Consider the following 51,558-nt stretch of genomic DNA (forward strand, 5'->3'; position numbering starts at 1 on the left):
TAAGGGCGAAACCATAGGTGGCGGTTACCGCTGCAATGGATATGTACACCCTCAAAAATCCACGCCACCTGCCTTGCCGCCATCGCGAGCAAGCTCGCTCCCACAGGTGGCAGATCAAAATCCGCAACCATCAGCGAATAAAGTGAATCTTCCCGGTATCGTCATTGCCCATGTAGATGCCATAGACCCCAGCCTGGCGCTCCTCGATATAACGCTCAAGGATCTGCCGGATCGCCGGGTAGTAGATGCTGTCCCAAGGGATATCCTCGGGCGCGAAGAATTTGTAGTCGAGGGTTTCCGGGCCGTACTGGCCGGTGATCTCCAGCGCGATGGCGCGGAAGATGATGTACACCTCGCTGATCTGCGGCACGCTGAAAATCGAGTAGGGCGAAACGATTTCCGCGCGCACGCCGCTTTCTTCCCAGACTTCGCGCAAGGCCGCCTGCTCGGTGGTTTCGCCGCTTTCCATGAAACCCGCCGGCAGGGTCCAGGTACCGGGGCGCGGCGGGATGGCGCGCTGGCACAAGAGGTACTTGCCGTCCTGCTCGATGATGCAGCCGGCAATGATTTTCGGATTGACGTAATGGATGTAGCCGCAGCCGCGGCACATCAGGCGCTCGTGCGTATCGCCCGGCGGCAACTGCTGACCGAGATCAGCGCTGCCGCACCTGGGGCAAAAGCTCGGGCTGAACATCTCAGCGACCTATGCGCGGTTCTTTCAAAGCGATGGGCAGGGTGATCTGCGGCGTGGCGCCGGTTTCTTCCTGCTTGCGCTTGAGGTAGTCCAGGGCCACGGCAGCCGCCGCACGCACATGGTCGACGCAAGCCTGGTGGGCGGCCAGCGCGTCACCGCTCTTGATCGCTTCGACCATGCGCTCCATTTCCTGGTTGCTGGCGCCGCGACGGTTTTCCTGGGACACCGAGGTCGCGCGCAGGTAACTGATGCGTGCCTGCAATTGCCGCAACTGAGTGGCCGCGACATGGTTGCCCGAACCTTCGAGCAACACGTCGTAGAAGCCCTGCACCGAGTCGATGACCTGTTGCAGTTCGCCGTCCTTGAGCGCCTTGCGGTTTTCTTCCAGGGCTTTTTCCAGGGCCTTGATGTCCTTGGCCTTGGCGCGCAGGGTGAACAACTGCACGATCAGCCCTTCGAGTACGCAGCGCAGCTCGTAGATGTCCACGGCATCGGCCAGGGTAATGATCGCGACACGCGGGCCCTTGGCATCGGCGAATTCCACCAGGCCTTCGGATTCCAGGTGGCGTAAGGCTTCGCGCACGGAAGTACGGCTGACGCCCAGGCGATCGCACAGATCGCGTTCGACCAGACGGTCTCCCGGCAGGAGCTGGAAGTTCATGATGGCGCTTCGCAATTTATCCAGCACGATTTCGCGCAGGGTGACGGGGTTGCGATTGACCTTGAAGCTGTCGTCGAGTGGCAGGCGTTTCATGGGGTCCGCTCTGATTGTGGCTGTCCATGCAAATAGGAGCACTGCGATTACGGGAATCCGTGTGCTCGGTCAGATCAAACAGCCAAGGGTTAACTGGAGGCCTCGGCATCGGCTTCGGCGAAGGCTTCACGGGCGAGCCGGAAACTGTCTACGGCAGCGGGGACACCGCAATAAATGCCGACCTGAAGCAATATTTCGCGTATTTGCTCACGACTCAGGCCGTTACGCAAGGCGCCGCGTACATGCAGCTTGAGTTCGTGCGGCCGGTTCAGGGCCGAGATCATCGCCAGGTTGATCATGCTGCGCTCCTTGAGCGACAAACCCTCTCGGCCCCAGACATGACCCCAACAGTATTCGGTGACCATTTCCTGCAGGGGGCGGGTGAAGTCGTCGGCGTTCTCGATGGAGCGGTTGACGTAGGCCTCACCCAGCACCTGGGTGCGGATCTTCAGGCCTTTTTCGTATTTTTCGTTGTTCATTTTGATGCTCTCCAGTGGGGGATCTGGATCTCGACGTCGATCTGTCGGAGCCGGCTTGCTGGCGATGGCGTACTTGAAGACGCCTTCGCCAGCAAGCCGGCTCCTACAGGGTGAACCTTCGGTTCAGAGGCCGCCCATCAAGGTGTATTTGAGTTCCAGGTAATCCTCGATGCCGTACTTCGACCCTTCACGGCCCAGCCCCGAGGACTTGATGCCGCCAAACGGCGCGACTTCGGTGGAAATCAGCCCTTCGTTGATCCCTACCATGCCGTATTCCAGCGCCTCGCTCATGCGCCAGGCACGGCCCAGGTCGCGGGTGTAGCAATAGGCGGCGAGGCCGAATTCGGTGTCGTTGGCCATTGCGACGGCCTGGGCCTCGGTGTCGAAGCGGAACACGGCGGCCAGAGGACCAAAGGTTTCATCGCGGGCGACTTTCATCTGCGTGGTGACGTCGATCAGCACGGTCGGCTGGAAGAAGCCGTTGCCCAGCACATGGCGTTCGCCGCCGCACAGCAGTCGTGCACCCTGGGCCAGCGCGTCTTGCACGTGGTCTTCGACCTTGGCCACGGCACGCTCGTTGATCAGCGGCCCCTGGGTGACACCGGCGTCGAAGCCGCTGCCGACCTTGAGCTGCGAAACCCGCTCGGCCAGGCGCGTCACAAAAGCGTCGTGGATGCCGGCCTGCACCAGGAAGCGGTTGACGCAGACGCAGGTCTGCCCGGCATTGCGGAATTTGGCGATCAGCGCGCCATCGACGGCACGTTCCAGATCGGCGTCGTCGAAGACAATGAACGGCGCGTTGCCGCCCAGTTCCAGCGAGACTTTTTTCAGGGTCGGTGCGCACTGGGCCATCAGCAGTTTGCCGATGGCGGTGGAACCGGTGAACGACAGTTTGCGCACCAGGCTGCTGCCGGTCAGCTCGCCGCCGATGGCGATGGCATCGCCGGTGATCACGTTGAAAATGCCCGCTGGAATGCCGGCCTGTTCCGCCAGCGCGGCCATGGCCAGTGCCGAGAACGGTGTTTCCGGAGCCGGCTTGACGATGCACGGGCAACCGGCCGCCAGTGCCGGGCCGGCCTTGCGGGTGATCATCGCCGCCGGGAAATTCCACGGCGTGATGGCGGCGACAACGCCAATCGGCTCCTTGCTGACCACGATGCGCGCATCGCCCTTGTGGCTGGGAATGGTGTCGCCGTAGATGCGCTTGGCCTCTTCGGCGAACCACTCGATGAAGCTCGCGGCGTAGAGGATTTCGCCCTTGGCTTCGGCCAGTGGCTTGCCTTGTTCGAGGGTGAGGATTTCGGCCAGGGCGTCGGCGTTGTCCAACATCAGCGCGTGCCAGCGCTTGAGCATGTTGCTGCGCTCTTTGGCGGTCAGCGTGCGCCAGGCCGGCCAGGCGTTGTTGGCGGCATCGATGGCCAGGCGGGCGTGCTCGGCGCCGAGGTTCGGTACCTGGCCGATCCGTTCACCGGTGGCCGGGTTGAAAATGTCCTGACAGGCGCCATCCGGCGCGTCCAGCCACTGGCCATTGATGTAGGCCTGCTGACGGAACAGTTGCGAGGCTGCTGGGCTCATGCTGGCTCCTGAGAAATAAAAGCATCAAACGAAATGGGCAACACGGACCGCTTTTCGTAGGAGCCGGCTTGCCGGCGATAGCGATCTCAAGGACGCTATCGCCGGCAAGCCGGCTCCTACAGGAGGCCTGGCGTCAGGCCAGCGCGGGCAGTGGCCCCAGCTTGCCTTTGTGGTAGATCATCGGCGTCACCGGTTGCTCGGGCAGGATCAGGTTCTTCACCGCGCCGACGATGATCGCGTGATCGCCGCCGTCGTATTCGCGCCACAGTTCGCACTCGATGATCGCCGTGGCCTTGGCCAGGATCGGGTTGCCCCGTTCGCTCAAGTGCCACTCGATGCCTTTGGCTTTGTCCTTGCCTTTGCCGGCAAAGGCATAGGCTTCGGCGGTCTGGTCGGCGGACAGCAGGTGAATCGCGAACTGCTTGCTGTCGCGCAGCACCGGGTAGGTATCGGAGCCGTAGTTGGGGCAGAACAGCACCAGTGCCGGGTCGATCGACAGCGCACTGAAGGCGCTGGCGGTGATGCCGACGATGCCGCCGGCCGGGTCCAGGGTGGTGACCACCGTGACCCCGGACGGGAACGAACTCATCACGTCTTTGTAAATGCCGGGTTCGATCATTTTCCAGGTCTCCTAGCGCATCACGAAGGGATCAGGCATCGGTGCCTGGGACAGGTTGATCCACACCGTTTTCAGCTCGGTGTAGGCCAGCACCGAATCGATGCCGCTTTCGCGTCCATAGCCGCTGTTCTTGAAGCCGCCGATCGGCGCCATGGCCGAGACCGCGCGGTAGGTGTTGACCCAGATGATCCCCGAACGCACGTCCCGGGCCAGTCGGTGGGCGCGGCCGAGGTCGCGGGTCCAGATGCCGGCGGCAAGGCCGAACTGCGAGTCGTTGGCAATCGCCAGCGCTTCGGCTTCGTCCTTGAAGCGGATGACCGAAGCCACCGGGCCAAAGACTTCTTCCTGCATGATCTTCATCGAATTGCGGTCGCACTCGAACAGCGTCGGTTCGTAGAACCAGCCGTCGCCCAGATTGGCCGGACGCTTGCCGCCCAGGCGCAGGCGCGCACCTTCGGCAATGGCATCGGCCACCAGGCCTTCGACCACGGCCAGTTGCTGCGCGGTGGCCATCGGGCCCATTTCGCTGCTGTCGTCCTGCGGATTGCCAATGCGGATGCGCTGGGCGCGTTCAACCAGGCGACCGACAAACTCGTCGTAGATTTCGTCCTGCACCAGCAAGCGCGAACCGGAGACGCAGCTCTGCCCGGAAGCGGCATAGATCCCGGCGATGGCGCCGTTGATCGCGCTGTCGAGGTCGGCGTCGGCGAAGATGATGTTCGGCGATTTGCCGCCCAGTTCCAGCGACAGCTTGGCGAAGTTCTCGGCGCTGCTGCGCACCACATGCCGTGCGGTGGCCGCACCGCCGGTGAAGGCGATCTTGCGCACCAGCGGATGGCGGGTGAGGGCGGCACCGGTGCTCGGGCCATAACCGGTGACAACGTTGACTACCCCCGGCGGGATCCCGGCTTCCAGCGCCAGGCGCGCCAGTTCAAGAATGGTCGCCGAGGCGTGTTCCGACGGCTTGATCACGATGGTGTTGCCCGCGGCAAGCGCCGGGGCAAGTTTGATCGCGGTCAGGTACAGCGGGCTGTTCCACGGAATGATCGCGGCCACCACGCCCATGGCTTCGTGCACGGTGTAGGCAAACAGGTCCGGCTTGTCCAACGGCAGGGTGCCGCCTTCGAGCTTGTCGGCCAGGCCTGCGGTGTAGTGGAAGAACTCCGGCAGATAGCCGACCTGGCCACGGGTTTCGCGGATCAGCTTGCCGTTGTCGCGGCTTTCCAGCTGCGCCAGTTGTTCTTTGTTCTCGGCGATCAGGTCGCCCAGGCGGCGCAGCAATTTGCCGCGAGCGGTGGCCGTCAAGCCGCGCCAGGCCGGGCTGTCGAAAGCCGTCTGCGCAGCCTGCACGGCGCGCTCGACATCGGCTTCACCGGCATCGGGCAATTCTGCCCAGGGCTCGGCCAGCGCCGGGTTGAGGCTTTCAAAAGTCTTGCCGGACAGGGCATCGACCCATTCACCGCCGATGCACATCTGGAAGCGTGCGAGAGTCATGCAACGATCCCCTTGATCTGGTTTTGTCTGGAGTGCGCGGCCTGAAGAAACTCCAGCAACAGCTGGTTGACCAGGCGCGGCGATTCTACGGGCATCATATGCCGTTGCTCGGGCAGCACGGCAACCCTTGCACCGGGGATGCGCCGGGCGAGTTGCTCGGCCATTTCCGGGGTCGAACCCGGATCGAGTTCACCGGTGGCGATCAGCGTCGGCGCTTGAATGCTGCCCAGGTCGTCGGCGCGATACATGTCTTGAGTGGCGAACAGTTCGTAGGTGGTCAGGTAACCCTGCGGATCATTGCCGGCCAGGGTCTGGCGAATCGCGGCGATCTGCGCCGGGTTGGCTGCCTGGTATTCGCGGCTGAACCAGCGTGACAACGCCGCTTCCGCATTGGCGTCCGGACCGTGTTCGGCGGCCTGCGCCGTGCGGGCGATGACGCCGGCGCGCTGTTCTTCGCTGCGATTGAACACACTGTTCAACACCACCAGGCTTTGCAGGCGCTCCGGGTAATGCAGGGCAAATGCCCGCGCGACCAGACCGCCCATGGAGAAACCGATCACCGCTGCCTGTGGCAGATTGAGGTGGTCGAGCAACTCCAGCAACTGGTCGGCGTAGCCGAGCAACGGCGTACCGTTCTTCGGTCGCGGGCTGGCGCCATGGCCGAGCATGTCGTAGGCGATGACGCGGTACTTCGTGGCCAGGCCAACGATCTGGCCGCCCCACATTTCTTTGTTCAGGCCCACGCCGTGGATCAAGACCACGGGCTGGCCTTGGCCGGTCGCCAGGTAACTGGTGCCAGCCGGAGTGAGTTCAGCGGTGAGCCGAATCATGGAGCGCTCCTGCAATGCCTTCTTGTTGTCGTTGTGCTGGCCGGTTACTGGGCGTTTTCAGCTGCCAGTTCTTCCAGGTCGATGTAGCGGTTGCCGATGCGCGGGTGCAGGCGGCCACCGTCGGCGCAACCCAGGACCACGACGATTTCGTCGGCACGTGGTGCGTCTTCGATCTGCATTTCCAGGGTGATGTAGTGCGAGCGCAGGCCTTCGTCGTCCTTGTGCATCATCGGGATCTGGATCGAGGTGCCCGGGCCGCCGCGCTTGTTGGTGAAGCTCAGGTAGCTCTTGGCCTTGACCGCTTCGCGGTAATGGTTGCCGAAGCGCAGGGTGTGGATCACCGCCGAAGCGTGTTCGATTTCGCCATCGGCGCCGACCACGGCCGCCTTGCCGTAAGCCTCGATCTTCTCGGCGCCGCCGATGATGCCCACCAGGCGCTCAACCATCAGCGCGCCGAGGTCGGAGCAGTTGGCGCGGATCTGTGGTTTCAGGTCTTCGACAAAACCGTTGCCCAGCCAGGGGTTTTTCATCACCACGGCCAGACCGACCATGGTCACGGGCTTATCGGTGGCTTTGCCGCCTTCAATAAAGGTTTCTTCGACATAGCTGACGATCTTGCGGATTTCGAAACTCATGAGCTGCTCCGTAGAGGTTTGGGTGTCTGTGCGTCTGATGGTATACCATAATACCGGAAGCACAAGTCCCTGAACGGAGTTTCTGGCTGGATGGCATGTAAAAGTTTGCGCCGCGGGCAGCAGCGGACAAACGGCTGGCACAGGTCAACGCCGGGCACAGGCCCGGCATGGGAGAGAAAGGAGGTGTAAAGAAGCGGGGGGATCAGCAGTGAGGCGACGTCAAGTGGTGCGTCGGGTTTACTATCGGCTGGCCATCAGGACTTCGCTTCCTTGGTCCCCAGCACGTCGCGGATGTTATCCACCACATTGCTGTCCTTGATCACATCGTTGAGCCAACCTTCGAGCGGCATGTTGCCCCATTTGATCGCGCGTTCGATCAGGTAGGGGACAGGGCTCTGAGGTTCGGTCTGTTTGAAGAACTGCGCGATGCCCGCCAGCAGGGTGAACGCCTCGTCACGGGTCTGGGGCGTGGTGCGCAACGGCGTGACTGGAATGTCTTGCGGGGTCTGGGTCATTGCAGCACCTGTGGGTTGTGCGCCAGCGCTTTCGCAGACGGTCGGGGAGGGAGCGACAGGGGCCGGGTGCAGTTCGATACCGCGATCCTTGAGCAGTTTCTCGGCCAGTTGTCCTGCGCGGGACAGCACGTCGTTGAGCCCGGCAAAGCTCGGCGCGTCAGGGCCGAACAGCCTGTCGGCGGTGCTCTGCAGTTGTTGGCACGCGTTGAGGCTGGCGGTGATTTCGCTGGCCTTGCGGCGCAGGTGATCGGAGTCGGTCAGCACCACCGAACGCTGGAACACCTCGGCGTTGATCTTGCCTTCGTCGAGGGCGGCACGCATGGCCTGGGGGTTCTGCAAGCCAAGGTTTTCGACGTGCCTGGATTCGTCGTATCGAAGCAGACCGTACTGTTGGCCCTGGGTGATGGGCAGTCCGCCGACGACATCCGCCAGCGACGTTTTCATCCACGCCAGGCGGGCAGCGCGTTCATCGACCCCATCCTCGAGGGAAGGGAAGAGGTCTGCCCAGAAATTGTCCAGTAGGCGTTCGGCCAGGGTCAGGCCAAAGGTGATACCGGTGAAATGGTACTTGTGCGCCAGGGCTTCGCTGAGCCAGGCGACGAGCATCAGGTCCTTGCTCTGTCGAGCCAGGCCTTGGGCAGCCAGGGTGAGGGTCAGATCCCAGTCGGATGACTTCAGATCGGTTTGCCAGTCACCCTGGGTCAGGTAATCGGGGTCTGCTCGCCGTGCTTCTTTCACCTGATCGAACAAGGTGGAAAAGCTCAGGTCTTCGCCGCTCCCCTCGTTGATGGGCGCGGTCAGTTCGGCCAGCGAAAGGTCGTTGAGAAATTCAGACATGGGAAACTCTGATCAGAATAAAAGAACACCGCACCCGCCTGGCAGGTACGGTGCTGAAAACGAGCCGCGTGCGCGGCCCGTCATTACCACGGTTTTATGCGAAAACCTTGTTCGCGGTACGATCCCAGCCACCGGTAACGTTACCGCCGCCCTGGCCATCTGCACGGCTTTGTTGGGTGTAGGTGGTCTTGATGCGCGCGAAGTTGAAGCTGATTTCTTCGATCGGCAGATCGCCAACGGCTTTGTCTTCACCGTTCTGGCTGCCACCAGCGACCGCTTTCACGGAAGACACCACGACTTCTTCCAGGTTGATGGTCAGGTAGGTCACCTTGTCGCCACCGGCGCGGTTCACGTTCAGCTGGATCTTGGCGATGTGAGTGCCTTTGCAGCAGGCTTCGAACAGCTTGGCAGAAGCCTTGTCCACGGCTTTGCGGATGCTGAAGTCGCTCAACGCAACACGCTCCGACGAAGCACCGCCCGAAGAGCTGGCCGTCGCGGAAGTCGCCTGGGTTGCGCCGTACTCGTAGCCCAGCACTTCGATCCAATCCTTGTGTTTGTCGTCCAGAACTTCACCTGGAATGCCGGCGATCTGGATGTATGCGTCAAATGCCATTTCTATTTTCTCCTTACCTTCATTTAAAAGGATGTCACCTGCGAACAGGTCACAGCCCTTCGTTTTAACCTCTTTGAAACGATCAAGAGAGGTGTCTCATGCCAGCCCGGGCCTCTCGTCGAGATGACCCGGATTCCGGTATTTCTTCACAAGGTGCGCATACTCAGTTGAGTGCCCGCACTTCGATTTCTACCCGCCGGTTAGGCTCCAGGCATTGAATCAGCCGGGCCCTGGGTTGCTGCATATCGCACTTGACCAAGGGCTTGGTGCTGCCTTCGCCGATGGCTTCGACCAGCTCGCCGGGCACGCCTTTGCCCACCAGATAGGTCTTGATGGTTTGCGCCCGTTGTTTGGAAACCTGCAGGTTGCCCTGTGGATCGCCCAATTGATCAGCGTGGCCGGCAATGATTATTTTTCCGATGTTGGGGGTGCTGAGCAGCTTGCCGGCGATCGCGCTGAGCTGGCTTTGGCCTTCGGTCTTCAGGCTCTGGAAGTCGGCACGGGCGAAGGCGAACAGGGTGTCCGACTCCAGCGTGATGGTTTCGATCGAGCGCAACGACTGGGTCAGCAGGCTGTTGATGTAGTTGCGCGAGCTGGAGATCAGGAACGCGTTGTCGAGGATCCGCGGCACGTCCGGCTCGTGAATCTGGTCGCTGTAGAAGTTGATCTGGCGGCTGGCGAACTCATAGTCCTGATCGCTGGTGGCGACGGCGGCATTGCCGACCTGGCGGGCAATCGCCGGGTACCAGTAATCCGGGATTTTCGCTTTCAGGAACGCGGGGTCGGCCTTTTCACGCTGGGCGCGCGACAGCATCACGTAGGTGTCCAGCGTCGCCTTGCCGAAACCGGCGATGGACTGCGCCCGGTTGTCATTGGGCAGCGCCTTGGGTTCGACGCTGTCCACGCCGGTCACGGGCATCAACTCTTTGGCATTGCGCTGATAGACCTTGAGGGTGGTCAGCAAGTACAACGAGCGAGTCAGGTTGTCGGCCGTGGGCTTGAGCATCACGCTTTCCAGGCGGTCGAAATAGCGGCTGCGCACCAGTGGCTCTACCTTGTGGCCTTGATAGAGCCCCAGACGCATGCGTAGCGGTACGCCTTGGTCGTGATGCCGCGCGTAGTAATCCGCGGTCCAGAACCGCAGGCGGTCGAGGGTTTGCCAGGCGGTGTACTGCCCGGTAGCGGAACGGTCATCGCTGGCCGCCAGGGTCAGTTCTGCCGAGAGACTCTGCAGGGCAGTCTTGTTGTTCACATACGACCAGCCCAGCAGGCTGCACAGCAGCACCGCGACCAGACCGGCACCGCCGATCCAGGCTGCCCGGCGCCGACGCTCGCGGTGGTTGGTGGTGTACAGCGCCACCAGGTGCTGGTCAGGAATGATGACCTTGCGGAACAAGCTGTTGATGAACAGCGGGCGCGGCTGCGCGTTACCGTTGGCGATCTCCTGGTCACCCTCCAGCGAGAAGCGCTCTGTCACCTGGCGTGCGTGACCACCCAGTTCCGGCTGGTCGGCATCGAGGGCACTGGTGAAATAGAAACCGCGCAGCAGTTCCGCACTTTGATAAGGGTTGGCGCGCAACAGGGCATCGACGAACAGTTGAAGCCGGGGCTTGAGGGCTGCGAGCTCCAGCGGGAACCGATACACCGCCGAATCCTGCCGGGTGATCTGGATGTCCTGCGTGACCAACTGCTGGCTCGCCACCTGTTGCCAATAGCTGACCAGCTCGTCCATCGCGACGCCAAAGCGCTGCCCCCAGTCGGCCTGCTCATAGCCTTTGTGGGAAAAGGTCTTGCCCATGACTTCGCCGCGTGCGGCTTCATCGAGTTGGCGATAGAAGGGCGCGAAACCGGGCACCAGGTCGCACTTGGTGAACACCAGGTACACCGGCAGGCGCACTTCCAGCAGGGCATGGGTTTCCTGGATGCGTTCGCGCAGGCGTTTGGCGATGCGCTCCTGATCTTCCAGCGAGGCTTGCAGGATGTCGTGGATGCTGACGGTGACGATCAGGCCATTGAGGGGCCGGCGCTGGCGATGCTGGCGCAGCAGCTGGAGGAATGCCCGCCATTTTCCGGCCTCTTCCTGGTTGTTCATGTAGCGCCCGGCGGTGTCCAGCAGCACGGCCTCGGAGCTGAAGAACCAGTCGCAATTGCGGGTTCCACCCAGACCTGCGACCCGCACGCCTTCGCGCTCGGCATAGGGAAAATTGAGGCCCGACTGGTAGAGCATGGTGCTTTTGCCTGCCGCGGGCTGGCCGACCACCAGGTACCAGGGCAGGGCATACAGCGCATCCTTGGGGTTGCTGCCCCGCGGCTTGTTGTTGTGCAAGCGCTCGATGCTCTGCAACAGCCGCTCGCGCAACAGGCTGACTTCCTCGCGATCCGCCGGGCTCGCGTTCAACACGGCCTGGTCGGCATCTTCGCGCAGCAGCCCTTCGAGGTTGTGATGCCGGGACACGCCCCGATAAAGCAGCAACACATAACCGGCGGACAGACCGAGGAATACACCGATGCCGGTCAGCAGGCTGTTGAGCGAACTGAAGTCAAACGCACGCCCGATGCCCCACACCACGAAGATCGTGAGGAAAAAGCACACCCCCAGGATGTAGGGCTGATAGCGCAAGAAGTAATACTTGATCTTGTTCATACGGACTTCGAATCCAGGGCATCGACAAAACGGTCGATAACGTCACCCAGAGGGCGGTCTATTTCGGGAAAAACGTGTTTCGGGTGGTGCTCGTCAAAGGCATCGAAAGACGCCAGCACGTCATAGCTCTGCGAGCGTTCATGGATGCCCGTCAGCAGGCGATAGGCATCGCTGGTATGACGTGAGGCAAAGCAGATCAGCCGGGGACGCATGAAGTCGTCCACCAGCAGGCTGATTTGCGGCACGGCACGCTCAGGTGTCATTTGCGTCAACCAGGTGACCCACAGATCGGCAGTCGGATTTTTCAAACCCCTCTCCGCCGGCAAGGGCAGGGAGATGCCGATCGGCGTTGCCTGATCGAGGTGTCTTCTCAGGGCCTTCAGCCGGGTCAGCACGGCGTTGGTGACGAACTCCGGGTAGGCCCCTTCGAGCGCAGTACCGATATCGCGCAAATTGAAATTCACCAGGAACCTGTCGTGCACGCGCCGGAATAACTCGAAGTCCTGTCCCTGCAACGGGCGCAGGGCCTTGATGCGCTCGAACAGCACCGACGTGCTTTCGCCCTGGACCGCCATGTGCAGCATCGGCCTGATCTGCCCGCTGAACAGTTCACCCAGGGTGAACGGATTGACCAGAGGCTCGGCTTCGCTGGCCTTGAGGGTCTGGAAAATGAAGAACGGATAGCGTCGTCCACTCGAATCCCTCGAGCTGATCAACCCGCCCAGCAACCAGTTGCCGCTGCGGGCGCGGTAGCTGAAAAAACACACGGGCAACGCATCGAACAGGTCACGCCAGTCTTCGCGATGCTGCAGGGCGGCCAGCGCTCCTTGCAGCCAGCTGTCGAACTCACAGGCGTCGTCGCCCGCACCTTGCAGGCTGACGAAGTCCGGGCTCGCGGGCACCTTGCCGAAGCAGCCGATCATTGGCCGCAACTCTGCTTCAAGGTTCGGTGGCTCACAGCGCTTGACCTTCTTTGGCGTTGAGTGCGCTCAGTGCCTTGACGTTGGCCAGGTCGGTCAGCTTGACGCCGCCGTAGTTGCGCACAGCGAGGCTGACCGGGCCACTGCTGGTGTTCCAGCTGAAGCGTTGCTGGATGCCGTCCAGATCGCTGACCCGTGCGCTGTCGTTCATGCGCAGCAGTCCCCAGCGGCCCGGGTAGTCGAACACCGTGATGCGCTCGCCGGTCAGGGTGACCACATCCAGGCGTGCGCCCGGCGTGGTGGTCGTGCCCGGCCACGAAAAGCGGCTCCAACTGGTCTTGCCGTTGCGGTAGTGCTGCACCTGGCCGTCGAGGGTGAAGATGATGTCGGTGAGGTTGGCGGAAGGCTCGAGCATGATCTCGAAGCCATTATCGCGGTCCGACAGGCTGGCGATTACCTGGCCCAACGAGCTGGCCTTGTCGATGCTGTTGACCATGTTCGGGTTGACCAGCGGCGTAGCCTTGCTCCCGCTGCCCATCCCCAGGCCTTCGCCACCGGACAGGTTGCCGATTTCGTTGCGCTTGAAGTTCGGCAGCAGCCCGGATTCCGGGTCGACGAAGCGCTGCAGATCCTTGACCGACGCTTCGTTGCGGCTACCCGGGGCGATCGGGTAGCGGTGCGCCATAACCTGCTCCCAAGGCTTGGCGATCTGCTGTGCCCAGGCCTTGGCAATCTGTTGGCCGGCCGGGTCGCGCAGGGTTTCCCAGGCAAACTGGATCGGCAGGCTGAACAGGCCCTGCAACGATTCGGACAGGCTTCCCTGGCTGGTGTCGACGGTGGTCTCGACATAGTTGCGCACGCTGGTGACTTCGCTTGGCAGCCCTTCGAGGGTTTCGCTGATCAACTGCTTGCTGCTCTTGCCAACGTCCTGGGAGCGCTGGATGTTGTTCATCCGCACCTTGAGTTTGCGCAAGGCCGCGAGATAGCGGTCCATGATCGTGCTGTCGGCGCCTTCGGCGTTTTGCACGGCGAACACCCGCGACACAGGTTCGAAGCGCTTCGCCAGGCTGCCGTCGTCGACCGCCGGCAAAGGTGAAATCAACGTGTTTGGCGAAACATTTTTCCCATCAAAGATCCCGCTCCAGAATCCATCATCGGGCTTGGCCCCCGCCTGCAGTGTTTCGCGGGGCGCCGGAACATCCCATTGGGTGTTGTCGTTGAGCGCCGCCAGGAGGATTTTCACCGGCGAGTTCTGCACGTCGCTGAGCAGTGCCAGCTGTTGGGTCGCGTTGGCCATGTCGGTGAAGTGACGAACACCCACGCTATCGATGAAGGTGTACCAGGCGTGGGTGTAGTCGCGCTTGTAGCGCGTCATGAACTCGCGGATGAAATTGGCTTTCTGCACGATGCTGTCGCCACCTTCGCCATCGAGCACCCAGTCCGATTCGTTTTGCAGGTTGCCCGACACCAGTTTGATCAGCTCGGGCTTGACGAACTGTTCCCAACCCTGACGGGTGAAAATCGCCGGAACTGCTTCGGTGCCGTACAGCAGCTGACGGCCGGGCAAAGGCACCAGGTCGCTCAAGCCCACGGCCGGGAACTGACGACTGGATTCCAGTTGCAGACGCAGGTATTCACGGTCCACCAGCGAGCTGGAAATCATGAAGGACTTCAGGCTGTTGCGGGTTTCGCTGATGAGCTGCTCGTTACGCGACAAGGACGGTGCCTGGCCATTCTTGAGCAATTGCACGTAGACCGGCGAGTTGTCCTGAATCACCGCAGTGCTGACAGGATTTTCGGCACTGGCGGTATTGGCCCAGGCCACCGGCAACGCAGCGCCGACAAATTCCGGGTCTGGATGGGTGGCCGGCTGGGTCAGCATCAGGTACAGCTTCAGCGCGTTATAGGACTCGATGATGGACGCGACTTGCCGCTCATCCAGCCGGCCGAGCATTGCTTCGGACAACGACAGCCCGCCGGTGGTCGCCGACAAATCCGCGGCATCGCTCGCCGTGGCCGGGTTGCGCAGTGCCGTCAGCGCTTCGCCCCGTGCCTTGTTGGCCGCACCCTTGGCGGCACCGGTCAGGCGACTGGCCACATCACCGGTACTGCGCGGCAGGTTGTTCAAGCGGATCGGCAGTTTCTGGCCCGACGCGCGAGCTTTGACTGAATCGGCTTTGGACGATGCAGGCGCGAAGCCGTTCTGCGCATCCATGGTTTTGGCGAACTCATTGAAGGCGCGCATCTGCAATTGCAGTTGCAAGGTGACAGGTTCCAGCGCCTGGGTACGCAGTTGCTGCAAATAGGCGGTTTGTGCGACGCGGTAGACGTCATCACCGCGATAGAGGCCTGCGCCGAGTTGCAGCGGCACGCCCTTGGCATGGTGCTTCTCGATGGTCGAGAGTTGCTCACGCAACAGTTCCAGGCCTTGGCCCAAGGCGAGCAGCCCGGCACGGTCCGGGGACTGTTGCAGCTCGGTCAGTTGCTCGCGCAACGTGGCCAGCCACTGACGGTTGTTGTGGAACGACAGGGCTTGCCAGCCAATGAACGCGACACCGGCCAGCACCGCCAGACCCAGCAGGGCAGGGCTGGCGGACGAGTGCTTGCCAAGGCGCGACTGATAAAGGGGCAGGTCGCGATCCGGGAAGATCACCCGACGGAACGTATCGGTAATGAAGTAGCTGCGGTCGCTGATTTTCTTGCCGCTGCTTTGTTCCGGTTGTTCTTGCTCTGGTTGCAAGGCGAACGATTCGGCCAGGTCGTCTTCGTAGACCTGGCTCAGCTGCTGATCAGTCTGCAGGGCGCTGGTGAAATAAAGCCCGCGCAACAGCAGTGGTGCGCCGGTGCGACGGGGCTCGGCGAAGTGCTGGAGAAACTGCTCCAGTACCCCCGAAAGCTCGGCGAAATAGTTCGGGAAGTTCAGCAAGGCGCTGTTGGCATCGGCACCCAGCACAATCATTTGTGCGTCGACCTGACGACGAATATGGCTGTGCAGGTTGGCCAGTTTGGCATCCAGCACCGGGCGCAGGCCCTGGTTGCGGATCTCGGACAACCCGAAAGTCATGCCCAGCGGCTGCTGGCGCTCGTTCAGGTCCAGGCCTTCAAACGCCTCGCTGAAGCCCGGCAGTTGATCGGTCTTGCTCAGCATCAGGTAGATGGGTGGATTGGCATCCAGGCAATCGTTGTATTCCTCGATGCGCGACACCAGTTGGGCGGCGAGTTCGTTGCGCTCGGTCGCGCTGCACGCCAGCAGTTCGGGCAGGCTCACCACCAACACCAGACCGTTGACCGCAGCCTTGCTGCGCTGCTTTTTCAGCATGCGCAGGAAGGCGGCGAATTCGCTGGCCGACGGGTCGTCCCGAAGGTAACGGCCGGCCGTGTCGATCATCACGGCCTCGGGGCTGAAATACCAATCGCAATGCTGGGTGCCGCTTTCGGTGTCGTTGGCGCTGCTGGCAATGCTTGCGGACAGGCCCGAGCGGGTCAGCAACGAGGTCTTGCCAGCTGCGGACATGCCGATCACCAGGTACCACGGCAAATCGTAAAGCGCCGACGAGCCGCCGCCACCGGCCGAGCGGTCGGCGCGCAGCATCGCGATGGCGTGCTTGAGGCGTTCGCGCAACACTTGCTGATCGCGGAACTCGCCGGTGGATTTAAGCGAACGATCAACTTCGATCTGCACCAGGTTTTCAAGGTTGTGCTCGGCGCGGATGCGCTTGTACTGACGCAGCACAATGATCAGCAGGTAGAAGGCACTGACGATCGCCATTGCCTCCAGCGCATAACCGCGCAGCCAACTTACGTGCGGGGCCACGAACCAGCAGACCGCCAGGCTCGCCAGCCACAGGACGGGGACGAGGAACCAAAAACTTTTTAACGAGCGCAATAATGTCTTCATGTCTTCCTGACTCGGTTACCTGACCTGTGCTCAGGCACTGAACAGCTGGCTGATTTGTTCGGACAACGCGGCTACGTCTTTGGCCAGCAGCCAGTCCAGCGTCAGGTAGACACCCGCGCAGACCAGCGCAAACAGCGCCAGGTAGAGCCAGAGAGGCACTTCATGGCGCAGCATCTGCGAGACCTGGTCAGGCAGCGCCCAGTCGGGCGAGAGCGCCTTGGGCGTCTTGCGAAAACGTGCGATGTCCTGGCCCAGGGTATTGGCCAGGTAGCGCAACTGGTCCTTTTGCCCGAGGCTGAACTTGCCTTCGAAACCCAGGGCCAGGCACAGGTGGTAAACCTCGAGCACATCGAGGTTGTGTTTGACGTCGCCACGCAGCGCATCGATTTTTTCGAAGAAGCCTTCGCCGGCCAGGTGCACGCCGAAATAGCGGAACTGCAACGGCTGCAATTCGAAGTGCCGACGTAATTCGTTGTCCCCGGAGCGCAATACGCTTTCATCGAGGAACGCACACAGGGCGTATTGGGTGTCCTTCACCTGTTCAGCGCTGTAGTTGGCGCCGCGGGCATCGCGTTCCAGTGCCTTGAAGAAGGTGTCGACACTGGCCTCGAAGGCGCTGACGGAAGTCACCTGACGCCCCTTGCGCACGATCAGCGCCATGCTGATGAAATCCTGCACCAGGTCTTTGAGCGTCGGTTTTTCACGGGCGGCGGCAACGGCGCCTTGCAATACGGCTTCGGTCATTTGAGTACCGCCATCAGTTCAAGCTTGAGGTTGGTGAACGCGCTGGGCGCATAGAAAGAGATGGCCTGGGCACTCATCATTCGTTCGTAGACCCGACCATGGGGCTCGATGGAGAAGTAGTGATTGTCCAGTCGCACCGGAATCGCATTGGGCAGGCGGGTCGAATGATTGAGGGTGACCCCCGGCATGGCGCTGTTGACCACCACTTCGATGTCTTCCGGCGAGCCGACCTTGAAGGCCCGTGGCACCAGCTCCAGCAGGCTCGCGCCCGGCATGTCGGCGTGCACGGAGATGTAGAAGTCCGCCTCGACCAGCCGTGGGTCGTGCAACTGCCCTTGCCAGTAGGAGGGCTTGGTCTGGGTCAGGTTGATCACCACACACTGGTTCGGCACGACGTTGTCGAGCAGCACGCGAATCATTTCGTCGAGCTTGACCAGGGAGGCTGCCGGGTCGTGGTGGTCGTACTCGGGGATATCGTTGAGCTGCGTGTCCAGCGAGAACGTCAGCAAGCCGCCGGCGAGTTCGGCCAGGAACAGATACAAACGCTCGGGGTGCAAGCGCGGGTGCGCAAGCAGGTGCGCCAGGGTCGGGTGGGCACGGTTCACCGTGTTCAATAGCCAGAACAGGGTCACGTCGCTCGAACCAAACTCGGCGATCTGGTCCGCGCGCTCGCGACGACGGCCAGACAGTGCCTTGCTCTTGGATTGCAAGGCGCCGAGCAAACGCTTGCCCAGTCCGATCAGGGTGTCGTGGGTGCCCAGGTGCAGCGTCGGGTGCACGAAGTGCCCGTCGAGATTGAACCCGCCGATGTTGTTGCGCGACAGCCGGGCAATCGGGCACCAGGTGTAGCCATCGAGGTTGTCGCCATCGATCAGCATCACCACGTTCAGGCGCAGGCTGGTGATTTCGTTTTCAAGGTCGCCTTCGTTGAGGTCCGGCAAGGTATCGAATTGCTTGCGAAAGCGTCGCCCGGTCTTTTGCTCCTGGCCGTCTTCGACGTAGTTCAGGCCGAAGGGCTCAGGTAGTTTCAGCGCGGCGTAGACCTTCAGGTCGTTGCCCTTGAGCAGGTCCTTCAGGTCACGAGCTGCGGGCAGCGGATCGTGCTGCGGCGCGTCGAACAGGCTGCCATCGGGAAACACCAGCTTCAATCGCTTGAGCTGCAGGGAACCGGTGGCGAGGGCTTCCTCGTCCACTTCCAGCAACTGCACGCCCCAGTGAAAGGGTGTGTTGCGCAGGGTCGCCTGCGCCAGCTGATGCTGGTGGAACTCATCCTGATACTGGAAATGTTGTGGCAAAAGGAACATGCCTTCGGACCACATCACCCGGCTTTGCTTACTCATTGAGCGCCTTCCAATAATGAATTCAATTTCGAGTCCACGGCTTTTTGCGCGGAGGCACTTGCCTGGTTCTGGGCCTTCTGCACCACGGCGTCCTGCACACGGTCGGTCAGTGTGGGTTCGGCCGGCTGATCGGGCAGGGCGGCGGCTTTTGCGAGCTGCTCCCGGGTCTTGGGTTTATCCAGGACGTCGACACCACTGACGGCCGACACCGTGTTGTTGTCCACCAGCACCCGCAGGCCGTCGGAGGAGAACCAGATGCCGTCCTTGCGCAGGGAGTTGGCGTCAAACGCAACCTTCCAGCGGCTGTTCTCGTCGTTGCGGAAAAAAGCCGCGACACCGACATAGCCCGCCGCCTTGTTCAGAGGCCACTTGTCGACTTGCCCCATGCCAGGCAACAAGGTGATTTCGCGGTTTTCGATCAAGGTATTGCCGAGGGCCTTTTGCGGGTCGTCCCACAGCGAGTCGGCATCGACCGATGCAAAGCGCTCCAGCGATGTCAGCTGGTAAACGCGTAGCACCACGGAAAGCGGTTTGCCGGACGCGTCGGGATTGAGCTGATTACCGCCGTCGGATGTCAGGATGACCTTCTCGTTATCCCCGAACAGCATGTCGCCGGCCCAGGTATTGTCGACCCGCTTGCCGACCCGGTCGGTGACGCCACAGGCGCTCAGTACCGCCATCATCGCCACCGCCGTCAGGCATTTGGCCAATGCCATCTTTGCGGGACGCTTCCCTGAATATCTCTTGTCCATGACCACTACCTGTCAATGCCCGATCAGTTCAGGCGATAGGCGAAATCGCCGTCGCTGCCCAACTCGATGTTCAAACTCTGAATCGGTTTGTCCTGCGCCATGCGCTCCAGGACCCGTTGCGCCAGTTCCGGCATCAGTGTCCTGGACAGAATGTTGTCGATGTTGCGGGCGCCGCTGTCGACCTCGGTGCAGCGCGAGGCAATGGCCTTGATCAGTGCTTCGTCATAGATCAGCTGCGCTTGATGGTTGCGCTCGAAGCGCTGGCGAATGCGCTCCAGCTTGAGCGCGACGATGCGCTCCAGAATCGCGTCCTTGACCGGGTAGTAAGGGACGATGGTCAGGCGGCCGAGGAACGCTGGCTTGAACACCTGGTTCAACTCGTCACGCAGGCCTTCGACGATGTCGTCCGGTGTCGGTTGTGGCTGTGCATTCAGGCACCACTGCATGATGCGGTCGGTACCGGTGTTGGACGTGAGGATGATCACGGTATTGCGGAAGTTGATTTCGCGACCTTCGCCATCATCCAGCACGCCTTTGTCGAACACCTGGAAAAACAGTTCGAGCACATCCGGGTGGGCTTTTTCCACTTCATCGAGCAGCACCACGCTGTACGGCTTGCGTCGCACCGCCTCGGTCAGCACGCCACCCTCGCCATAGCCGACGTAGCCCGGTGGCGAACCCTTGAGGCTCGAAACCGTATGGGCTTCCTGGTACTCGGACATGTTGATGGTGATGACGTTGCGCTCGCCGCCGTACAGGGTGTCGGCCAGCGCCAGGGCGGTTTCGGTCTTGCCGACGCCGCTCGGGCCGAGCAACAGGAATACACCGATCGGTTTGTTCGGGTCTTCCATGCGGGCGCGGGAAATCTTGATGCGCTTGCCGATTTCATGCAGTGCGTGGTCTTGTCCAAGCACCCGCTCGCCCAGCAGTGCAGGCAGGCGCTGCACGGTTTCGATTTCGTCGCGCAGCATCTTGCCCAGCGGAATGCCGGTCCAGCCGGAAATCACTTCGCCGATGGTGCCGCCATCCACCAGGGCATGCACCAGCGGTTGCTCACCCTGGACGCTGGCCAGTTCGGCGCGTACCGCGGCAATCTCCCGGGCATCGGGTGCCTGATTCTCCGGGTGGCTGAGGGCGCCGAGTTTTTCCACCAGTTGCAGTTCGCGTTGCCATTGTTGTTCGAGGGCATCGCGGGCCTGCTGTAGGCTCAGCAGTTCGGTATTGAGGGCGGTCAGGCGGCGGGCATGGTCGCTGCCTTTGGCGGCTTCCTGCTGCAGTACCGAGATTTCCGCCTGCAGGTTGTCGATCTGGCGCTTGCAGTCTTCCAGCGGCCCCGGCTGGGCCGATTGCCCCAGGGCGACCCGGGCGCACGCGGTGTCCAGCACGCTGACGGCCTTGTCCGGCAGTTGGCGTCCGGTGATGTAGCGATTGGACAGGCGCACGGCCTGCACCAGCGCTTCGTCCATCACCGTGACCTTGTGATGTTCCTGCATCCTGGTCAGCAGGCCGCGAAGCATGTGGATCGCCTTGTCTTCGTCCGGCTCTTCGACCTTCACCACCTGGAAGCGGCGGGCCAGTGCGGCATCTTTCTCGAAGTACTTCTTGTACTCGGCCCAGGTGGTCGCCGCGATGGTGCGCAGTTCGCCCCGGGCCAGGGCTGGCTTGAGCAGATTGGCGGCGTCGTTCTGCCCGGCCTGACCGCCCGAGCCGATCAGCGTGTGCGCTTCGTCGATGAACAGAATGATCGGGTGCAGGCTGCGTTTGGTTTCTTCGATGACTGACTTGAGGCGGTTTTCGAACTCGCCCTTCACACCGGCGCCGGCCTGCAGCAGGCCAAGGTCCAGGGTATGGATGGCAACGCCCTTGAGCACCGACGGCACGTCGCCCTGGATGATGCGCAGGGCCAGGCCTTCAACCACGGCGGTTTTGCCGACGCCGGCCTCACCGGTGAGGATCGGGTTGTTCTGGCGGCGGCGGGTCAGGATGTCGACCATCTGCCGCACCTCGAACTCCCGGCCCAGCACCGGGTCGATCCGGCCTTCGCGAGCGCTTTGCGTGAGGTTGATGGTGTATTGATCGAGGGCCGGGGTCTTGCCGTTGCCTTTGACCGTGCTGGCGCTGGTGCCGCCGGAAGTGTCCAGCGGTTTGGCCTGTTTCGACTCGGCGCTGCCTTCTACCAAGGCGTTGAGGTTCACGCGCAAGTCGTCGGCGTTGATCTTCTCCAGCTCGGCAGCACCCGCGATCACCACCCGGCGCAGTTCGTCGTCATCGAGCAAGGCTTGCAACAGATGGCCGGTGCGGATCTGCGCCTGGCCGAACTCGATGGACGCCAGGACCCACGCCTGTTCGATCAGGCGGGTCAGGTGCGGCGACAGCGCCGGGGTGCGGGTATTGCCCTTCTTGAATGTCCCCAATGCCGTCACCAACTGCGCCTGCAAGCGTTCAGGCACTACGTCGTAATGACGCAGGATCGCCGGCAGGTCGTTGTCGTGGCTGTCGAGCAACTGCAACAACAGGTGCTCGATTTCGACATCGTAGTGGTGTTCCGACAGGCACAGGGCCGCGGCGCTTTCGGTGGCGGTACGGCTGGTGTCGTTCAGCTTGGCGAACAGGGACTTCAGGTTCACAGGGAGACCCCATCAAAAGGAATGTGGAAGAGGGCGCAGCGGGAAGGTTCAACGTCGACGCCGGGTCGCTTGAGCCAGCCGAGCCGACCCAGCGAAACGTCGCCCAGGCGGGCGACCGGTACGGCCTCGGGTTTGAGCTTGGGTGCCAACTGGAAGTCGAGTTCCGCACCGACATAGAAACGCACCAGCTCCAGCAGTTTCCGGTAGTCCTCGGTGCCTGGCTGCAAGCGTTGGTAGTCGGCCAGCTCCAGTGGGCCGATCTCGATGCGAACGCACGACTGGTAGTCCCAGACCCGGTTGCCGGCGACGGCGCTTTGCCCGAGCACGGCGTTCTTGCGCCCCAGTTGCGTGCATTGGCTGGCGTCGAGCTTCAGCCAGCGACCGGCAAACGGCTTGACCTTGAATGGCAGGGAAAAATAGAAAGCCAGCATCACTTCCAGGTTCAAGGCGTTGCGCGGCTTCTGGGCGAACAGGCCGGAGAAATAGCTGAACAATTCGCGGCGCAGGGGCGAGCCTTGCCTGTCGAATTTCTGCTTCTGCGCCTCGGGGCCGAAACCCACCAGGTTGAGCAGGTAGCGATCGAAGTCCGAAGTGCCGTTGCGCTCGTACTCGATGTAGAACTTGTACTTCTGCCAGGCTTCATAGAACAGCGTGGTCATGCGATGCGAAAAGATGTCGAGGAAGGCGTGAGCCGCGTCATCCCGGTACTGGATGTGCCGCTCGATCAACAGCTCGGTGTACGGGCGCGGCAACACACCCGAGGGCCCGACCAGCCCCATGAAGGTGACTTGCATCTCGGACAGCGGCAGGCCGGCCACGGACACCTTGCCTTCACGCTCGAACTGCAGATCGCTGACTTCACTGGCCGGGAAGTTCAGCGACAGCTGCGAGCGAAAGCGCAGGGGGTCTTCGTGCGGTCGGGTTTCCAGGTCCATGCGCCCGGTTCTGCTGTAATGCAGGCGAAGCAAGCGCACCAACTGGAAAAACTCGAATCGGTGCGGCTCAGCCCGTGCCTGGTCGATCAGACCAGGGGTTGATCGCCGGTTCGCGGTGGCCATTGGACGACTCTCTTTTCGCGCTGCAAGGTGCGAAGGGTTAATTGGGTAAAACTGTTCATGGAGCAGTACTGACCAAAGAAGTGATCGAGCACCATGCCGAACAGGAATACACCGCTGCCGGTGTACTGGCTTTCATCGAAATTGAGGGTGATGCCGACGCCGCGCACGAAGTTCGGCCGCGGGTGGCCGATGCGCGCTACCACAGGTTCGCTGCTCACCGAGACGATGCCGTTGATCTGTTTGCGGATCGCCGACACGTTGCGGTAGTTGTAGAGCGACAACAGCTCCAGCAGCACTTCGCGCCCCCGGGACACCAGCGACATATGGTTCAGCGACAGGTGCGAAATCAGTCGCCAGATCACGCCGTTGCCCAGCGGCACGCGCGCGGTGGCGGTGGGTTTGCGCAGGCAGCGGATATCCTTGATCACCGAGTTGCCCGGGATACTGAAATCACCGCGCTCACCACCGAAAGGCAGCATCAGGGGCAGGTCGCGGTTGCTGCAGGTCAGGCGGATGCTCAAGGTATCGTTGTTGGCCTCCATCAACCCCAGTTCGCGATCCACCACCCGGATGAACACGTTCGAGCCATCGCGCTGGCCGGTCTGTACGGCTCGGCGCCGGGCAATCCAGAAGCTCTGGCCCGGACCCTGATCGCCACGGGGCTCGAAAAACGGATGGCAGGTGCCGACCTGATCGATACCGCCGACCTTGCGCACGCGCCGTACGCGATCGATGGACACCACTTCGGCCGAGCTTTGCAGGCGCACATCCGGCGTCACGGCGTATTCGTGCTGGGCGTGGGTCAACTTGATCGGCTCGGCCTGCTGGCGGAACAGGTTGATGATCGGCGTGCAATTGAGCTTGAAGTTATTGCGCCCGATGTTCTGCGTCAGGCGCGCCAGGCGGTCACTCAGGTCGTAGTCGGAAAAGTAGAAATTGACCTCGATTTTCTCGAGGTTCTTGCCGGCCAGAATGCGCGCAAAGCCCGACAGGTCGAAGAACATGAACTTGTCGGGGAAGGTGAAGTACTCGTGCAGCAAGCGGTAGCCGAGGAACGAGCGCTCCGAGTAGTCCACCAGGCCTTCGTCCAGACCGTAACCGACGGCCTTCAACGCGTTGGCCGGCAAGGCGACCTCGCGGGTGCGCCCCTGATCTTCGAAGGTCAGCGTGGCCTTGGCCAGATTGTTGAACAGCAACTCGTACAGCTGCAGCATCAAGGTGCTTTCGCCGTCGAGGAAGAACCGCAGGCTGTCCAGCTCCAGCCTGCCGAACATCACGTCGGAGGTCGCCACCAGGCCGATGCGCAAGCGCGCGACCAGGTCGGCGCTGTGGCCGTTGAACGCCGAGCGTTCCATCTCGATGAACGATGCCTGTTGCACCGACACCGGCCACAGTTCGACCGGGTAGCAGGTGCGGAATTTACACACCACGCCATCGATCGGGTTGGCACTGAGTTCGGAATGCCGGGGCACACGGAAGGCTTCGGTGACTTTTTCCTGCTTGCCCAGGTTGAACTCGACGATAGACATCGACGGAGTAGGGCGCAGGTAATGCGGGTACAGCACTTCGAGAAACGACTCGACGATTTCCGGCAGCTCGTCGTCGAGTTTCTTGTGCACCCGCGCAGACAGGAACGAGAAGGCTTCGATCAAACGCTCGGTATGCGGGTCTTCGCAGTTATCGCCCTCGATGAGCAACCGCGAAGCGATTTTCGGATACTGGCTCGCGAACTCCTGGCCCAAAAAGCGCAGGTGCGACAGTTCCTTTTCGTAATAGGGCAGCAGATCGTCGAGCATCAGTTGAGGTTCTGCACTTTGTATTCCTGGGTGTTGACCTGCAGCACCGCGTCGAAGGACACCTGACGGGTGACGTCTTGCAGGCGCAGGACCGCGTCCACGCGAAAGGTCAGCATGCGTTGGCCGGTCTGTTGGGCGAGCAGTTGGACTTTGACGCTGCGAAAGCGCCGGTCACCGACCGAAATCGCCTTCTCCAGTTGTCGCTGGATCAACAGGCGATCCTTGGGATCAAGCACGCTGCGGCTGGTGAAATCCGGCATGCCGTAGTCGAGGATGCTGCCGTTCAGGTTGACGAAACCTTCCAGCTCGTTGGCGACCAGGGACTGGCGGGTGTTGACCAGGATTTCCAGGTCGCGAACGATGCTGGCCTTGTAATCGGCCAGCGAACACAAGCGCTGCGATGATGCTTCGATGGACTGATGCGGACGATCGTCCAGCAATCGGTCCAGCAGTGATGGCAACAGCTTGTGTTGACTGGTCATGGTGCCTCCCTGGCAACTTGGTCGATCAGCCGCGGGTCGATTGCGGCAATTCGGCGACCAGGCGCAACGAAGCGGTCAGCTCGTCCAATTGGTAGTGCGGGCGCAGGTAGGTCACGGCCTTGTACACCCCCGGTTTACCCGGCACTTCGAACACCTCGGCACGGGCTTCGCGCAACGGGAACTTGGCCTTGGCTTCCTGGCTCGCGGTGTCGTCCAGCAACACGTAGCTCGACAGCCACTTGTTGAGGAACAGCTCGACGTCCTTGCGCGAGGCGAAGCTGCCGATCTTGTCGCGCATGATCGCCTTCATGTAGTGGGCGATGCGCGAAGTGGCGAAGATGTATTGCAACTGCGCGGACAGGCGGGCGTTGGCGTTGGCGATGTCGGTGTTGTACTGCTTCTGCTTCTGCGCCGACTGGGTGCCGAAGAACGCGGCGTAGTCGGTGCCTTTGCAGTGCACCAGCGGAATGAAACCGAGGTCCGACAGCTCTTTCTCACGGCGGTCGGTGATGGCGATCTCGGTCGGGCACTTGAGGGCGATTTCACCGTCATCGGTCTTGAACGTGTGGGTCGGCAAACCTTCCACCAGGCCGCCACCCTCGACACCACGGATCGCCACGCACCAGCCGTAGCGGGAAAACGCATCGGTGACCCGGGTGCCCAGCGCGTAGGCGGCGTTCATCCACAGGTACTTGTTGTGGTCGCGGCCATCGACGCTTTCGACAAAGTTGAATTCCTCGACCGGCGTGGTATCCGGGCCGTAAGGCAGGCGACCGAGCACGTGGGGCAGGGTCAGGCCGACATAACGCGAGTCTTCGCTGGCGCGGAACGACTTCCACTTGGCGTATTCGACGGTGTCGAAAATCTTCGCCAGGTCCCGTGGGCCGGACATGTCGGTGAACGAATCCCAGCCGAACAGCTCGGGCGAGGCCGCCGAGATGAACGGCGCATGGGCGGCCGCGGCGACGTGGGAAATCTCTTCGAGCAGGTACATGTCTTCCGGGCTGCGGTTGAATTCGTAGTCACCCAGCAGCATGCCGAACGGTGCACCGCCGAAGGTGCCGTACTCTTCTTCGTAGATCTTCTTGAACAGCGCGCTCTGGTCGAATTCGGAAGCGGCCTTGAGGTCGCGCACCAGATCTTTCTTCGACGCATTGAGCATGTGGATCTTCAGCGTGGTGCTGGTCTCGGTCTGGTCGACCTGATACTTCAAGCCGCGCCAGGACGCTTCCAGCTGCTGGAACTCACTGGCGTGCATGATCTCGTTCATCTGCTCGGAGAGCATCGCGTCGATCTCGGCGATGCGCGCATCGAGCACGGCGATCAGGTCCTTGCTCGGCGTCATTTCGCCTTCCAGGATCTGGTTGACCAACTCGCCGATCAGGTCGCGGGTGCGGGTGCGCTCGGTCTCGGAGCGGGCCACGCGGCTTTCGGAAATGATGCTGTCGAGCAACGAGGATTGCGCGGTGAAGCTGTCCACTTCGACCAGCGTGCTGTCCTGTTGAGTCACGGTTTGCTTGTCGTTCATCGTCAGGCTCCTACGCTTTGCCGTCGGTGGCTGGAACGGCGGCTTCACGGCCGAATTCCTTGCCCAGGGTTTTCAACTTCTCGGTGTTCTGCAACACGTCCATCAGCAGCTCTTCGAGCTTGTCGTTGCCGCCCATCTTGTTGCGCAGGTCCGCCAGCTTGTTGCGCACTTCCAGCAGTTTGCGCAGCGGCTCGACCTGCTTGACCACGTTCTGCGGTTCGAAGTCTTCGAGGGCGTTGAAGTTGAGCTCGACCCCCAGCTGCGTGCCGTTCTTCGCCAGGGTGTTGTCGACGCGGTAGGTCAGGCGCGGCTTGATGCCCTTGAGCACGCCGTTGAAGTTGTCGCGGTCGATGAAAATGAACTTGCGGTCCTTGAGCTTCGGCAGCGGCTCCAGCGGGTTGCCGGAGAAATCGCCCAGCACACCGACGACAAAGGGCAGCTCTTTCTTTTCCTGAGCGTCACCGATATCCACGTCATAGGTGATATGGACCCGAGGCGCGCGAACGCGGTCGAGTTTGTGCTGGGTACTTTCCTTCTTCGCCATCGTGATCTCCTGTGCGAACAGTTCGCTGCAAGTCGTTTGCGTGTCGGTTCAATGGGTGGCCGAGCGCGTTACATTCCTTCGATCGTCAGCAGCAGGCGCTGACGAATTTCATCGTTCATTTCCATGATGTTGGCGTGGCCCACCAGCTCTTCGAAGCTGGTGTTGCCGGCGATCTGGGTACTGCTGCGGATCACGGCCTCGTCGGGCAATTGCGAGCGAACCGGCGAGCTGATGACGCAAAAGGGCAGGTCGCCGAAGTCCTTCAGGCGTTCGAAACTGACGGGAAAACGCAGGCCTTCGAGCAGGCGGCTCAGGCCCGGAGACTTGCTCAGGCAGTAGAACAGCACCAGGTAATGCACGACGAAGCGATACAGCTCGGCGCTGCTGCGATTGGGGTCTTTGATGACGGTGCGAAAACGGGCCAGGTCGAACGAACTGAACCCGACCACCCAGCGCACGGGGCTGGTGATGCGAATGGATTGACCGCTCTGGGACAGCACCTTGTCGTACTCCAGCGCAAACAGTTGCGGGGTAGTACTGAGCAGGTTGAGAGGCACTTCGAGTTCGTTGACCAACCGGAACGGAGCGGCCGAACCGATGCGGTCGTAGAGCGCCTTGAGTTCCTTGAAATGGTGCTGGGTCTCGCGTCCGCTGCTGCGTTGCGCACCCTGCAGGTATTCACCGAAAAACGCTTGCGGACGAATCAGCAAAGCCAGGGTCGCCAAATAGTCCGAAGCCTGCGCCTTGAGCGCATCGGAAATGGCCCGGGTCTGGCTTCGCAGCTTGATCAATGCTTCAACATCAAAAAACGTCTGAGTCATCGGTACATCATCCTTGAACACTCCACGTCCGCTACCCGGATCAATCCGGGTGTGAAGAGCTACTAATTTCTCGATTGAACACCTGTCCACGAGTTGTGATTGCTGATGTTTGACATCAAAAAATCAAACTGCCAGGAATATTTGGAAGTGCGATGCTGGCATATGGATATTGAGTTGCCAGTAACCTCGTGTAGGGCAATACCGATGTCGAGAAGTTCACATGGGGCCGGATTTTTTCTTGTTTTTGATACAGGTCGCAATACTGTCTTAGTGCCACCACGTGTAGGAGATTACTTACAAAATTTTTTGAAGCCCAGCAGGAGCAAGGGTTTGGCGAGTGTGTTGGATCCAATTTTTAGTTTAAATTAAATTGTAAATAGGTGAACCGGTTCACTGAATGCGAGGGGGTGCCACCGTTGAAAAAAACAAGATCCGTAGGAAGTTTTGAGGTTGCTTGTAGGAAATGGCGATGAGGTGGGGCATCCAATATTCGCAAGGGGTCAGTGAATGAGCACGAGCTGTATTTGTGTGGGATTACATATCAGCGGAATTTCTGTATAACGCGCCCGGTACAACTTCGCTCTGGGAACTTCATGGCGGATTGTGCAATCGCGAAAGGACCTCCGCGCCTTTTTAAATGGACTTTTTGCTCGTCATGGCTATATGGGCGATGCAACGATTGAGGCCATGTCTCATGAAGTATCTAAAACTCATTGCCGTACTTGTTCTGTTGCCTCTTTGCCTTGGTTTGATTGGCATCTGGGAGTTGCAACGCAGCAGTGATGCCGGCTGGCAGTTCGCCAGGGCACGGGCTGAACTGATCGATATTCGTCCGCAGCTCGAAGCGCTTTCCAGGAAACGAGGCTCCAGTGCCATCGCAGTCGATGTCGACGGTGAACGGGTGGACATAGCGTTGGGCTTGTCTCGCCTGAAGGAAGCCTTAGCTGCGTTTGACACTCTGATCCCGGTAAATGCGGTGAGAACCTTTTTGGCCAAGGGTGTCGTCGTCCTTGGCCTGACGGCCTCGCTGATCGGCGTGTCGGGTTTGCTCTGGCTCGGTTGGGCCGGATTACGCGCGAGCCGGTCTCGTGAGCAACTGCTGTACAACTTTACTGAAGTCAGTCGTACCCTGCCTTACCTGTTGGTGGGCCATATCGTCTTCATGGGCTTGGCGGTCGCGGCCATCCTGGCTTTCGAAAGCCTGGTGTTTTGGCATGCAGGACAAATGATCGCCGGTGAAATCAAATTGATAGCCATCGTAATGATGGTGATACTCGGCTTCCTGTACTCGATCTGGCAGATGGGCAAGCAGTTACCAGTCATGCTGCACATGTTCGAGTCGACGCCGATGCCCGTTCTCGGTCAGGAGGTCTCGGCGCAACAGGCTCCGGAGCTATGGGCGTATGTTCGCGGCCTGGCCGATCGACTTGGCGCGCTACCTCCTGAGCACATCGTTCTGGGCATGGCCGAGGGTTTTTACGTCACCTCCAGCGACGTCGATCTGCTCCCGTCGAACACCGCGCTCAAGGGCCGAACCCTGCACGTGCCGATGGTCTACCTGGGACTGCTCGATACGCAAGAAACCAGCGCGGTGATTGGGCACGAACTGGCGCACTTCGCCGGCGCCGATACCGAGTACAGCTTGCGCTTCGTGCCGATCTACGATGGCATTGGCCGCAGCCTTGGGGTGATTGCCGAAACCATGCTCCATAGCGACGTGTTGCAACGCACGATACTGTGGCCGGCATTCATGCTCGGTGAGTATTTTTTCGAGCGCTTCGAACATGCGGTGAACCATTGGAGCCGCGTGCGGGAACTGGCGGCGGACGCAACGGGCGCAGAGTTGGCGGGGAATGTCGCCACGGCCTCGGCGTTGGTGCGCATCTCTGCCATCGACCCGTTGTTGCAGGAGAGTGTATTTACCCAAGTGGCCCACGCGACTAACTCGAGTGCCGGGCACGTACTGCCCCGTGACCTGCCAACCAGCGTGGTGCAGGAACTGGCCGCGCAGTCACTGACCCTGCCCGAGGAGGAAATGGCAACCAGCCTGCCTCATCCGTCGGACACTCATCCATCCAATGGCGAGCGAATTACTTCCTTGCAAGTCACGCTCGAAGAAGCGCTGAGCCGAGGGACTCGCCCGATCATCGCGGCACAAGCCTGCGCCGCGATGGATCGCTATTTCGCCGATCCCCAGGCATTGCGTGCGCGCATTACCGAGGATTTTCTCGATCATTACGTGGAGCAGGACTCCACGGCCGTGGAAGAGTTGCGTGCCCAGGCCGACAGCGTCACGGACGAAGTCCGACTGCATGAAGGCGCACGATGGCGCGGGTGGATTACCCTGGTTTGTTTCTCGCTGTTCATACTGCTGGGCTTGGGCCTACTGATTTTGCCGTTGCTGTCGCCGCCGGCTTTGGGGGAGAGCAAATCGATGCTGCAGGTCGCTGGCGGCGGGCTGGTCGTCTTGATGGCGTGCCTGCTGCCGTTCTCGCTGCGCATGCTCAAGTGGGCGAACAAGACCGCGTTGCTGCTGACCCCCGAGCACTTCTTTTTCGCGAACCTCAAGTCGCTATTACCGATCCGGCACGTCGCCGATTTCAGCCTGCGAACCGGCCAGGGTGTGCACTTGAACCTGCTGCTGGAAGACGATGCCCCCCTGCCTGAATTGACTTCGCGTTCGTTCTTTTCGCCCGATGCGAAACTCGACAAGAAAAAACGCTGGATCCAGTTGCAATTGATTCAAGTCTGCCGCGACAACAAAAAACTCAAGCACAAGGAATTGGCAGAACTGATTGGCACCTATCTGAATGCAGGTACTGCGCGGCACTTGCTGCAACAGCGATTTGAGCAGGCTTGAAGGAGGGCTGTGCTGGCAGTCGTAAAGGCTGTCAGCATTGGTCTGCGTGGGTCGGCGAGTTCAGCGGTTTCCTGCGCAAAGTTCATAAAGGTCTGATAGCAGCGCTTGCAGTTCGTTGTTTTCGTCCAGCAAGGGTTTTGCGTTCTCATACAGAACAACGTCGTTGATTGAGCCCATGCCGCCGTACAGCGACGTCAATTGAGGCAACTGTTCAGTGTTTCCCGCCATCCTCCACAGATGCCTTACTGTACAAGTCAACGTATTCATAAAACATTTGAACCTGTTCCCTGCTCAGGGGGAAGTGATGATAATAATCAACATGTTTTTTATAAAAGAGGAATTGTTCCGACTGTCGCCCACAGCCAAGTAGCGAAACAATGGCTGCACATTGCATGAGCCAATAGATTTCCAAAGAGTAATCAGTCCCTCGACAATAACCAAGATCCGTTCCTTGCTCAAATAAGTATCGGGCCAGTTGGCTGGCTTCATCGCGGTTAATCATTGACTCTGATGCTGCACGGATCGGGTCGTTTTCGGTGACGAACAACCGGTAGCGCTGCAGCAGGTGGGTATCCACAAGCCGCAGATCCGGGCAGGCGGGTGGCATTAGCGATACAAAAACCTCTGGCTCACTATTGATTGGCAGCCAGGCCAGGTTTTCTTCCGCTTGCGAGGGTATCCTGTTCACTTCGATCAAAGGGACTGTATCAACCACCCGCTCGGTGGGGGCGGGTGGAGGGGCAGTTTTTTGTCCGAGAAATATCTTCAAACGATTCAGGAGCTTTGTCATGGGGGGGGCTCACTAAAGGGATTTTACTTTGATGAGTTATCGCCCATCGACTTGTATGCAGACTTCCTGTTTTCCAATCATTTTGCATGGCCAGTTATCATTGATGTAGCGAGTAGGTTTAAAGCATGCTCTTTCATCGTTAACCCAGAATAAATGCCATGCCGAACCTGATCTCAGTAGTTTTGGGCAAGGGGTATAGTCTTTGTAGAGCAACGTAAGCGTGGTCAGGATCATAATGGCGGGCACAATATAAATTATTGTTTTGACGGAAATGTACATCATTAATGTTGAGAAACGGTGTAAAAAGGAGTTGCTGTGTGGATCAAATTTTTTGCCAGTCCACGCCGAAAAGGAGGCTCCTACGATTGTGAGCAATACGGCTGGCGGCGCCATCAATAGACAAAATGCAAGATAGGGAGTCTCTACAACAGGAGCGTTTCGGTAGATGCGTCCATAGATTGGCAACACATCATCCCAAAGCCAATACATTGAAAAAGCGCCGGTCAGGATCATACAAAAAACGAAGGTTACTGCAAGCAATCTGAAGCTTAGCGGAGACATGGGTTGAACTGGGGGCGACGATTTATTCTTCATGTCTGACAAAAGTAGTGTGCCTTGTAGGAGTGGATTATCAACTATTGGACCATCATTCAATTGACTGTCTGTGTTGAATGAGTGTTTTATGATCCTGGTCGCTTTTTTCGCCGCTCGTATCATCCCCTGTCATCTGGATCTTCCTCAAGCCGTTTATCTTCCGTCCACCTGTATGCACACTTCCTGATTGCCGATCATTTTACAAGGCCAATGATCATTGATGTAACGAGTGGGCTTGAAGCAGGCATTTTTGTCGTTTACCCAAAACAACTGCCAGGCTGACCCAGAGATAAGCAGCTTTGGGCAAGGGGTGTAGCCTCTGTTAAGCAACGTAAGTGTGGTCATCATGATGATGATGATGATGATGATGATGATGATGATGATGATGATGGGCACAATATAAATTATTGTCTTGACTGAGAGATACATCATTAGTGCTGAGAATCTGTGTAAGAATGAGTTATTTGGTGGATCAAATTTTTTTCCCGTCCACACAGCAATGGAAGCTCCTATGATCGTGAGCAAAACGGCTGGCGGCGCCATCAGTAAACAGAACGCTAAATAGGGAGTCTCTACAACGGGAGCGTTTCGGTAGATGCGCCCGTAAATCGGTAGCACGTGTTCCCAAAGCCAATACAATGAAAACACACCCATCAGGACCATGATAAAAACAAGTGACAAAGCTCGAAGTCTGAAGGCCAGCGAAGATATTGCTGGAGTCGAATATTGTGAATTATTGTTCATGGTGCCAAAGAATTAGTATATCTAGGGGAAGTGGACTAGCTGATCTGGCGCTTTCATTGTGTTGGCTGGCTGTGTTGAAACAGTTTTGTATTATTCTGCTTGCCTTGTGCGCCGCTAGCGTCATTCCCTTTCATATGAATTTTCCTTATACCGTTTATCTTCCGTCCACCTGAATGCACACTTCCTGATTGCCGATCATTTTACAAGGCCAATGATCATTGATGTAACGAGTGGGCTTGAAACAGGCGTTTTTGTCGTTTACCCAAAACAGCTGCCAAGCTGACCCAGAGATAAGCAGCTTTGGGCAAGGGGTGTAGCCTCTGTTAAGCAACGTAAGCGTGGTCAGGATCATAATGGCTGGCACAATATAAATTATTGTCTTGACCGAGAGGTACATCATTAGTGCTGAGAATCTGTGTAGAAATGAGTTACTTGGTGGGTCAAATTTTTTCCCCGTCCACGCCGCAATTGAAGCGCCTATGATTCCAAGCAATAGGGCAGGCGGCGCCATCAGTAGGCAGAAAACCAAGTAGGGAGTTTCTACAACCGGAGCGTTTCGATAGATGCGCCCGTAAATAGGTAACATGTCTTCCCAAAGCCAGTGCACAGAGAAAACTCCGGCAACTACTGAGGATAAAATAACCAGCAGTGCGATCAGTCTAAACTTTAATAGTGGCATGGTATGCCAAGACGTACTTGCTTTGTTATTCATGGTAAGCCTAGATATTAGGAAGCTTGAATTTGTGAAAGCTTGGTAGTTCTGGAAGGTTTGGCCAGCTAGGGTGTGGTAGTTGACCTGGCTGAATTTTTTTGAGGATCCAAGATTTGGTTTCGTCGTAAGCCTCATCAATCAGCTCTTGTATTATGCTGGCGGCGAACTTTTCTGTGTAAATCTGTAAGTCTTTTGTGCTGATTTTTGTCGCTTGTTCGCCGAGATAGCGAATGTTTTCTACAGCGTATCGCAAGCCAGTCTTTACGCTGTTTTTAATGTTGTATTTATTGTCGAGCTCGTTTAGGTGGTAGCCGACGACGAATACAAAGATGGCGCCAAATATTGCAGGGAGTGCTGCTGTGGTAAGTAATGTTCCTACTGCTAATGCAATTCCATAACCAATCGCAGTCGCAATCCCTGCTTTAATCAATTCAACGCCAACACCCGCAAACAGGTCCGAAAGAACGGCCTCGTCATTAAATACCCATTCCAATACTTCAATGCCAACCGCAACATAGCAGGAAAGTTTAAAACCTTTTATCGAGGATCCTCGAATGCCATATTTGCCTATTCCTACTTCAACCAATTGAGCATTTCGGATCCCATAACGAGTCCCTTTCAAGCGGTTCCGCAGCCCCGGATATCCCGTCAAAACGACATATTGCTTTCCGTTTTTAATCAAGATCCGAATCTTGGTTCCAAACCCGCCAATATCGCTGAGCAAACGACTGATGTTGTACGCATCGTAAGCGCCCAAGGCAGCGGGCACTCCCCAGGTAGTATTGACGAACGGATGTACGGTTGCGTTGTAGATGGATTGAGTGCCTCCCCAAAGACCATCCAGCATGCCCGGTTGCGTTCGGTAACAAATTTGCGGTGACTGTGTGCTGGGACTTGAGAAGGCATTGCGTTCTGCCATCATCGCGTTTGCGTCGTCCATGCTCAGGACGACCATTTCGCGTTGATTATTGTCCATGTCTCGGTCTAGCTGCTTGAGTTGTGTCTCACTCAAACTCATGACGAACTCCCTGTTTGCCTGTCTACTCGCCTTACGTGGCAAGCTCCTGTGGCGCAGGGTGCACTGACGGAAAAATAAAATCAAACAGGCGAATTGCCATCATTCCGAAGTGTTTCATTGCCTTGACAAAGAACTTTCAAGAGGTTTCCATCGCGGGCTTCAGGCCAATTTTTGCAGGATGCAACGCATGATATCGGAACTCATCGGGCAGATTTCCGCCCAGCATAATCGGCTCATCACCTTCGATTCCCCGTTGCCACCCGAACAGGAACTGCTCCTGGATAGTTTTGTTGGTGAGGAGGGGCTTTCGATCCTGTTCGAGTATGAGTTGCAACTCTTGTCCACCGATGCAACGATAGAACTAAAAAAGTTGATCGGCAAGAAAGTTACCATGGAAATAACCTTGGCCGATGGTGGCACAAGAATAATTAATGGTCATTGTTCGCACTTTAATCATGTTGGTGCTAACGGCGGTGTCGCCAACTACGCGGCCATGGTTGTGCCTTGGCTGTGGATATTGAGTCGACGTCGTGATTCGCGGATTTTTCAAGATAAAACCGTTGAAGGGATCATTAAAGAGGTTTTTTCTTATTACCTCAGCTTGGCAAGCTATGAGTTTAGATTAAGTAAACCTTTAAAGCCCGTCAGCTATTGCACGCAGTATCAAGAGTCTGACCTGAATTTTGTACTTAGACTCTTGCAGCAGGAAGGCCTGTTTTTTAATTTTGAGCACAGTAAAGATGATCATTGCATGGTCATTTTTGATGAAAGCCTTAATTTTGAGCCGTTACCTGGTCAGCCGATTATCCGCTTCCACGCGGCCTCAGTCACTGAAGACTCTGACTCCATTACCGAGTGGTCGTCACAGCGCACTCTCCACTCGACACGGCTGTCATTGAAGTCTTTTGATTACAAACAACCTAATTACCCAAACGAGGTGCAACTTCAAACCATCGCCAAGCAGGGCGATGTAGGGCAATACGAGGTATTTGAGTATGAGGGGCTGTACGGCTACTCGGATCCAGAACATGGGCAGCAAATTGCGCGTAATCGTCTGGAGGCGATGGAGGTACAGGGCAAAACCTTTAATGGCAAAAGTAACTGTCGTGCGATGCAGCCTGGTTACTATTTCGAACTGACCCAACATTACGATCATGACAAGGGAAAGGAAGAGGATCGGCAGTTTCTGCTTTTGAGCGTGAAACACTTTGGGCGTAATAATTATACCGGTGGCGGAGAGGCGTTCTACCAAAACCAATTTATTTGTATCCGCCGCAAGATCCCGTTCAAACCTCCGATGAGTACGCCGCGCGCTTTGATCAGTGGCCCACAAACTGCCATCGTTGTTGGTCCACGGGGCGAGGAGATCTACACCGACGAACTGGGCCGGGTAAAAGTGCAGTTCCACTGGGACCGCTACGGCGAGTTCAACGACAAGAGTTCCTGCTGGGTGCGTGTCGCGCAGTCCGGCGCCAGTGGCGGCTTCGGCAGCATCCAGATTCCCCGTGTGGGTGATGAAGTCGTGGTGGTGTTCCTCGACGGCAACCCAGACCGCCCGCTGGTCATGGGCAGCCTCTACAACAGCCAGAACACCCCGCCGTGGTCGTTGCCGGCGAACAAGACGCAGAGCGGGTTTCTGACGCGGTCGATGAAGGGCAACGGTGGTACGGCAAACTTCTTCCGCTTCGAAGACAAGGCCGGTGCCGAGCAGATCATCATGCACGCCGAGCGCAACATGGACACCGAGATCGAGGTCGACGAGACCCACAGTGTCGGCAGCAACCGCACGATCACCGTCGGTGGCACGCACACCGAGACCATCAAGAAAGATACGGTGATGAATGTCCAGGAAGGCTCGCTGACGATTCAGGTCGACAACCAGTTCATTCAGGTCAGTGCCAATCAGCACATCATTCTTCAGGTGGGGGACAGCAGCATTACGCTCACCCCGGATGGCATCGAGATCAAAGGCAAGACGATCAACACGGTCAGCACCGGCACGACCCAGATCACCGGTTCCGAGGTCAGGGTCAATGATTGAGGTAACGGCGCCATGACCAGAGTCAGTCTCTACGATCGTATTTCCGAAAAGCGTATTGCGCGGGAGGAAGCCGAACGCCTTGCGCAGCAGAACGCGCTCATCGTCCAGCCTGAGCCCGTGCCGGAACCCGAGCCTGTGGTGGCGCTGCAAGACACGCCCAGCAGTTTCACTTTCGGCGGTTTCAACCTGGCATTCCCGACGGGGTTCAATTTTCGCGAGGTCCAGACCACCCTCGAGTACCAGGGCGAGCCGGTCAGCCTGATGATCAGGCGTCTTGACGTGCAACAGGGGCAGACCCTGGAGCAGCATTTCGAGGCCGCGATGCAGGCGCTTCACCAGGAGCATCCGGACCTGCGCATCATCCGCCAACGTGATGTCAGCGTGGCCGGCAGTGCGGCGAAGGCCGTGGATGTGCATTTCAAGTCCGGTCACGCCGATCGCCACGCGCGGCTGGTGGGTGCCCTCGTGCCTGTCGCCGGGCGTGACGATGGGCAATGGCTGAGTATCGCTTGCGAGATTGATCCCGCCCGGCCCGCACTCAGTCTCTGGCTGGCTGATTTTGACGGCATGCTCGACGGCCTTGCCGTCCGCTGAACACCTGATTTTTTTGAATCAAGGAAGTTACCCAAAATGGATTATGAGTTGCAGGAAGGCAGCATCACGTTGCCGCAAGGTTTCCAGGACCGCACGGTCAACATGTTTGTGTTGGGGGCGAGTATTCCAGCGCCATTGAGCATCACCATTTCCCGGGACGCATTGCTGCCCGGCGAGGTACTCAAGGCCTACGTCGAGCGTCAGATCAAGATGCTCGCGTCCAGGCTGCGCGGCTACACGCTGCTGGGCAAGAAGGCCGTTGCATTGTCGACCACGGCGCCGATTGAAGGCGTGCAGATCGATGCGTACTACATGACTGATGGCCGACCTTTCTATCAGCGCCAGGCGGCGTTTCTGATCGAGCCTGGACGCGCGATCATTTTTTCCACCACAGCCCAGGCTGACTTCAGCAGCGAGCAGAACCAGAACTGGATTGACCTGCTGGCCAGCTTTCAGCCTCGCCAGCCCGGCGGCCCCAAGACCGACTCCAGCGCACAGGAGTAACGGCCATGTTCGAAGCCGCAAGGTTTGGCGATGAACTGTCGCACACCAGCGCCCTGGGCGGGTTTCTCATCGGCGCGGCGCTGGGCATCGCGCTGGTCGCCACGGTGGCGATCGCGACGTTCACCTGCGGGTTTGGCGTAGCCTTGTTGGCGGGTTTGGCCGCAGGCGTCGGAGGTAGCCTGCTCACCGCGGCCGGGGAGAAGATAGGCAGTCTGTTTTCTTCACCCGCGGGGACCATCGTCGCCGCGTCGCCCAACGTCTTCATCAACAGCCGCAAGGCTGCCCATGTCGAAAAAAGCACGGGCGCCTGCGACAAGCATCCCGGCCCGGTAAAGGTCGCCGAGGGTTCGACCAACGTCTTCATCAACGGCACGGCGGCCGCGCGCAAGGGCGACAAGCTGACCTGCGGCGCGACACTCTCCAGCGGCTCGTGGAATGTCTTCATTGGGGGCGGCACCTATCGCTACCTGCCGGTGGACGACGAGATTCCTGGTTGGCTGCGCACCACGGTCGACATCCTGATGGCGGTCGCCGGTGCAGCGGGTGGTATCGCGCAACTGATCAAGGCCGGGACCCAGGCCGGCATGAAGGCCATCATGCCCTGCGCGCTGAAGTTCACCGCCGGGTTCGTCGCTGGTGAGGTGGCCGCGCGTTACGTCGTGGGGCCGGCCATCGAACGTGCGGTGGGTGGTCTGATCGGCAACCCCGTCGACGCCACCACCGGGCGCAAGGTCATTACCGACGAAACCGACTTCAGCCTGCCGGGGCTGATGCCGATCCAATGGTCGCGCTTCTATGCCAGCGACCTGAGCATCGACAGCGTCCTCGGCAAGGGCTGGGTCCTGCCCTGGGAGCAAAGCCTGCGCCGCCGTGGCTCCTTCGTTTACCTCACCGACAATCAGGGGCGCAGCGTTCCGTTCGTGGACGTGCAGCCGGGGGAGCGCATCTACAACCCCCATGAACAGGTGTATCTGGTCTGCACCGAGGGCGGTCACTACCTGCTGCAAACCCTCGACAACAGCTTTTTCTACTTCGGCGAAGTCGCGGACGACAATGTCCCGGTACCGCTGCAGCGCATCGAAAACGCCCTGGGCCACTTCCTGCATTTCACCCGCAGCGCCGAGGGTACGCTCACCGACATCAGCGCCACCGGTGGCGTGCGGGTGCACCTGCATTACGACAACCCGCTGGGCCGCCTGACCGACGTCAGGCGCGTGGTCGACAACGAGGCCGTTGAAACCCTGGTGCAGTACCGTTACGACGACAACGGCCAGCTCGCTGAAGTGATCAACCGCAACGGCGATTCGCTGCGCCGTTTCAGCTACAGCGACGGCGTGATGGCCAGCCACAGCAACGCCCTGGGCCTGACCTGCAACTACCGCTGGGAACCCATCGACGGCCGGCAACGGGTAGTGGAGCACTGGACCAGCGATGGCGAGCGTTACCAGTTCCGCTACGACGTCAAGGCGCGCACCACGCGGGTCACCGACGGGCTCGGGCGCGAAGCCGAGCTTCACTACAACGCCGATCATCGCGTCACCGCCAGCCGCGACTTCGGCGGCGAGCACTACGTCATCGACCTCGATGACACCGGCAACATGACCGGCTTGACGTTGCCCGACGGCAACAGGGTCACGCTCAAGTACGACGAATACTCGCGCCTGCTCGAAGAGACCGACCCGCTCGGGCGCGCGATCAAATACCGCTATCACCACCTGACCCCGCTGGTCACCCAGGTGGACTACCCCGACGGCAGCACCTGGCAAGCCCGCTACGACGACAAGGGCAACCTCATCGCCGAAGTCGACGCCCTCGGTCACACCACCGAATACCTCAACGGCGACGACGGCCTGCCGCACACCATCATCGATGCGACCCGCAAGTCCAAATACCTGTGGTGGAACACCCTGGCCCAGGTCGAGCGCTTCCAGGATTGCTCGGGTAAAAACACCACCTACCGTTTCGATGAACGCCAGCACCTGGTCGCCGTCACCGACGCGCTGGGCCAGACCACCTCGCTGGAACGCAAGCCCGACGGCGAAGTGCTGCGCATCCATCATCCGGACGGCAGCAGCGAATCGTTCACCTACAACGCCCTCGGCCAGGTGATCAGCCATACCGACGGCAAGGGCCAGACCACGCGCCTGCTGCGCACCGCCCGGGGCTTGCCGGGCAGCCGTCAGGACGCCAAGGGCCAGCGCATCCGCTACGAATACGACCCGGCGATTCGCCTGACCGCACTGATCAACGAAAACAACGCGGCGTACCAGTTTGCCTACGACGCGTCCGACCGGCTGATCGAAGAAAAACGCATCGACAACCTGACCCGGCGCTTCAGCTACAGCCTCGGCGGGCACCTGACCCAAGTCGACGAAATTGGCTACGGCGAGCGCGGCGAACGGCCACAGCGCCGCACCGAATTCGAGCGCGATCGCATTGGCCGGTTGCTGGCCAAGCTCAATGGCGATGCCCGTCAGGACTACGTGTATGACGACGGCGACCGCTTGCTGTCGATCCAGCGCCAGCCGACCGCGCAGGGCAAGCAACTGGGTGTTAGCGAGGAAACGCTCGAATTCTCCTACGACCGGCTCGGCCGCCTGGTCCAGGAGACCACGGCGCAAGGCAACCTGTCCTACGACTACGACTCACTGAGCAACCTCACCACCCTGACGTTGCCCACCGGCCAGCACCTCAATCACCTGTATTACGGCAGCGGCCACCTGCACCAGCTCAACCTCGACGGCCAGCTGATCAGCGACATCGAGCGCGACGACCTGCACCGCGAAGTCCTGCGCACCCAGGGCGCGCTCACCAGCTGCTTCGGCTACGACGCCCTGGGCCGCAAGAGCTGGCAGTTCGCCTCGCGCCTGCCGGCGGAAAAGCTCTCGAAAATCCACAACCCCGGCATCCAGCCCGACCTGCTGGTGGAACACGCCTATAACCCGATCCACCGCCGCCACCAGTACGACCCGGCCGGCGAACTGACCCGCACCCTCGACAAACTGCGCGGCGAGATCAAGTACCAATACGAAGCCAACGGCCAGCTGCACAGCCGCGACACCGGCCAGTTGCTCGACAGCGAAGAATTCCGCTACGACGCCGCGGCGAACCGGCTGAATTTCAACACCAGCCAGTTTGACCACGTCAAGGACAACCGCCTCAAGCGCTGGCGCGACCAGGAGTATGCCTACGATGCGTGGGGCAACCTGATTGAAAAGCGCAGCGGCCTGGGCACGCTGCAGACGTTTGGGTATGACTGTGAAAATCGCCTGGTGCGGGCCGAGACGCTGGTCGATGGCAAGCTGGAAAGTACCGGTGCGTATCGGTACGACAGCCTGGGCCGGCGTGTGGCCAAGGTTTCAGAAGTCAACGGTCAGGCCGAGCAGAAGCGTTTCCTCTGGCAGGGCCTGCGCATGCTGCGCGAAGAGCGTCCGGGGCAGAGCCGTCTGTACCTCTATGAGCCGGGCAGTTATGCGCCGCTGGCGCGGGTCGATCAGGCGGAAGGTGAAGAGCAGCAGCTCTATTACTTCCATACCGACCAGATTGGTACGCCGCTGGAGATGACGGACCGAGAGGGGCGGATTGTCTGGCAGGCGACGTACAAGGCGTGGGGGGCGGTGGAAACGCTGGCGGTCAATGAAGTCGAGCAGAACCTGCGGTTTCAGGGGCAGTATTTCGACGACGAGACGGGGCTGCACTACAACACGTTTCGGTATTACGATCCGGAGGTGGGGCGGTTTGTTACGCAGGATCCGATTGGGCTGTTGGGTGGTAGTAATTTGTATGGTTATGCTCCCAACACAAACGGGTGGATTGATCCTCTAGGATGGTGTGTTACTACTAGCGTCAAGAGAGGGGGCGGAGGGCAGCCACTAAAAGCAACAGCCACTATTACTCCAAAAGATTTGGGAACGGGTACTGCGACTAATGCGTCATCCCGGGCTTGGGCCAGATTACTGGGTAATTCAGACGATGATGCCGGGCATATAATCGGTAAGCTACTTGGTGGTGCTGGAGGGAAGGATGGAGTTTTTCCACAGTTAAAAGGCATAAATCGCGGGCAGTTTAGAGACTTTGAGTCGGCCGTTGCTAACGCGGTAAAAAAGAAAGGTGCTGTAGATGTTGAGTTGAATTTTATCTATGGCAACGGTGGAACGCGACCAACATCGATAACCTATGATGTTTACCGTCAGGGTAGTAAAATACTCGAAGGAATTTTTGGGAATTGATATGACTGATAAAAATCGCACACTGCAAGCGTTAAAGGTTGTTAATGAATTTATGGTCGATATGAACTCTTGGGAAGTAGAGTTCTTCAATGTTCGAAAAGTAAATCTAGCCGAAGGCAGGGATGATCCCGCTATAAAAACTCGCTTTGGCGATAAGTTGGAAAAAGTACTGCAAAAATTTGCTTTGAAAGATAAAAGTAATTATGGCCGCTTGATAGATTTGGGTTGTACGAATCCTCCCACGTATGATCCACAGTCTGACGTCATAGAGGTTGTTTCTGTTAGCGACGATGAAGTCATTTATCAGATTCAACAAACTGTTGGGGTGGAGGTTACATCGCGAATTTTTGTGGTTTTTAAAGCTGGCGAATGGAAAATTAAAAAGAAAGAGAGTTTGGGGTATGACGATAAATGGAAGCGCTCGCCTTTATGATGTAAGAAGCTGAAATTGAGTTTTTTGCTTTGAGTGAGTCCTCAAAGAATTTTGAGAGCTTTCAGTCGCAGGTTTTTCTAGTGATGATAAACGCTCTTCTGTTGCTAAGAAAATGAGGGCTTTTTTCAATTTTTTAATGATCGTCAATCTCCTGTTTTGTTTGTAACTATCACAGATGATGATCGTGCAGAGGAATTTGAAAATAAGTCTGCAAAAATTCTTAATGGTGAACAGGTTTTTGACGGGTTTGTAAAGCGTTACAATGGTGAAGAGTAACAGTCTAACCACTTGCGAGTTGTTTTTTTTCAGGTTGCGTTATATGTGTTGCGGGTGATGGTGCAGAGGGCGTTGCGCTCGAGAAATCGTCGGACACTTTGTAAGTGTTCGACGATTTCTCGAAGATCTTCAAGGGCTTAGACATATGGTAGATGTAGCAGCAGTTAGAGATTGGGTCGAAAGTTCCCGATATAGTAGTCTTTTGGATTACGTAAAGAATGAAATGAGTTTTAATGTCGGAGATGAACCGGTTTCCGAAATTTTATTCAAGCATGATGTTAATAAGCTTGTTTTGGCCGATATGTCGATACAGGAGCTATCGGAAGCTGCTAGCCGTAACGTGGATTTCTGTAAATATTTGGCTGCTAAATTTTCGATTATTAAAGGTGCAGAGAATGAGCAAGAGGGAGGCGGGCAAGACGATAAAATTTTGGAAGAGTTGCCTTTCTACAGAAATTTTCTCAACTTACATCTGATCGAATTTTACATTTTGAGTGTTAGGCCGGATTTTTTGGATGTTTATTTGAAGTCTATTCGTATTCCTAATAGCAAAAAATATGCTGCTCAGCTAAAGAGGGCATTTACACTTAATAATTAGTTTTTCGGATGAAGAGGCTTTTTGGCTGGATATGTTTTGGGGTGGTTTAGCTCTTTAAAATTTTATGCTCAGAGTGGTTGTAGGTTTTCCTAGGGCACTCATTTTTACGATTTGGATTTGGTTTTCTGTACTACGGCAGCGGCCATCTGCACCAGCTCAACCTCGACGGCCAACTAGTCTATCGGTAAAGGGGTTAATCTGAAGTCGGCAGGAGGTTGTGGATGAAAAACATAGCAGAAATTGAGATATTTGAGCCTGGGATCGTTATTTTTGATCCGGTTGTGTTGAATGATTTTGTTATAAGTGTTGGCGTGACTTCAAATAACTTGTTCGACTGTTTTTTGAATAGTGAAGAAGTTGGGGGCGCGGTAACAGAAGGAGTGATTTTTCCTCTCTATCAAATTCCGGAAATGGAATACAGTATTTTTTTAAAAGGGGCAGGCCAAGAGTCAAGCTTAAGTGGGGCTGTAAAGAGATTTTGTTATTCTGGGATTCCGCTGAAAGTTGTTTCTGGGTTGATTGTTGTTGCTGATTTAAATGCGCTTTTGGATTGGGATAGTGAATTTTTTCTAGATTACAGAGGAACGTGTGTTGATAGTCTGGGAAATAATGATTATCTAGAAGTTGAGAGTGGCCTGTATGATTTGAGTATTAGTGGTTTCAGGGGGCTGAAAGTCCCGTTTGCTTCTCTGGGTTATGAGTTGGAGTTTAAGCCCGTAGGTCAGCTTCCGAAGCTTTCAAATGACGCTTCAACTGATGATTGGGATTTCTCGATTGCTTGAGTACATACGGGAGCTGAATGCGAGAGGTTTGTTGGCGGGGAAGGGAAATATGGGTGCACTGCAGATGTCGAAATCCGATCCGGAAGTGGCTAGCTCTGATCTAGAGTCGCTGGAAGACGAAATCGGGCATACGTTACCTGAAAGTTTTAAGGCTTTTTATTTAACTCATAACGGTGGAGTTGCAGATAGAGATTGGTGGGATAGTGGTGATGAATATGAGCCTATCCGAGTAAAAAAATTTAAAGCAGTTGCGGCTAGTGGTGCATTGGATGCAGCGGAGACAAAGTATTTAAACGGCTGTTTTGCTGTGATGGTTTCCAAGAAGGTGATACCTAATACCTTGCTGCCGTTTGCAACTGATGATGGTGGCAACTTTTTCTGTCTGGATTTGACCGATGGCAATGTATGTTTTTACGCAACTGATTCCTTTGAAGCGGATAGCAGTTATACCGCTAATCATGCAAAGGCCTATCGATGGCTTGCAAGTTCGTTTGCCGCTTTTGTTGATGGTCTAAAAGACGAGTCAGAGATTGATCTGTAAATTCAAGTTTTAAGTTCAGATGAACTGTGACTGGGGGCGTGATGGCCCGCACAGCGAGGCGGACAACGGTTGCCGTTTTCCGCTTTTTCACTAACGCCCGTCTGGATTACGGCGTTTTATAAAATAAACCACTAGGGAAGTAACCATCTCATGCAGCAATCATCCACGCCCGCTCCAACGGTGACAGGTCAACTGATCTCTACCTTCCGCCACGGCAAAGGCTTTCTGGTCTTCATGCTGTTTTTCGCAATCGTCCTGTTGTGCCTGGCGGGATTTGTGTTGTACCTGGGTACCATATTGCCGACGGGCAGTTCCGGGGCGAACACCAGCCGTGGTTCCAGCCCGCAGTTGCTGATCTATTCCGTCAGTGGCTTGCTGGTTGTCATTTCGGCAGTCTTGTTTGGACTTTATACGTGGCAGAAGAAGTTGCGCGGGACCCATTATGAGGTTTACGAACACGGGATTGTTGCTGTCAGTGGAAAGCGGCAACAATTTACGGCGTTTGCTGAAATGGAAGACCTGTATCTGTTCGGCTCGGGGCAGACGGCATTCACCGGCCTGATCACCAACCTGGCGTACCGGCGTAATGACAGTGAGCCATTTCACCGCGTCATCGAGTCGCTGAAAGGCTTTCAGGATTTTCAGCAACTGGTGCGCGAGTTGCACGTCCGTGAGCGTCTGCCGGTTGTGATGAACAAGCTTGAGTCTGGCGCTGTAGCGACTTTCAAGTATGTGCCGACCGGGCAGGTCTGGCGCAAGCGAATCGCGGGGGACTTCCTGAATGTCGTCACACAAACAATTATTGTGACACGCGAGTTTCTGGAAGTTGACGGACGTAAAGTCCCGGTGTCGACCCTTTCTTCAGTCGATTTAAATGTGTGGAGTGAGAAGGTCACTCTAAAAGACGAGGCTGGGAATCAGATTCTATCAACGGTATGCACCGGCATCATGAGCCATGACCTGTTCCTTACGACGCTGGATGTGCTGCTGGATGCTCAACGGGCAAGCAGCGGTGAGGCTGTCGAGAGCCTGGCCTGAGGGTTTCAGGGCACCGTCAGGCTGAACAACATAAAAAAACCGGCTGATCAGGCCGGTTTTTTTGTGGGACAGTGGTAGAACAACTTGTTCAGGCAGTGCGATTCTGGATCAGACGATCCGAACCGCCTTCGGCAACGCGGTTTTGCAGCAGTTTGTCAGAGCCACCTTCGGCAACGCGGTTCTGCAGCAGCTTGTCGGAACCGCCTTCAGCGACGCGGTTTTGCAGCAGTTTGTCAGAGCCACCTTCGGCAACGCGGTTCTGCAGCAGCTTGTCGGAACCGCCTTCAGCGACGCGGTTCTGCAGGAGCTTGTCGGAACCGCCCTCAGCGACGCGATTCTGCAGCAGTTTGTCAGAGCCACCTTCGGCAACACGTTTTTCCAGCAGGCGATCCGACCCACCTTCAGCCACACGATTCTCGATCAGGCGATCGGAACCACCTTCGGCCACACGGCTTTCAATCAGACGATCCGAGCCGCCTTCAGCGACCACAGGTTGAGCAGAGGTAGCGGCAAAAGCGTTAACTGCGAAAACCGAGAAAGCGATGCTGAGGAGGGTCTGGCGTTTCATGATCGTGTGCTCCGGGGGTGCTTATGGGTTGGTATGGAGCAGATGTTACGCCGGAGATTTTTTAAGAGAACTTCATTGAATCAATGGTGACTATCGATGCAGTCAATGGATGATTTGGTGATCTTTGAGAGGGAGCGATCCGATGATAGCGGCGTGTCATTCAACACTGATAGTGCCTGGTCCAACGCCATCGCGGGCAAGCCCGCTCCCACAGGTTTTTGTAGTGAACACAGGGTTCGTGGTGTTAGCGGGAAATAAGGCCGTGATCGATGGCGTACTTGACCAGCGCCGCCGGCTTGTCGATGTTGAGCTTGCGTCGAATGCTCAAGCGGTGTGTCTCCACGGTGCGCACGCTGATATCCAGTTCCCGGGCCATTTCCTTGTTGTTCAGCCCTTGTGCCATCTTCGACAGCACCTGGCTTTCCCTCGGGGTCAGTTCGTTGTCGGTGTTCCTGTCGGCGATCAGTCGCTGGGCGATTTCGGCGCTGTAGAAGGTGCCGCCGCTGCTGATGGCTTCGATGGCGGCGATGATTTCCCGTGACGGGGCGTTCTTGAGCACGTAGCCGCTGGCGCCGGAGCGCACCGATTCACTGACGTATTCGTAATTGTCATACATGCTCAGCACCAGCACCTTGAGCGACGGGTACTGGCTGCGCAGCACGCGGGTCAGCTCCAGGCCGTTCATGTCCGGCAGGCTGATGTCGACCAGCAGCAGGTCCGGATGGCAGCGCCCGACCATCTCGATGGCCTCGGCGCCGTTTTCCGCTTCGCCGACCATTTCCAGGGGTGACATCACGGCCAGTAGCGCCTTGATGCCGTCGCGGACCAGGGAGTGATCGTCGACCAGGGCGACGCGGATCGGGGAGGGCAGGTTCATCGCAGCTATTCACTCTTGTCGTTTTGGGCCGGGTCAGCGTTATGCGTCTGGTTTCATTGGCAGCCGTACGTCCAGCTCACTTCTGCCCGGCATCGAGATCAAATCGAAGCGCCCGCCAAAATGTTCGACGCGTTCGCGAATGTTACGCAAGCCAATGCCGGCCTGGCGACGTTCGACCTGGGCAACGTTGAAACCGATGCCGTCATCGACCACCGTCAGCCGCACCGATTGTTCGCAGCCGCGCAGGGTAATGGACACGTTTTTCGCCCGGGCGTGGCGTTCGATATTGGTCAGGCCTTCCTGCACGATGCGAAACAGCGCAACCGCGGCACCGTCGACCAGTTGGCAGTCGAATTCATTTTCGTCATAGGTCACGGTCAGCCCGCTGCGCTGCTCGAATTCCGCGGCCAATTGGCCGATGGCCGCCGGCAGGCCGAGGGTGTCGAGCAAGGATGAGCGCAGGTCGTGGGAGAGGCTGCGGACTTCACCGATGGCATCGCCCAGGCGCTCGGTGGCGTCTCTGAGCGTGTTCAAGCCCTTGTCGTGGGCTTGTCCGCTTTCCAGCAGATGGCTGGCCAGTTCGAACTGGAACTTGATCGAGACCAACACCTGGCTGATGCCGTCGTGCAGCTCGCGGGACACCCGCGATCGTTCTTCTTCCTGCAGACTGACGATGCGTTGGGTCAGGCGCTGCAGTTTTTTGTCCGCCAGCCGATGCTCGCTGACGTTGAGGGTCATGCCCGTGGCGAAGACGAACAGCACCGCGACGAGGGCAACCACGGCAATCGCCATCATGGTCTTGCGGATGCCCATGGCCACTTCGGCACGGGCCTGCTGGGTGGCGCGTTCGACGTCCTCAAGGTAGATGCCGGTGCCGAGCATCCAGCCCCAACGATCGAGCATCACCACGTAGGCGAGCTTGTCGGTGACCTGGCCGGAGGAAGGTTTGTTCCAGGCGTAGCGTTGAAAGCCTTCGCCCGATTGCGCGCTTTTGAGCAGCGCCTGAATCACCGGCAGGCCGTGGGGGTCTTTCATGTCCCACAGGTATTGCCCCACCAGCTCCGACTGCCGTGCATGCATCAGGCTGCGGCCTTCGCGGTCGTAGACGAAGAAGTAGCCGTTGATGCCGAAGCTGAGTTTGCGCAGTTCTTCCAGCACTCGTTGCTGGGCACGGGCATCGCCGTGGCCATCGTCGTACAGCGGCGCGATCAGACTTTGCGCCATTTCCACGTAGTTTTTCAGTTCCGCGCGCTTGCTCGCCAGAATGCTGTCTTGGATCAGTTGCGCCTGTTGATCGCCCAGTTGGCGGTTGAGGGAAATCACCAGCGCACAGATGACGGCAATGGCCAGCACCAGCGGCAGAATCCCGAGGGCGACGATCTTGTGTTTGAGCTGCATGGTTACTCCTGCCCGCGCGAGGGGCCGGCATGATATGCCAAAGATACGCCCTGTAGGAGCGCGGCGGGACGGAATGACTGATGGCGGGAACTCAGTCAGCTGCAACGCAACCCCTGTGGGAGCGGGCTTGCCCGCGATGACGGTCTGACAGCCGACATAGATGTTGAATGTTTTGGCCCCATCGCGGGCAAGCCCGCTCCCACAGGTCTACGTAGAACTACGTAGATGCCACGTACGTAGTAACGCGGATTTATTTGTGGACGGCATGCGCAGATATTGGGCCAGCTCCGCACCGCGGACACAATTATAAAAATTACCGCCGCAGTCACTGGCTGTCGGCAGGAGACCCTCTATGCCCCGTCTGGCTAAACACCTCGCCTGGTTTGCCGTGGCTGTCCTGGGAGCGATTGCGCTGAGTGTCGTGGCTCTGCGCCGCGGTGAAGCGATCAACGCCCTGTGGATCGTAGTCGCAGCCGTCGCCATCTACCTCGTTGCCTACCGCTATTACAGCCTGTTCATCGCCAATAAAGTGATGCAGCTCGACCCCAATCGGGCTACTCCGGCGGTGCTCAATAATGACGGTCTGGACTATGTTCCGACCAACAAACACGTCCTATTCGGTCACCACTTCGCCGCCATCGCCGGTGCGGGTCCGCTGGTCGGGCCGGTGCTGGCGGCGCAAATGGGCTACCTGCCCGGCACGCTGTGGCTGATCGCCGGCGTGGTGCTGGCCGGTGCCGTGCAGGACTTCATGGTCCTGTTCATGTCCACCCGCCGCAACGGTCGGTCCCTGGGCGACATGGTCCGCGAAGAAATGGGCCGCATCCCCGGTACCATCGCGCTGTTCGGCTGCTTCCTGATCATGATCATCATCCTCGCGGTGCTGGCGCTGATCGTCGTCAAGGCCCTGGCCGATAGCCCGTGGGGCATGTTTACGGTGATGGCGACCATCCCGATCGCGATGTTCATGGGCGTGTACATGCGCTACATCCGCCCGGGCCGCATCGGTGAGATCTCGGTGATCGGCGTGGTGTTGCTGCTCGGTTCGATCTGGCTCGGCGGGCAGATTGCCGCGGATCCGGTGTGGGCCAAGGCCTTTACCTTTACCGGTATCCAGATCACCTGGATGCTGATCGGCTACGGTTTTGTCGCGGCGGTGTTGCCGGTATGGCTGATCCTGGCGCCGCGTGACTACCTCTCCACCTTCCTGAAAATCGGCACCATCGTCGCGTTGGCCATCGGCATCCTGGTGACCATGCCCGAGCTGAAAATGCCGGCGCTGACCCAGTTCATCGATGGCACCGGCCCGGTATGGAAGGGCGGTCTGTTCCCGTTCCTGTTCATCACCATCGCCTGTGGTGCGGTGTCGGGTTTCCATGCGCTGATCGCTTCCGGCACCACGCCGAAGTTGCTCGCCAGTGAAGGGCATGCCCGTTACATCGGTTACGGCGGCATGCTGATGGAATCGTTCGTGGCCATCATGGCGATGGTTGCCGCGTCGGTGATCGATCCGGGCGTGTACTTCGCCATGAACAGCCCGGCTGCCGTGGTGGGCACCGATGCAGTTGCCGTTGCGCAAACCGTCAGCAGCTGGGGCTTTGCCATTACCCCGGAAGCCCTGCAAGCGGTGGCCCACGACATCGGTGAAACCACCATCCTGGCCCGTGCCGGTGGTGCGCCGACCCTGGCGGTGGGGATCGCGCAGATCCTGCACCACGTGTTGCCGGGCGAGAACACCATGGCGTTCTGGTACCACTTCGCGATCCTGTTCGAAGCGCTGTTCATCCTGACCGCGGTTGACGCCGGTACCCGTGCCGGGCGCTTCATGCTCCAGGACCTGCTCGGCTCGTTCGTGCCGGCCCTGCGCCGTACCGAATCCTGGACCGCCAACCTGATCGCCACCGCCGGTTGCGTGGCCATGTGGGGTTATCTGCTGTACCAGGGCGTGATCGATCCATTGGGCGGCATCAACACCCTGTGGCCGCTGTTCGGTATCTCCAACCAGATGCTGGCCGGTATCGCGCTGATGCTCGGCACCGTGGTGCTGATCAAGATGAAGCGCCAGCGTTATGTCTGGGTGACCTTGCTGCCAGCGGTGTGGCTGCTGATCTGCACCACCACCGCCGGCTTCATCAAGCTGTTCGACGCCAACCCGGCCATCGGCTTCCTCGCCCTGGCGAAGAAGTACAGCGATGCCCTGGCCAACGGTCAGGTGCTGGCCCCGGCCAAGGACATCACCCAAATGCAGCACGTGATCTTCAACGCCTACACCAACGCAACGCTGACCGCGCTGTTCCTGTTCGTGGTGTTCAGCATCCTGTTCTTTGCACTCAAGGTCGGTATTGCCGCCTGGGGCAGCAAGGAGCGTACGGATAAAGAAGCGCCATTCCAGGCCGTGCCGAATGCATAGGCGAGGAGGGCAGCATGTTCAATGACCTGAGTCGCCTCGGTAAATACCTCGGTCAGGCCGCGCGCCTGATGGTCGGCATGCCCGACTACGACAACTACGTCGAGCACATGCAGACCAAACACCCGGACAAACCGGTGATGGACTACGAAGCGTTCTTCCGCGAACGCCAAGAGGCCCGTTACGGCAGTAAAGCCGGACCGAAGTGCTGTTGAGTGAAACAAAAAAACCGGCTGAAAGGCCGGTTTTTTATTGTTCTTCACGCAATCCCGGGGAACACCGATACCTGTAGGAGACGGCTTGCTGGCGATGGCGGCCTCATGGCTGGCGTATTTTGTTGGTGGTGTACATATCC

The 51,558-nt window shown here is 58.4% G+C and carries 44 protein-coding genes; 12 read left to right on the plus strand and 32 right to left on the minus strand.

Features of this window, described 5'->3' with window-relative positions; translation table 11 throughout:
• Positions 1-130 precede the first annotated feature (130 nt).
• The 23 genes from PMI31_RS18225 to PMI31_RS18335 all read right to left on the minus strand — a co-directional run bounded on the left by PMI31_RS18225 (position 131) and on the right by PMI31_RS18335 (position 28,199).
• On the minus strand, positions 131-694 hold the full coding sequence (locus tag PMI31_RS18225) for an NUDIX hydrolase (protein ID WP_008019713.1): 564 nt from the start codon (positions 692-694) through the stop codon (positions 131-133).
• Position 695: 1 nt separating this feature from the next.
• Entirely contained in the window at positions 696-1,448 is a 753-nt protein-coding gene (locus tag PMI31_RS18230; protein WP_008019714.1) for a GntR family transcriptional regulator, read from the minus strand.
• Between the two features lie 89 nt (positions 1,449-1,537).
• Entirely contained in the window at positions 1,538-1,927 is a 390-nt protein-coding gene (locus tag PMI31_RS18235; RefSeq protein WP_007991919.1) for a carboxymuconolactone decarboxylase family protein, read from the minus strand.
• A gap of 123 nt (positions 1,928-2,050) precedes the next feature.
• Positions 2,051-3,502: an NAD-dependent succinate-semialdehyde dehydrogenase gene (locus PMI31_RS18240; protein ID WP_008019715.1), complete on the minus strand. Its 1,452-nt coding sequence runs from the start codon at positions 3,500-3,502 to the stop codon at positions 2,051-2,053.
• Positions 3,503-3,635: 133 nt separating this feature from the next.
• Positions 3,636-4,121, minus strand: coding sequence for a flavin reductase family protein (locus PMI31_RS18245; protein ID WP_008019716.1), 486 nt, complete (start codon positions 4,119-4,121; stop codon positions 3,636-3,638).
• Positions 4,122-4,133: 12 nt separating this feature from the next.
• Positions 4,134-5,615 carry an aldehyde dehydrogenase gene (locus PMI31_RS18250; protein ID WP_008019717.1) on the minus strand — a complete coding sequence of 494 codons (1,482 nt, stop codon included), beginning with the start codon at positions 5,613-5,615 and terminating at the stop codon, positions 4,134-4,136.
• Positions 5,612-6,445, minus strand: a complete 834-nt coding sequence (locus tag PMI31_RS18255) for an alpha/beta fold hydrolase (protein ID WP_008019718.1) — start codon at positions 6,443-6,445, stop codon at positions 5,612-5,614. The genes PMI31_RS18250 and PMI31_RS18255 overlap by 4 nt, the downstream gene beginning before the upstream one ends.
• 44 nt (positions 6,446-6,489) lie before the next feature.
• Positions 6,490-7,080, minus strand: a complete 591-nt coding sequence (locus tag PMI31_RS18260; RefSeq protein ID WP_008019719.1) for an amino acid synthesis family protein — start codon at positions 7,078-7,080, stop codon at positions 6,490-6,492.
• 254 nt (positions 7,081-7,334) lie between these two features.
• Positions 7,335-8,432, minus strand: a complete 1,098-nt coding sequence (tssA, locus tag PMI31_RS18265; RefSeq protein ID WP_008019720.1) for a type VI secretion system protein TssA — start codon at positions 8,430-8,432, stop codon at positions 7,335-7,337.
• Between the two features lie 94 nt (positions 8,433-8,526).
• Positions 8,527-9,045, minus strand: coding sequence for an Hcp family type VI secretion system effector (locus PMI31_RS18270; protein WP_008019722.1), 519 nt, complete (start codon positions 9,043-9,045; stop codon positions 8,527-8,529).
• 163 nt (positions 9,046-9,208) lie between these two features.
• Complete coding sequence (gene tssM / locus PMI31_RS18275) at positions 9,209-11,689, minus strand: type VI secretion system membrane subunit TssM (RefSeq protein ID WP_008019723.1); 2,481 nt, start codon at positions 11,687-11,689, stop codon at positions 9,209-9,211.
• Positions 11,686-12,612 (minus strand): type VI secretion system-associated protein TagF, encoded by a 927-nt coding sequence (gene tagF, locus PMI31_RS18280; protein ID WP_008019725.1) that lies wholly within the window; start codon positions 12,610-12,612, stop codon positions 11,686-11,688. Before tagF ends, tssM begins: the two co-directional genes overlap by 4 nt.
• A 31-nt stretch (positions 12,613-12,643) precedes the next feature.
• Positions 12,644-16,507 carry a type VI secretion protein IcmF/TssM N-terminal domain-containing protein gene (locus PMI31_RS18285; protein ID WP_008019727.1) on the minus strand — a complete coding sequence of 1,288 codons (3,864 nt, stop codon included), beginning with the start codon at positions 16,505-16,507 and terminating at the stop codon, positions 12,644-12,646.
• A 30-nt stretch (positions 16,508-16,537) separates the two neighbouring features.
• Complete coding sequence (gene icmH, locus PMI31_RS18290) at positions 16,538-17,251, minus strand: type IVB secretion system protein IcmH/DotU (RefSeq protein ID WP_008019729.1); 714 nt, start codon at positions 17,249-17,251, stop codon at positions 16,538-16,540.
• Positions 17,248-18,591, minus strand: a complete 1,344-nt coding sequence (gene tssK, locus PMI31_RS18295) for a type VI secretion system baseplate subunit TssK (RefSeq protein ID WP_008019730.1) — start codon at positions 18,589-18,591, stop codon at positions 17,248-17,250. Before tssK ends, icmH begins: the two co-directional genes overlap by 4 nt.
• A complete protein-coding gene (gene tssJ, locus PMI31_RS18300; RefSeq protein ID WP_008019732.1) occupies positions 18,588-19,343 on the minus strand; it encodes a type VI secretion system lipoprotein TssJ in 756 nt (251 codons plus the stop codon). The genes tssK and tssJ overlap by 4 nt, the downstream gene beginning before the upstream one ends.
• 23 nt (positions 19,344-19,366) lie before the next feature.
• Positions 19,367-21,970, minus strand: coding sequence for a type VI secretion system ATPase TssH (tssH, locus tag PMI31_RS18305; RefSeq protein ID WP_008019733.1), 2,604 nt, complete (start codon positions 21,968-21,970; stop codon positions 19,367-19,369).
• A complete protein-coding gene (gene tssG, locus PMI31_RS18310) occupies positions 21,967-23,028 on the minus strand; it encodes a type VI secretion system baseplate subunit TssG (RefSeq protein ID WP_008019734.1) in 1,062 nt (353 codons plus the stop codon). Before tssG ends, tssH begins: the two co-directional genes overlap by 4 nt.
• Entirely contained in the window at positions 22,992-24,824 is a 1,833-nt protein-coding gene (tssF, locus tag PMI31_RS18315; RefSeq protein ID WP_008019735.1) for a type VI secretion system baseplate subunit TssF, read from the minus strand. The genes tssG and tssF overlap by 37 nt, the downstream gene beginning before the upstream one ends.
• Complete coding sequence (tssE, locus tag PMI31_RS18320; RefSeq protein WP_008019736.1) at positions 24,824-25,306, minus strand: type VI secretion system baseplate subunit TssE; 483 nt, start codon at positions 25,304-25,306, stop codon at positions 24,824-24,826. The genes tssF and tssE overlap by 1 nt, the downstream gene beginning before the upstream one ends.
• A 25-nt stretch (positions 25,307-25,331) precedes the next feature.
• Positions 25,332-26,834 (minus strand): type VI secretion system contractile sheath large subunit, encoded by a 1,503-nt coding sequence (gene tssC / locus PMI31_RS18325; RefSeq protein ID WP_008019739.1) that lies wholly within the window; start codon positions 26,832-26,834, stop codon positions 25,332-25,334.
• Between the two features lie 10 nt (positions 26,835-26,844).
• Positions 26,845-27,378, minus strand: coding sequence for a type VI secretion system contractile sheath small subunit (gene tssB, locus PMI31_RS18330; protein ID WP_007978739.1), 534 nt, complete (start codon positions 27,376-27,378; stop codon positions 26,845-26,847).
• A 68-nt stretch (positions 27,379-27,446) separates the two neighbouring features.
• Positions 27,447-28,199 (minus strand): hypothetical protein, encoded by a 753-nt coding sequence (locus PMI31_RS18335; protein ID WP_008019740.1) that lies wholly within the window; start codon positions 28,197-28,199, stop codon positions 27,447-27,449.
• A 694-nt stretch (positions 28,200-28,893) separates the two neighbouring features.
• Here PMI31_RS18335 and PMI31_RS18340 point away from each other — a divergent pair.
• Complete coding sequence (locus PMI31_RS18340; protein WP_008019741.1) at positions 28,894-31,059, plus strand: M48 family metallopeptidase; 2,166 nt, start codon at positions 28,894-28,896, stop codon at positions 31,057-31,059.
• 60 nt (positions 31,060-31,119) lie between these two features.
• Here PMI31_RS18340 and PMI31_RS31910 read toward each other — a convergent pair whose 3' ends face one another.
• The 6 genes from PMI31_RS31910 to PMI31_RS18360 all read right to left on the minus strand — a co-directional run bounded on the left by PMI31_RS31910 (position 31,120) and on the right by PMI31_RS18360 (position 34,917).
• Positions 31,120-31,326 carry a DUF6966 domain-containing protein gene (locus PMI31_RS31910; RefSeq protein ID WP_443217022.1) on the minus strand — a complete coding sequence of 69 codons (207 nt, stop codon included), beginning with the start codon at positions 31,324-31,326 and terminating at the stop codon, positions 31,120-31,122.
• Positions 31,271-31,849 carry a hypothetical protein gene (locus PMI31_RS18345; RefSeq protein WP_008019743.1) on the minus strand — a complete coding sequence of 193 codons (579 nt, stop codon included), beginning with the start codon at positions 31,847-31,849 and terminating at the stop codon, positions 31,271-31,273. Before PMI31_RS18345 ends, PMI31_RS31910 begins: the two co-directional genes overlap by 56 nt.
• Positions 31,850-31,885: 36 nt before the next feature.
• Positions 31,886-32,410, minus strand: a complete 525-nt coding sequence (locus tag PMI31_RS30100) for a hypothetical protein (protein WP_157213288.1) — start codon at positions 32,408-32,410, stop codon at positions 31,886-31,888.
• A 186-nt stretch (positions 32,411-32,596) separates the two neighbouring features.
• Entirely contained in the window at positions 32,597-33,187 is a 591-nt protein-coding gene (locus tag PMI31_RS18350; RefSeq protein ID WP_052037656.1) for a hypothetical protein, read from the minus strand.
• A gap of 154 nt (positions 33,188-33,341) precedes the next feature.
• Positions 33,342-33,899 (minus strand): hypothetical protein, encoded by a 558-nt coding sequence (locus PMI31_RS18355; protein WP_238539299.1) that lies wholly within the window; start codon positions 33,897-33,899, stop codon positions 33,342-33,344.
• A gap of 7 nt (positions 33,900-33,906) precedes the next feature.
• Positions 33,907-34,917 (minus strand): hypothetical protein, encoded by a 1,011-nt coding sequence (locus PMI31_RS18360; protein WP_008019748.1) that lies wholly within the window; start codon positions 34,915-34,917, stop codon positions 33,907-33,909.
• Positions 34,918-35,104: 187 nt separating this feature from the next.
• On the opposite strand from PMI31_RS18360, the gene PMI31_RS18365 reads away from it, so the two are divergent.
• The 9 genes from PMI31_RS18365 to PMI31_RS18400 all read left to right on the plus strand — a co-directional run bounded on the left by PMI31_RS18365 (position 35,105) and on the right by PMI31_RS18400 (position 45,953).
• Positions 35,105-36,958, plus strand: a complete 1,854-nt coding sequence (locus PMI31_RS18365) for a type VI secretion system Vgr family protein (protein ID WP_008019749.1) — start codon at positions 35,105-35,107, stop codon at positions 36,956-36,958.
• A gap of 12 nt (positions 36,959-36,970) precedes the next feature.
• Positions 36,971-37,552: a DcrB-related protein gene (locus PMI31_RS18370; RefSeq protein WP_008019750.1), complete on the plus strand. Its 582-nt coding sequence runs from the start codon at positions 36,971-36,973 to the stop codon at positions 37,550-37,552.
• Positions 37,553-37,588: 36 nt separating this feature from the next.
• Positions 37,589-38,056, plus strand: coding sequence for a DcrB-related protein (locus PMI31_RS18375; protein ID WP_008019751.1), 468 nt, complete (start codon positions 37,589-37,591; stop codon positions 38,054-38,056).
• 5 nt (positions 38,057-38,061) lie between these two features.
• Positions 38,062-42,285 (plus strand): RHS repeat-associated core domain-containing protein, encoded by a 4,224-nt coding sequence (locus PMI31_RS18380; protein ID WP_008019752.1) that lies wholly within the window; start codon positions 38,062-38,064, stop codon positions 42,283-42,285.
• A 1-nt stretch (position 42,286) separates the two neighbouring features.
• Entirely contained in the window at positions 42,287-42,718 is a 432-nt protein-coding gene (locus PMI31_RS18385; protein ID WP_081500326.1) for an NTF2 fold immunity protein, read from the plus strand.
• A 499-nt stretch (positions 42,719-43,217) separates the two neighbouring features.
• Positions 43,218-43,592, plus strand: coding sequence for a hypothetical protein (locus tag PMI31_RS18390; RefSeq protein WP_052037657.1), 375 nt, complete (start codon positions 43,218-43,220; stop codon positions 43,590-43,592).
• Between the two features lie 221 nt (positions 43,593-43,813).
• A complete protein-coding gene (locus PMI31_RS18395; protein WP_008019755.1) occupies positions 43,814-44,374 on the plus strand; it encodes a hypothetical protein in 561 nt (186 codons plus the stop codon).
• Positions 44,334-44,915: an SMI1/KNR4 family protein gene (locus tag PMI31_RS30105; protein WP_238539300.1), complete on the plus strand. Its 582-nt coding sequence runs from the start codon at positions 44,334-44,336 to the stop codon at positions 44,913-44,915. The genes PMI31_RS18395 and PMI31_RS30105 overlap by 41 nt, the downstream gene beginning before the upstream one ends.
• 150 nt (positions 44,916-45,065) lie before the next feature.
• Positions 45,066-45,953 carry a hypothetical protein gene (locus PMI31_RS18400; protein ID WP_008019757.1) on the plus strand — a complete coding sequence of 296 codons (888 nt, stop codon included), beginning with the start codon at positions 45,066-45,068 and terminating at the stop codon, positions 45,951-45,953.
• A gap of 88 nt (positions 45,954-46,041) precedes the next feature.
• Here the strand turns inward: PMI31_RS18400 and PMI31_RS18405 are convergent, their stop codons facing one another.
• The 3 genes from PMI31_RS18405 to PMI31_RS18415 all read right to left on the minus strand — a co-directional run bounded on the left by PMI31_RS18405 (position 46,042) and on the right by PMI31_RS18415 (position 48,796).
• Complete coding sequence (locus PMI31_RS18405; protein ID WP_008019758.1) at positions 46,042-46,521, minus strand: hypothetical protein; 480 nt, start codon at positions 46,519-46,521, stop codon at positions 46,042-46,044.
• A 244-nt stretch (positions 46,522-46,765) separates the two neighbouring features.
• Complete coding sequence (locus PMI31_RS18410; protein WP_008019760.1) at positions 46,766-47,398, minus strand: response regulator; 633 nt, start codon at positions 47,396-47,398, stop codon at positions 46,766-46,768.
• Between the two features lie 39 nt (positions 47,399-47,437).
• A complete protein-coding gene (locus PMI31_RS18415; RefSeq protein ID WP_008019762.1) occupies positions 47,438-48,796 on the minus strand; it encodes a cache domain-containing protein in 1,359 nt (452 codons plus the stop codon).
• A 352-nt stretch (positions 48,797-49,148) separates the two neighbouring features.
• Here PMI31_RS18415 and PMI31_RS18420 point away from each other — a divergent pair, with 352 nt between their 5' ends.
• Together PMI31_RS18420 and PMI31_RS18425 are read left to right on the plus strand one after the other, a co-directional pair.
• The gene (locus PMI31_RS18420; RefSeq protein ID WP_008019763.1) at positions 49,149-51,206 is read left to right on the plus strand and encodes a carbon starvation CstA family protein; all 2,058 of its coding nucleotides are present in this window, start codon (positions 49,149-49,151) and stop codon (positions 51,204-51,206) included.
• A 14-nt stretch (positions 51,207-51,220) separates the two neighbouring features.
• Positions 51,221-51,418, plus strand: a complete 198-nt coding sequence (locus PMI31_RS18425) for a YbdD/YjiX family protein (RefSeq protein WP_007976534.1) — start codon at positions 51,221-51,223, stop codon at positions 51,416-51,418.
• The last annotated feature ends 140 nt before the right edge of the window (positions 51,419-51,558 follow it).

The sequence above is a fragment of the Pseudomonas sp. GM55 genome (assembly GCF_000282395.1).
Lineage (GTDB): Bacteria > Pseudomonadota > Gammaproteobacteria > Pseudomonadales > Pseudomonadaceae > Aquipseudomonas > Aquipseudomonas fluorescens_CC.

Bases quoted from the DNA above. Each gene is read 5' to 3' on its own strand.
- PMI31_RS18415 (WP_008019762.1), bottom strand. From the start codon at position 48,796: ATGCAGCTCAAACACAAGATCGTCGCCCTCGGGATTCTGCCGCTGGTG.
- PMI31_RS18225 (WP_008019713.1), bottom strand. From the start codon at position 694: ATGTTCAGCCCGAGCTTTTGCCCCAGGTGCGGCAGCGCTGATCTCGGT.
- PMI31_RS18240 (WP_008019715.1), bottom strand. From the start codon at position 3,502: ATGAGCCCAGCAGCCTCGCAACTGTTCCGTCAGCAGGCCTACATCAAT.
- tssK (WP_008019730.1), bottom strand. From the start codon at position 18,591: ATGAGTAAGCAAAGCCGGGTGATGTGGTCCGAAGGCATGTTCCTTTTG.
- PMI31_RS18340 (WP_008019741.1), top strand. From the start codon at position 28,894: ATGAAGTATCTAAAACTCATTGCCGTACTTGTTCTGTTGCCTCTTTGC.
- PMI31_RS30105 (WP_238539300.1), top strand. From the start codon at position 44,334: ATGACGCTTCAACTGATGATTGGGATTTCTCGATTGCTTGAGTACATA.
- PMI31_RS18425 (WP_007976534.1), top strand. From the start codon at position 51,221: ATGTTCAATGACCTGAGTCGCCTCGGTAAATACCTCGGTCAGGCCGCG.
- PMI31_RS18360 (WP_008019748.1), bottom strand. From the start codon at position 34,917: ATGAGTTTGAGTGAGACACAACTCAAGCAGCTAGACCGAGACATGGAC.
- PMI31_RS18365 (WP_008019749.1), top strand. From the start codon at position 35,105: ATGATATCGGAACTCATCGGGCAGATTTCCGCCCAGCATAATCGGCTC.
- PMI31_RS18380 (WP_008019752.1), top strand. From the start codon at position 38,062: ATGTTCGAAGCCGCAAGGTTTGGCGATGAACTGTCGCACACCAGCGCC.
- PMI31_RS18230 (WP_008019714.1), bottom strand. From the start codon at position 1,448: ATGAAACGCCTGCCACTCGACGACAGCTTCAAGGTCAATCGCAACCCC.
- PMI31_RS18370 (WP_008019750.1), top strand. From the start codon at position 36,971: ATGACCAGAGTCAGTCTCTACGATCGTATTTCCGAAAAGCGTATTGCG.
- tssG (WP_008019734.1), bottom strand. From the start codon at position 23,028: ATGGCCACCGCGAACCGGCGATCAACCCCTGGTCTGATCGACCAGGCA.
- PMI31_RS18385 (WP_081500326.1), top strand. From the start codon at position 42,287: ATGACTGATAAAAATCGCACACTGCAAGCGTTAAAGGTTGTTAATGAA.
- PMI31_RS18395 (WP_008019755.1), top strand. From the start codon at position 43,814: ATGAAAAACATAGCAGAAATTGAGATATTTGAGCCTGGGATCGTTATT.
- PMI31_RS18270 (WP_008019722.1), bottom strand. From the start codon at position 9,045: ATGGCATTTGACGCATACATCCAGATCGCCGGCATTCCAGGTGAAGTT.
- PMI31_RS18405 (WP_008019758.1), bottom strand. From the start codon at position 46,521: ATGAAACGCCAGACCCTCCTCAGCATCGCTTTCTCGGTTTTCGCAGTT.
- icmH (WP_008019729.1), bottom strand. From the start codon at position 17,251: ATGACCGAAGCCGTATTGCAAGGCGCCGTTGCCGCCGCCCGTGAAAAA.
- tssA (WP_008019720.1), bottom strand. From the start codon at position 8,432: ATGTCTGAATTTCTCAACGACCTTTCGCTGGCCGAACTGACCGCGCCC.
- PMI31_RS18410 (WP_008019760.1), bottom strand. From the start codon at position 47,398: ATGAACCTGCCCTCCCCGATCCGCGTCGCCCTGGTCGACGATCACTCC.
- PMI31_RS18255 (WP_008019718.1), bottom strand. From the start codon at position 6,445: ATGATTCGGCTCACCGCTGAACTCACTCCGGCTGGCACCAGTTACCTG.
- tssE (WP_008019736.1), bottom strand. From the start codon at position 25,306: ATGACCAGTCAACACAAGCTGTTGCCATCACTGCTGGACCGATTGCTG.
- tagF (WP_008019725.1), bottom strand. From the start codon at position 12,612: ATGATCGGCTGCTTCGGCAAGGTGCCCGCGAGCCCGGACTTCGTCAGC.
- tssB (WP_007978739.1), bottom strand. From the start codon at position 27,378: ATGGCGAAGAAGGAAAGTACCCAGCACAAACTCGACCGCGTTCGCGCG.
- PMI31_RS31910 (WP_443217022.1), bottom strand. From the start codon at position 31,326: ATGAATACGTTGACTTGTACAGTAAGGCATCTGTGGAGGATGGCGGGA.
- PMI31_RS18345 (WP_008019743.1), bottom strand. From the start codon at position 31,849: ATGACAAAGCTCCTGAATCGTTTGAAGATATTTCTCGGACAAAAAACT.
- PMI31_RS18250 (WP_008019717.1), bottom strand. From the start codon at position 5,615: ATGACTCTCGCACGCTTCCAGATGTGCATCGGCGGTGAATGGGTCGAT.
- tssM (WP_008019723.1), bottom strand. From the start codon at position 11,689: ATGAACAAGATCAAGTATTACTTCTTGCGCTATCAGCCCTACATCCTG.
- PMI31_RS18350 (WP_052037656.1), bottom strand. From the start codon at position 33,187: ATGAACAATAATTCACAATATTCGACTCCAGCAATATCTTCGCTGGCC.
- PMI31_RS18260 (WP_008019719.1), bottom strand. From the start codon at position 7,080: ATGAGTTTCGAAATCCGCAAGATCGTCAGCTATGTCGAAGAAACCTTT.
- PMI31_RS18420 (WP_008019763.1), top strand. From the start codon at position 49,149: ATGCCCCGTCTGGCTAAACACCTCGCCTGGTTTGCCGTGGCTGTCCTG.
- PMI31_RS18235 (WP_007991919.1), bottom strand. From the start codon at position 1,927: ATGAACAACGAAAAATACGAAAAAGGCCTGAAGATCCGCACCCAGGTG.
- PMI31_RS30100 (WP_157213288.1), bottom strand. From the start codon at position 32,410: ATGTCTCCGCTAAGCTTCAGATTGCTTGCAGTAACCTTCGTTTTTTGT.
- PMI31_RS18355 (WP_238539299.1), bottom strand. From the start codon at position 33,899: ATGAATAACAAAGCAAGTACGTCTTGGCATACCATGCCACTATTAAAG.
- PMI31_RS18245 (WP_008019716.1), bottom strand. From the start codon at position 4,121: ATGATCGAACCCGGCATTTACAAAGACGTGATGAGTTCGTTCCCGTCC.
- PMI31_RS18390 (WP_052037657.1), top strand. From the start codon at position 43,218: ATGAGTTTTAATGTCGGAGATGAACCGGTTTCCGAAATTTTATTCAAG.
- PMI31_RS18335 (WP_008019740.1), bottom strand. From the start codon at position 28,199: ATGACTCAGACGTTTTTTGATGTTGAAGCATTGATCAAGCTGCGAAGC.
- PMI31_RS18400 (WP_008019757.1), top strand. From the start codon at position 45,066: ATGCAGCAATCATCCACGCCCGCTCCAACGGTGACAGGTCAACTGATC.
- tssF (WP_008019735.1), bottom strand. From the start codon at position 24,824: ATGCTCGACGATCTGCTGCCCTATTACGAAAAGGAACTGTCGCACCTG.
- PMI31_RS18375 (WP_008019751.1), top strand. From the start codon at position 37,589: ATGGATTATGAGTTGCAGGAAGGCAGCATCACGTTGCCGCAAGGTTTC.
- PMI31_RS18285 (WP_008019727.1), bottom strand. From the start codon at position 16,507: ATGAAGACATTATTGCGCTCGTTAAAAAGTTTTTGGTTCCTCGTCCCC.
- tssJ (WP_008019732.1), bottom strand. From the start codon at position 19,343: ATGGACAAGAGATATTCAGGGAAGCGTCCCGCAAAGATGGCATTGGCC.
- tssC (WP_008019739.1), bottom strand. From the start codon at position 26,834: ATGAACGACAAGCAAACCGTGACTCAACAGGACAGCACGCTGGTCGAA.